This window comes from Dyella amyloliquefaciens (assembly GCF_004296575.1).
GTDB lineage: Bacteria > Pseudomonadota > Gammaproteobacteria > Xanthomonadales > Rhodanobacteraceae > Dyella > Dyella amyloliquefaciens.
Window position 1 is genome coordinate 113,149 of record NZ_SAYT01000005.1, and the last position, 57,671, is coordinate 170,819.

Sequence of the window (57,671 nt, forward strand, 5' to 3'; positions counted from 1 at the left end):
GGCCAAGTACCGCGAGGCCATGCGCATTCCCAGTTCCAGCGAGCGGCAGCGCGCTGGCTGAACACGGTCACCCGATGCGCGGCAAAGCGCCTCAGGAACTTGGAGGCAAAAAAGTCGTCTCCATATTTCATGGTGATTCGATGCGAATCGAAAGCTGTCATGTCTGCGTCGTGAAGGTCTTCCTAACGCGAAGCTGGCGGCAAAGGCGCATAGTGACCATCCCGACTTGGTGAGGAGGCCGGAAGACGCATCGAAAACACCCCCCGGGCTTTTTGAAGGTGTGTCGGCCACGACATAAGCGACCGGCGCATCGATTCCAGCCGCTCCGGCGGCATGTACCAGAGGAGGCGCAACATGCAAGTTCAGCTCAGCGGTCAGCAGATTGAAGTCACCCCGGCACTTCGGGACCACGTGAACAGCCGGCTCGACCGCCTCTCCCGCCTCGACGAACGAATTCTCAGTCTTAACGTCGTGCTTTCGGTGAACAAGCTGCAGCAACGTGCCGAAGGCACGCTGTACGTTTCCGGTTCCACCCTGCACGCCGAGGCCCTCGAGAATGACATGTACGTCTCCATCGACGTCCTGTTCGACAAGCTGGTGACCCAGCTGCGCAAGTACCGCGAGAAGATGTGCGACAAGCACCAACGCGCCTCGCGCGAAGAGCGCCTCTACGGCTAAACCCATCCCGGCCCGCCCGCGACCGGGCGGGCCTCTCCTTCCCCGTTTTCCGTCATCCAAGGCACCTGCCGGTGCGAACTGGCACAATGTCCGTGTAGCTGCCTTGAGCCATGAGGGCTCACCATGGCGGCGCAAAGGACAGAGGATGCTCCGGCCTATTTCATCGGGGTGGCATGACGCCCAGAAAGCCCGCATATCGCGGTGCATGGCGAAGGTTGGGCAGGCCGCCCTGCCAAGCCGCGCGCCGCGATATGCGGGCTTTCTGGGCGTCACCCCATCTAAACTACACAAATTATGTTGGGGCCGGTGCTGTATGGCCCCAGCTGCGCGCCGCATCGGCTCGACAGGCACTCAGCCTGCCTTCTCCGACGCAACACGCAGCTGGGGCCATGCAGCACCGGCGACACCCCGATGAAATAGACCGGAGCATCCTTTGGATCGGCTGACCGCCCGACAACTCTACGATGGTGTCCACGAGCGCATGGCGCTGCGCTGGGTTTCCGGCATGCGCGGCGAGTCGCGGGTGCTCGAACAGGCTGCCACCACGACACGACGCCCATCCCTGATCGGGTATCTGAACGTCATCTACCCGAACAAGATCCAGATCATCGGCACCGAGGAACTCAACTACCTCGATGGCCTGGAATCGCGCCAGCGCTGGGAGGCGATCAACAAGATCGCCGCCTACCAGCCGGTCGCGATCATCGTGACCAAGGACCAGCCCATTCCCACCGACCTGCGCGAGGTGGCCGAGGAAACCAACACGCCGTTGTGGATCAGCTCCAAGCGCGGCCACGAGCTGTTGACCTGGATGCAGTACCACCTGGCGCGCATGCTGGCGCCCAAGATCACGCTGCACGGCGTCTTCCTGGAGGTGTTCTCGATCGGCGTGCTGATCACCGGCGAGTCCGGCTCGGGCAAGAGCGAACTGGCGCTGGAACTGATCAGCCGAGGCCATCGACTGGTCGCCGACGACGCCACCGAATTCACCCTCATCGCGCCCGATGTGATCGACGGCACCTGCCCGGAACTGCTGCAGGACCTGCTGGAAGTGCGCGGCCTGGGCGTGCTCAACGTACGCGAGATGTTCGGCCACACCGCGGTGAAGCCGTCCAAATACCTGCGTCTGGTGATCCACCTGAAACCCTTGCGCGAGGGCGAGGACACCGACGGCCTTACCCGTCTCACCGGCGACATCGGCCATCGCGAGATCTTCGAGGTACAGGTGCCGATGATCACCATCCCGGTGGCGCCCGGCCGCAACCTCGCGGTGCTGGTCGAGGCGGCGGTGCGCAACCACGTACTCAAGAGCAAGGGCATCGACCCGGCCCAGACCTTCATCGATCGTCAGGCGCACCAGATGCGCCGACTGCCTCCCTGGTGAACCATGAGCGAGAAGACTTCCCTCCTTCCCTCTTCACCCGACGCGACGCATCTGATCGTGCTCACCGGCATGTCCGGTGGCGGCAAGACCGTGGCACTGCGCGCGCTGGAAGACCTCGAGTTCTACTGCGTCGACAACCTTCCGACGGCCCTGCTGCCGCAGCTGATGGCGACCGTGCGCCGCGATGCTGATGAGAAGCGCCGGCATGTCGCCGTGGGCGTGGACGTACGCAATCCCGGTGAAGACCTGCGGCGCATGCCGGCCATGCTGTCCGAACTGGCGGCAGCGGGCGTGCACGCACACCTGATCTTCCTGGACAGCCGCGACGAAGTGCTGATCAAGCGCTATTCGGAAACGCGCCGGCGTCATCCGCTGTCATGGCAGGGCCTGTCCCTTGCCGACGCCATCGCCGAAGAGCGTCGCCTGCTGCGTCCGCTCGCAGCCATCGCCGACAAGGTGATCGATTCCAGCGAGCTCAACGTGCACCAGCTGCGCCGCCTGATCGCCACCGGCTACGCCGATGCCACCGAAGGCCTGACGCTGATGTTCCAGTCGTTCGCGTTCCGCCGCGGACTGCCGCTGGATGCCGATTTCGTGTTCGACGCGCGCTGCCTGCCCAACCCCCACTGGGACCCGACGCTGCGCCCGCTCTCGGGCAAGGACGTGGCCGTGCGCGACTACCTTGATGGACAGCCCCTGGTGGGCGAGTACCTGGCCGATACCATGCGCTGGCTCGACACCTGGCTTCCACGTTTCGAAGTGGATGATCGCAGTTACGTGACCATATCCATCGGCTGCACGGGCGGGCGGCATCGCTCGGTCTACCTGGTGGAGAAGCTGGCGGCCCACTATCGCGCGCTGCGCAACGGCGTGCTCACCTTCCATCGTGAACTCGAGTGATAGCCATGCTGTCTCTATCCATTCAACGGATCGGCACGCCGTCATGAGCGTTGGCGTATTGCTGATGACGCACGAGGCGGTTGGCCAGGCGCTGATTTCGGCCGCCCACCACGTGCTGCCCAAGCTGCCGCTGCAGGTGGAGGCCGTCGAGGTGCCGCCGCAGGCAGACCCGGACGTGATGCGCACGCTCACGGCCAGGCATGCGCGGGCACTCGACCAAGGCGATGGCGTGCTGGTGCTGGCGGATCTTTATGGCGCCACGCCCTGCAACATCGGCCTGTCACTGAGTTCGCTGGGCGTACGACTGCGCTGCGTATCGGGCCTCAACCTGCCGATGCTGTTGCGTGTACTCAACTATGCGGAAAAACCGCTGGATGAACTGACTGAAATTGCGGCCACCGGTGGCCGCGGGGGAATCTTCATCGACCATGCTTGAACGAGACATTGTGGTTTCCAACAAGCTCGGCCTGCACGCACGCGCGTCGGCCAAGCTGGTGCAACTGGTACAGGGCTTCAAATCGACGGTGTGGCTGGTCAGCAAGGGGCGCGAGGTCAACGCACAAAGCATCATGGGCGTCATGATGCTGGCGGCAGGCATCGGCACCCCGCTCACCGTCCGCGCGGATGGGCCGGACGAGGAGTCCGCCATCGACGCCGTGGTGAAGCTGTTCGATCGCAAGTTTGACGAAGGAGCCTGAGTGGGGAAATTGATCGCTCGAACGTCGCACCTTGCGGCCGTATTCACGGCCCGGTTTGCTGCGTCATGCGATCTTCCCCGGACGGGATTCGAGATGCTGGCCGGATGCCGGCGTCATTCCTGGCCTGAGAGGCCATCCCGCCACGGAGGGTATGCATGAGACAGATACTGGCAGGCACCACGGCAGCAAAAGGCATGGCGCTTGGCCGTGCCCGCCTGGTGCAGCCCAGCCGCTATCTGGTCGACACACGTCCGCTCGCCGAGGACGAGGTCGACACCGAACTCGCGCGATTGCATCGCGCGCTGGAAACCGCCCGGCAGGAACTGCGCGAATTGCGCGGCAAACTGCATGGCGCGCTGGCGCGCGAGGTCAACGAATTCATCGATGCGCACAGCCTGCTGCTGGATGACCCGGAGCTGCTGCGCGGCCTGGACGATCTGGTCCGCATTGGCCACTACCGTCCAGGCGCCGCGCTGAAGAAGCAGCGCGATCGCCTCGCCGCCGTGTTCGAGGCCATGGACGACCCCTACCTGCGTTCGCGCAAGGAGGACGTCGACCAGGTGATCAGTCGCGTGATCTCCGCGCTGCAGCGGCAGACCAGCCGCGAGGAACGCAAGCTGGCCGCGCGCGTCGGCGAGATCCTGATCGCCGACACCATCGCACCGGCCGACATGGCTCACCTCGCCGGCGCCGGCCTGCTCGGTGTTGTCGCCAGCTCCGGCAGCGCGTATTCGCACAGCGCGATTCTCGCGCGCAGCCTGGACCTGCCCATGCTGGTGGGCGTGCGCGACGCGCTGTCGACCATCCACGACGACGACCTGATACTGCTCGACTCGGAACGCGGTGAAGCGGTGGTGCACCCCACCGCACAGGACCTCGCCCGTTACCGCGCCTGGCAGCGCGAGGCGGCGCAGGAAGGCCGCCGGCTTGCCACGCTCGCCAATGCCCCGACGCGCACGAGCGACGGCGTCGACGTCCGGCTGCTCGCCAACGCGGAAATGCCCGCCGACATCGCCATGGCGCGCGCACGCGGCGCCGACGGCGTGGGTCTCTACCGTACCGAATTCCTGTTCCTGCGCCAGAAAACCCTGCCCACCGAAGACGAGCAGTTCATCGCCTATCGCGACCTGGTGCTCGGCATGGGCGGCCTTCCGGTCACCATCCGCACGCTGGATCTCGGTGCCGACAAGGCCGACGCCGCGGGCCTCGTCCTGCGCGGCGAGGACAATCCCGCATTGGGCGTGCGTGGCGTGCGTCTTTCGCTGCGCTATCCCGCCGTGTTCACCACGCAGATCCGCGCGATCCTCCGTGCAGCCTGTTACGGACCGGTGCGCGTGCTCGTGCCGATGGTGACGCAGCCCGACGAAATGATCGCCGTGCGTACGCTGTTCAAGCTGGCACGCCAGGAACTGAAGCGCGAGAACATCGACCTGCCGGAGAAGCTGGCGCTGGGCGCGATGATCGAGGTACCTGCCGCGGCGATCAATGTCCGCGCACTGCTCGATCACTCCGACTTCCTCGCCATCGGCACCAATGACCTTGCGCAATATGTGCTCGCCGCCGATCGTGGCAACGATGCGCTGGACAACATCTACAACCCGCTGCAACCCGCCCTGCTGCGGCTGCTGGCCTACGTGATCACCGAAGGCCGCCGCGCGAAGAAACCGGTGAGCCTGTGCGGCGAGATTGGCGGCGACACCAACTTCACCGCGCTGCTGCTGGCGCTGGGACTCTGCGAGTTCAGCATGCATCCCAGCCAGTTGCTGCACGTCCGCGATCGGCTCACTGCGCTTGACCACAAGCTGCTGCGCGCCCACGCGCCACGCATCCTGCGTGCACGCACGCACGAGGAAGCCGAGGCGTTGCTGGCTTCCATCACGGACTGACCTGCCGGGACTGTTCTTTCCTGTAGGAGCGCACCCAGTGCGCGATCAAAGTGACTCACGGCGACAACCCGGCGCCGCGGTCGCGCACTGGGTGCGCTCCTACAAGGGCGGAAGATGCCGTCTCAATGAGCGTTGTCCAGGAACGCTTCGATCAACGCGCCGCGGTAGCGTTGCCGGTGAAGCAACAGCGACAGCTTGCGGCGCAGGTCGAGAAACGGCGTGTGCAGCACTTTCAGGCGCCCGGCCGCGACCGCATCGATCACCGCCACCTCGGGCACACAGGCGATGCCGAGGCCGGCAATCACCGCCTGCTTGATCGCTTCGGCCTGGTCCAGCTCCAGCACCGTCTCACCCGGCGGCAGGCTCGATAACGCCCGCTCGCTGAGGCTGCGCGTCGCCGAACCCGGTTCGCGCAATACCCAGCGTGCACCCGCAAAGTCGGCGGGTTGCAGGCGGCGCTTGCGCGTAAGCGGGTGGTCGGGGGGCGCACAGACCACCAAGGCGTCATCGCGCCAGGGACGTACTTCGAGCGAAGGGTGAGCCACCGGACCCTCCACGCAACCCAGTTCCAACGCGTGATCGAGCATGGCCGCGACGATGCCCGCCGTGTTGGAAACCCGCAGGCGCACCGACACATGCGGATGCGTGCGCACGAAATCGCCCAGCAACTCCCCCACGCGGTAATTGCCCACGGTGTTGCTGGCGCCGACACGCAGTTCGCCACCGAGCTCGTCCGCGCCGCCGCTGCCGACGCGACCGAATTCGGCATAACGCTCCAGCAGCTCCTGCGCCAGGGGCAGCAGTTCGCGGCCGCGCGTATTGATCCGCAGGCGCCCGCGCTCGCGGGCGAACAAGGGAGCATCCAGCTGTCGCTCCATCTCCGCCAGCGCCATGCTCGCCGCAGGCTGGGTGAGATGCAGCGCCTCGGCGGCGGCACGCACGCTGCCCAGGCGTGCGATCTGCACGAACACCTCGAGCTGGCGCGGGCTGATGTTTACCATCATCAAATCTTATTACATGAATCAATAATTCCAAATTTTCCTGATTGACATGCAGGCGGACAATGGCGCCATTGCAGGAGACCACCATGAGCACCACCACCACTGCCGCTGCCTCAACACCCTCGCTGTCCCAGCGGCTCCCAGGCCTGGTGCTGGCGATTGCCATCGCGGTGGTGGCACTGGGGCTGGGTCGAACCCTGCCGCTGATCGGCGGTCCGGTGTTCGGCATCGTGCTCGGCATCCTGGTGCGCAACCTGGTGTCCCCGGGTGCTACCTACACGCCTGGCATCCAGTTCGCGGGCAAGCAGGTGCTGCAGTGGTCGATCATCGCCCTCGGCTTCGGCCTGAGCCTGGATCAGGTGGCGAAGACGGGACTGGAATCGCTCTCGGTGACACTGGTGACGATGACCGTGGCCTTTCTCGCTGCCTGGCTGCTCGGTCGCGCGCTTGGCGTGCACGACAAGCTGAAGATCCTGATCGGCGTGGGCACGGCGATCTGTGGCGGCTCGGCTATCGCGGCGGTCACGCCCATCATCAAGCCGGACGAACACGACACCGCGTTCGCGATCTCGACCATCTTCCTGTTCAACCTGGTGGCAGTGCTGCTCTTCCCGCTGCTGGGCCACCTGCTGCACCTCTCCGACCTCGGCTTCGGCCTGTGGGCGGGCACGGCGATCAACGACACCTCGTCGGTGGTGGCGGCGGGCTACAGCTTCAGCAAGCAGGCCGGCGATTACGCCACCATCGTCAAGCTCACCCGTGCCACGCTGATCATCCCGATCTGCCTGGTACTCGCCTTCGCTACCGCGTGGAAGCAGAAGAAGCAGGGCGCGACCGATTTCAGCCTGCGCCGCATCTTCCCTTGGTTCATCCTGTGGTTCCTGGTGGCGTCGGCGGTGCGTACGGCCGGCCTGGTGCCTGTGGCGATCCAGCCGGTGCTCCACATGGCCGCCGAGTTCCTGATCATCGTGGCGCTGACCGCCATCGGCCTCTCGGCCAACCTGCGCAAGATGGCCTCGACCGGCGCTCGCCCGATCCTGCTCGGCCTGGGTGTATGGGCTGCGGTGTCGGTCAGCAGCCTGGTGGTGCAGCTGGTGATCGGACAGCTCTGAGCATTGCCCCTCACCGCGTCGACGCGGCAAACTCGGGCCTCCGCCTTTCGCAGGCACGTCCAAGGGAATGTGGCATGGACGCCATGTGGCGAAGATTGTGCATTGCCTGGCTCGCGCTGCTACTGGCCTCGACGGCCATGGCCTCCGCCAGCGACGAGGCGGAACAGCGCGTACTGTTTGTCGGCAACAGCCTGACCTATGTAAACAGCCTTCCGCTGATCTTCGAGCTCACCGTCCAGGCGCAGGGCGGCTCACCGCGTTTCCGCGCCGACATGTATGTCCGCGGCGGCGCAAGGCTCGGCGAGCTGGAACAGGAACCCGAGCTACGCAAGCTGCTTGATTCGGGTGTCTATCGGGTCGTGGTGCTGCAGGAACGCGGCGGTGACGCGCTATGCCTGCGCCAGGGCAGTGAAACCGATGACGGTGCGCGCAAGCGCTGCGAACAGATGACGGCCGCACATGTCGGCCTCGCGCGACGCGCGCGCGAACACGGCGCGCGCGTGATGTACATGGGCACCTACCAATCCAGCCCACAGTTTTCCGCAATGCTGGTGCGCGCCGAGTCCGCACTCGGGAAACAGATGGGCGCACCCGTGCTGGAAGTGAGCGAGACACTGCGCAAGCTGCAATCGCGGCATCCGGACTATCCCTGGCTGTTCAGCGACAACGCGCACCCCGGCATTGCCACAACGACACTGATGGCGTTGCGCGTCTACCAGGCGCTTGAACCCAACGCGCCGATCCGACCGTATGCGCTGTGCACGGCGAGCAACCTTTACACCACTCGGCTGGGCGAGCACGCTTTCGTACAGCACGACAAGCTCAGCGCAGCGACTGGCCCGGCGCGATGCCTGCTGAGCGAGGCGCAGACACGCTCGATCATCGACGCCTTGTCGGTGCCCAAGGGCTGAGCCGGCCAAGGAGCCACGCATGCTGATCGAAGGACGCTGCCATTGCGGCAATATCATTTTCTCGCTGCGATGGGAGCCCGATCCCGAGGAGATTCCCGCCCGCGCCTGCGATTGCTCCTTCTGCACGAAGCACCAGGGTGTGTGGACGTCCTGTCCGGATGGCCATTTGCGTGTTTCGGTGCAGGACGCCGCCCGGGTATCGCGCTATGCCTTCGGTACGCGTACGGCGGAGTTCCACGTGTGCGCACGCTGCGGCGTGATCCCGCTGGTCACCAGCGCCATCGATGGCAATCTCTATGCAGTGGTCAACGTCAACGCGCTGGAAGGCATCGAACCCTCTCGCTTGAAACGCAGTGCGGCGAGCTTCGGTGAAGAGGAGGCAGGCGTACGCCTCGCGCGTCGCCAGCGTTACTGGATCAAGAACGTGGAATTCGCCTGAGCATGGCACGGACCACGCGCCGTTCCGCTCATCACTTCCGCGCGAACTGCTGCAGGATACCCATCGCCGGTGCGAGCTGGCTGGCCGTCTCTGGCCCGAGTTCGTGCCGGCCGACGATGTACTCCGGCGAGTTGCAGGCGATCCAGGCATCGCCATGCTCGTCCTCCCACACCAGCGCCTTCAGCGGCAGATCCAGGCCAATGGCCGGCTCCATCTTCATCAGCGGCGTGCCCGACTTCGGGTTGCCGAAGATCAGCATCTGCTCGGGTCGCATGGCCAGCCCCGCCCGCTGCGCATCACCGCTGAAGTCGATCCGGGCGAACACCGTAAGCCCATGCGATGCAAAAGCCTGCTCCAGGCCTTCGATGGTCTTCGCCACGTCGAGGTTGGAACGGAAGCGAATGACCCCGTAGTGCGGGACCCCGAGGCTGGAGATGTCGTTGGGCATGGCGCACCTGGACTGATGACGGATCGCGCGATGCTCCAACGACCACCGTCAAGGCGATGCATGCGTCAGGACGCCCGCATTCATGGAAGCATCCTGACGTAGCAGGCGAGGATCAGCGCACGCCGCCGCCAGCAAACAAGCGTTCGCCGGTCAGCCAGTACGAGTCGTCCGACGCCAGGAAGGTGACGATCGAAGCGATGTCGTTCGGCTGGCCGATGCGGCCTAGCGGGGTCTGCGCGACGGCATGGGCGTGGAAGTCCGAACCGATGAAGCCGGCCGAGTGGGTACCCTCGGTTTCCACCATGCCCGGGTTGACCGCGTTGACGCGGATCTTGCGCGGACCCAGTTCTCGCGACAGCACGCCGGTGATGGCATCCACGGCGCCCTTGGTGCCGGTATAGACGGCACTGGTCTCCGGCACGATGCGCGTGACCAGCGAACCGATGTTGATGACGCTGCCGCCCTCGCCGAGATGCTTCGCGGCCGCCTGGGTGGTCAGCAGCAGGCCGAGCACGTTGACGTTGAACTGCTTGTGGAAGTGTTCCTCGGTGATCTGCTCGAGCGGACTGAATTCGTAGACGCCGGAGTTGTTCACAAGGACATCCAGCCGGCCGAACTGCTTGACCGCGGCGTCCACGATGGCCTGCGCGTCGGCGGCCCTGGAAACGTCGCCACCGACGGCCACAGCCTTGCCGCCGGCCTTCTCGATCTCGCTGACCACGGCGTCGGCGCCGGCCTTGCTGGAGGCATAGTTCACGACGACAGAAGCACCTTCGGCGGCCAGCGACTTCGCGATGGCAGCACCGATACCCTTGGAGGCGCCGGTGACGACGGCCACTTTACCTTTGAGCTTGCTCATGACGGGATCCTGATGGGGGTGAGGGGGGGACCACTGGGAGTTCTTAACTCCCATAGTTCGTAACATACGAACTCATGAACTAGTTTTCAAGAGCTGGTAAAATGCCGCCATGCGTCCGTTGACCCACCCCTCGATCGACGACATCACCGTGGAGGGCATCCTCCATGCGCTGTCCGACCCCGTACGCGTCCGTATCTACGCGCAGCTGGCCTGCGCCGAGGGCGCCAACAGCAGCTGCTCGGCCTTCCTGCAGATGGAGGACCGCTGCATCCCCAAGTCCACGCTGTCCCAGCATTTCCGGGCCCTGCGCGAGGCAGGCCTGATCCGCAGCGAGCGCCGCGGCGTGGAAATGCTCAACACCACCCGCTGCGACGAGATCCAGCAACGCTTCCCCGGCCTGCTGCCGGCGATCATGCACGCGCACGCGATCCAGTCCGGCAAGCCGCTGCCACCAGACCCTGAGGACCAATCGTCCGATTGACCGCGTGCCTGGCATGCGTCAGCGCGCTCAGGTGCTTCGCGAAGCGCGACGGGTGTCGGCGCTTGAGATCCTTTTGATTGTGCAGGAGTCATCGCCCCACTTCTGCGTTGCATGAGGGATGCGCCTGCACTGGGCATGCTGGGACAAGAGCTGAGAGAAGATTGTTGCCGCTGGAAGCGTCGACAAGCTGTCGCTGTTTACGACAGCGGACGCCGAGATTCAGGCGTCATGCGGCGCATGAAGTGCGCGGTTATCGCTATATCGGCAATCGCTGCCGGATGACATCCATCTCAGCTCACGATGCGAAGTGAATCGTGGCCATCCATGGCCGGCGGTCCCGTCCGTGCATCCCCTGGGACAACGCAACCATAGCGGGACAGACGCCGAAGCGGCATCTCATACAAGTCGTAGGAATATTCCTACAAATGTGACGTCAGGCCTTGCCCTGCTCCACCAGCGTCAGCGCGACTTTGTCACGCAGATACACAGGCAACGCGTGCTCGGGAGCCGTTGCGCGGCCCGCGGCGAATTCGCGTGCAGCCAGTTCCGCGACGTGACGCGCCTGCGGATAACGCACGCCTTCTGCGGAACGCAGCTCGCCCGTGAGATGTCGGCGAACTTCCTGCTCATACGTGGACCAGCCCGTACCGACGACGTGCCAGTGCGATTCATTCGGCAGCACGAGTGATTGCGGCAGGCACACGCGTTCTTCGTCGAGTGCGATCAGCCCACCGTTGTCGTCACGGCGGTAACTCGCGGCATAGATCTCGCCCATGCGCGCATCGATCACGGCGAGGATCGCGGCGTCATCTTCCGGCGCCTCGAGCGCCAGCGCGGCAAGCGACGACACGGTAACCACGGGCACGTCCAGCGCCAGCGCCATGCCCTGCGCCAGGGAAATACCGAGCCGCACACCGGTGAACGCCCCGGGGCCACGGCCAACGGCAATGGCATCGAGTGCGTGACGTCCGAGGCCGGCTTCGGCCAGCAGATTGTCGGCCATCGGCAACACCAGCTCGGTGTGACGGCGTGGCGCGACTTCGCTGCGCGCGATCACTTCGTCGCCATGGACCAGGGCGACGGAGCAGGCTTCGGTGGAGGTTTCGATGGCGAGCAGATTCATGAGGACTCCATGGTAACGGCAAGCGCCGCCAGGGGCACGCTTGCCATGGTGCGGCCGGGTCCGGGCCACGAGCGGGCACCGGCGCGGCAACGTCGGGTGCATGGATGGCAAACACGGGGCAGCGATCCATTACCTGCCAGGTAATCGCTTGTGCGCATGTCGGGTCGCAAGCTGGACCCACCAAAACGCACACGAAGAGGAGAACCACCATGACCACCCACGCCCATGCCCTCGCCGAACGCTATATCGCCAGCTGGAACGAAACCGACACCCTGCGCCGTCGCAGCCTCATCGAAGACGTCTACAACGAGCACGCCCGCTACACCGATCCCATGGTGGACGCCAAGGGCTGGGAGGCCATCGACGCCACGGTGAGCGCGGTGCAGAACATGTTCCCCGGCCACCGCTTCACGCTGGCCGGTGATGTCGACGCCCATCACGACACGCTGCGCTTCCAGTGGCACCTGGCCGCACCCGGCGCAGACGAGCCGCTGGTGATCGGCTTCGACGTCGCGGCGATGGAGGGCGGCCGCATCGGCCAGGTCTTCGGTTTCCTCGACAAGGTGCCGCACGTCATCTGACCCATTCGCGCGGGCGGGCATCACCGTCCGCGCCCACCGGAGACCTCACCATGCCAACTTTTACCACCAACGACGGGATCACCCTGGCCTATGAAGATTGGGGCCGCGGCAAACCTATCCTGTTCGTCCACTCGTGGGCACTGGACTCACAGATGTGGGCACCGCACATGCTCCACTTCAACGCCATGGGCATGCGCACCATCGCCATGGATCGCCGCGACCATGGCCGCTCGGATCGACCTTACGACGGCTATGACTATGACCGTCTCGCCGATGATCTGGCGGCGCTGATAGAGCACCTGGATCTTCACGAGCTGACCTTGATCGGCCACTCCATGGGCACCGCTGAATGCGTGCGCCTGCTCTCGCGCCACGGCAGCGAACGCATTGCCCGCGTGATCCTCCTCTCGCCGGTGGCCCCGTGTTATCTGGGTGACGACGGCATGCTGCTACCTGCGTCCATGTTCGCCCCTGCACTTGCCGCCATGCATGCGGATTTTCCGCAGTGGCTCGCCGAGGGGGCGGACGGCTTCTATCTGCCGAATGAAACAGGCACCAGTGAAGGCGTGATCCGTCGCACCATCGACATCATGCTCAGCACATCGCTGCATGCCGCGACCGAGTGTTTCCGTACCCGCGTGAGCGCCGATCTGCGCAGCGAGCTGCCACACGTGGACGTACCGATGCTGGTCATCCATGGACAGCGCGATGTCAGCGAACTCGTCGACTTTGGCCGTGCCATCGCCCGGTTGGTCCCGGGATGCCGGTACCTGGAATACGCCGATGCACCGCACGGCATGTTCCACACCCACCAGCGCACGTTGCTGAAAGACATGCAGGCTTTCGTAGGTACTCTTGCCGATGCATGACTCCCGGCGCACGGCACGGCCGGCGCGCCATGGGATCATCGGTACAACGGGTCGAACGGAACCCGGTATGCAGCACGAGGAGCCAGTGCATGAATGCTGTGGCTGTCCAGCAACGCCCGGTGGGTGACCTGCTGCGTGAATGGCGGCGCCACCGTCGATTGAGCCAGCTCGATCTTGCCAGCGGCGCGGAGATTTCCACCCGCCACCTGAGCTTCATGGAATCGGGCCGATCGCAACCGAGCCGCGACATGATCCTTCGCCTCGCCGAATACCTGGATATTCCCTTGCGCGAGCGCAACCAGCTGCTGATATCGGCGGGATTCGCTCCGGCGTACCGCGAACGCGCGCTGGCCGACCCCGCGCTCGCTTCCGTGCAAGACACCATGCGCCTGCTGCTGCGGGGCCTGGAACCGTATCCGGCCCTGGTGGTCGATCGCCACTGGCATCTGGTCGACTGCAACCTGGCCACTCAACGATTGCTCGCCGGACTGGCGGCGCATTGGCTGCAGCCACCGGTCAACGTGTTGAAGCTGAGCCTGCATCCGTCGGGGCTGGCGCCGCGCATACGCAACCTGCCGGTATGGCGCGCGCATCTGCTGGAACGTTTGCGACGACAGGTCGATGCGACGCAGGACTCCGAACTGATGGCCCTGCTCGCCGAGCTGCATCGCTACCCGGGCACCGAGTCACCGCAGACGCATACCAACGACGCCATCGCCGTACCCATGGAACTCGAACTCGACGGCATCGTGTTGTCGATGCTGAGCACGACCACGGTATTCGGCACGCCCATGGACATCACGCTTGCCGAACTTGCCCTTGAAGCGTTCGTTCCCGCCGATGCCGCGACGGCACAACACCTGCAGCAACTCGCTGCTGGCTAGGTTCATTACGCCTGTGCGGGTGGCTGCCACAGCTCGATGCGCGTGCCTTCCGGATCCATGACCCAGCCGAACCGGCCGAACTCGCTGTCCTCGACGCGGTCATCCACGGTCACGCCGGCCTCGCGAAGCTGGGCGAGCATGCCGTCGAGATCGTCCACGCGGAAATTGATCATGTAAGGATGCGCGCTGGGCGCGAAGTAATCCGTGTCGGCAGAGAACGGGCACCACACGGTGTAACCGGGACGCCCGGCATCATCGTCAAAGCGCACGCCGCCCCATTCCTCGACCGCCATGCCCAGGTGCTTCGCGTACCACTCGCCCAACGCCTTGGGATCGCGTGACTTGAAGAAAATGCCGCCGATGCCGGTGACCTTGGCCATACCGTCGCCCTCCTCCACGGTGGAATACCGGCGACATCCTCGCCCTGTCGAACGGTGGAATCCAGTGCCCTCCTGGATGAACGGAGGCAAATGGTCGGACCAACGGCGCTCAGTCGACCGGGGACGGGGTCTCTGCAAAGAAGGCCTGCACGTCCGCCAGCGCGCGCGTACGCGGCATCGGCGGCAGGCTGTTCAGGAACAGACGTCCATATCCCTTGGTGGTGAGGCGCGGATCGCACAGCACGAGCACGCCGCGATCGTGTACATCGCGGATCAGGCGTCCTGCGCCCTGCTTGAGCGCGATCACTGCGCTAGGCACTTGCCAGCCCATGAAGGGGTTGATGCCCGCGTGTTCCAGTGCCTCCAGCCGTGCCTGCAACACCGGATCGTCCGGTGCGGCGAACGGCAGCTTGTCGATCACAACCACGCTCAACGCTTCTCCGGCCACGTCCACGCCTTCCCAGAAGCTCGCGGCGCCGAGCAGCACGCCATGACCGCTGGCGCGAAACTCTTCCAGCAGGCGATGGCGCGGCGCGGTGCCCTGGACGAACAGCGGCCACGGCACGCGCTCACGCAGCAGATCGGCCGCACGACGCAGGGCGCGATGCGAAGTGAACAGCAGGAAGGCACGACCGTTGGAGGCATGCAGGACAGGCAGCACGGACTCGATCACGCGATCGGTGTAGTCGCGCACAGCGGGATCGGGCAGGCCTTCGGGCAAATAACACACGGCCTGCTTCGCATAATCGAACGGGCTATCCACATGCAGCGTCTGCGGATCTTCCAACCCGAGCTGCCGCGCGAAGTGGTCGAAGCTGCCCGCCACTGACAACGTGGCGGAGGTATGGATCCAGGCCGCCTGCGTCTGCTCGCGCATCGCGCGAAGTGGCGCGGCGAGATCGAGCGGTGTGGCATGTAGCGCGAACCCACGCGGAAACAGTTCGAACCAGCGCACGTCCCGCTCGCTGTTGCGTTCGGCGATACGGTCAAGGCGTTCGCTTAGATGCGCGGCGCGCTCGTGCGCGTTGGCGAAGCCGCGCGACCGCTCTGCCTGCGAGACCAGCACATCGGTCAGTGCCGCCAGCACTTCGCGCGTGTCATGCAACGCGGCGTTGATGGTGTCGCTGGCTTCCAGCAGATGGAACGGGCCACGCTCGGGCAGCCCCTCCATCGTCAGCCGCAGTTTACGCACGGAATCCTGCAACGCTTCGATCGGCTCGAGCAGCAGGCCGATGGCGCCGGTGACGCCATTGCATTCGTTGAGGCTGTCCTGCGCGAGTTCGGTGAGCTGTCGCGCACTGATGCTCTGCGAGAAGAACTGGCCAGCCAGCTCGGGAATCTGATGTGCTTCGTCGAGGATGAAGGCTTGCGCACCCGGCAGGATTTCACCGAAGCCTTCCTGCTTCAGCGCGAGGTCCGCAAACAGCAGGTGATGATTCACGACGACGAGGTCGGCTTCCTGTGCCTCGCGCCGTGCCTTCACCACATGGCAGTCGTCGTAGAACGGACACTCCACGCCCAGGCAGTTCTCTGGCGTGGAGGTGACGCGCGGCCACAGCGGCGACTCCTCCGGCACCTCGGCCAGCTCCATGCGGTCGCCTCGACGGGTGCGCGCCGACCACGCCCGAACGGCGGCGAGTTGCGATGCCTGCGTGCGGTCGAAGGTGGCGCCTTCACGTACGGTCTGGTCCAGGCGATACAAGCACAGGTAGTTCGAGCGGCCTTTCAGAAGCGCCATCTTCAGTCGCGCGTCCAGCACGGAACGCACGCGCGGCAGGTCGCGAAAATACAACTGGTCCTGCAGCGCCTTGGTGCCGGTCGAGACGATCACCCGCTCGCCGGACAACAACGCCGGGACCAGGTAGGCAAAGGTCTTGCCCGTGCCGGTACCGGCTTCGGCGACCAGGGTTTCGCGCTCGATGATGGCGTGCTGCACCGCGCGCGCCATCGCCTGTTGGGCGGCACGCGGGGCGAAGTTGGGTAGCTCGCGGGCGAAGGGGCCTTCCGTGCCCAGCAGCGCGGCAACGTCCTCTTGATCGATCATCTGTTAAGTATGGCGGAGCTTCCGCCGGCCTGCGAATGCCCTAGACTTCCACCGGTCTCTCGCGGAGCATCGCCATGTCCACGCCCACCAGCGGCATCGGTCAGATTGCTGTCACGGTCAGCGACGTCGATGCGGCGCTGGCGTTCTATCGCGACATCCTCGGGCTGCCGTTCCTGTTTCGCCCGGCACCCAATCTCGCCTTCCTCGACAGCGACGGCGTGCGCCTGATGTTGTCCACGCCACAAGGCGGGGGCTCGGTGGGCGGCAATTCCATCCTGTATTTCAGGGTGGACGACATCGACAAGGCCTTCGCCGCGTTGCTCGATCGCGGCGCGGTGGGCGAGCGCGAACCGCAGGCCACGGCAGAGCTATCCGACCACACGTTGTGGTTGGCGTTCCTGCGCGATCCGGATGGCAATCTGGTGGGGTTGATGGAAGAGCGCAGGCGCTAGCGCGAAGCGCTCACTTGTAGGAGCGCACCCAGTGCGCGACCGCAGCGCAACGGCGGCACCGCACCAGGCGGTTTTCGCCCGTGCGGAACCCTGGATGCTTCAACGCTCCGTCGGCTATCGCGCACTGGGTGCGCTCCTACAGGAGCGTGTGCTACTTCAACGGCTCAGTAACGCGGCAACCCTTCCACATGGCACTGCGCCACCGACTTGCTGGCGCTCGCGGCGCCCGCGTCATCATCGGCGTGTTTGCGCAGTTCGACGATGGTCTGCCAGTTGCGGGCGCACAGCGGCCCGAGCTTCGGGCCCAGTTCCCACGAGCGGTGCGCGAGCTTCTCGGCGCTGCCGTAATCCTTCAGGCGAATCGACAGCTCGGCGCGGTCCTGCAGCAGGTCCGGCGAATCCGGGCTGATCTTCAAGGCCTGGTCCAGCTTGGTAGCCGCATCCTGGTACTTGCCCGTGCGCAGGTCGCCTTCGGCGGCATCCTGCAGCGCGGCCACGCCGGGGTCACGCAATGGGTTCACGTCGATGACGGACTTCTCCTTGTCACCTGCCGCACGGATCGACGCCAGCATCTGCTCATCCGAGATCGTCGGGCGCGTGGCCTGGGCCGGCACGCTGGGCTGGGTGCACGCGGCAAGCAGCAGGACCGCCAGCGTGGCGGGAATGGCGGAATGACGAAGAAGTCGGCGCGACATGATCAATCTCGGACGGGTGCGGGGGTGGCAGGCGCGGAAGACGAGTCGGCGCTGCCGAAAAGATTGCCGACGCGCTGCCAGAAACAGCCTTCGGCGTCCTGGCCAAGTGTACCGGCGACCACCGGCAATTGGCGCGCACCTTCACATCCTTCTTCCGAGCGATGGCCGTTGGCATTGATCCAGGCCATTTCCAGGCCGTCGCCCGGCGCTGCCGACAGCGGGCGCGTAGGCAGCTTGCGGAACAGCTCCTGCCACGCGCGCAGGCTGCCGGTGGCGCCATACAGGCCGCTCGGCTTGTTGTCATCGCGGCCCATCCAGAACAGCGCGAGGTGATCGCCCGTGAAGCCAGCGAACCAGCTGTCGCGCATGTCATTGCTAGTGCCCGTTTTGCCGGCGGCATTGAGATAGGCGAGGCCCGAGCTGCCGATGGAAGCGGCCGTGCCCGAACGCGCCACCTGCTGCATCGCCCACGTCACCAGGCGTACGGCCGGCTGGTATTCGCCGGGACCAGTCTTCACTTCATAGCGCTTGATCGTCTGGCCCTTGCCATCGACCACGCCACGCACGGCCAACAGCGGCAACGCATGGCCGTCGGCTGAGATGTACTGGTACAGCTGCGCGGCCTGCAACGGCGACATGTCCTCGGCGCCGATCAGCAGCGAAGGACTCGGATTGACGTCGGTGAGTCCGAACGATTCGAGGAACGCCTTGATGCGCGGGATACCGACGGTCATGCCGAGATTGATCGTCGCCAGGTTCCACGAATGCACCAGGCCATCGATCATTGGCACCGAGCCGTGCACATCACCTTCGTCGTTCTTCGGCGTCCAGTAGCTGCCATCGGGTTGGCGCATGCTGATCGGCGAGTCTTCCACCGGGCTGCCGAGGTTCCAGCGCTGCGGACTGGCGAGTGCCACCAGATAGACCAGCGGTTTCATCAGCGAGCCGATCGGGCGACGCGCGTCCATCGCGCGATTGAAGCCCTGCTCGCCCGGCGTCTTGCTGCCCACCATGGCGAGCACCGCACCAGTCTTCGCTTCGGTCACCACCGCCGCAGCCTGCGCCGCTTCACCACGCTTGCCGAGGTTGGCCGCGGTCGTGGTGATCGCCTGTTCCGCATACAGCTGCGCGGCCGGATCGAGCGTGGTGAAGATGCTCAGGTTGCCGTTCGAAAGCGTCTCGTCGTCGAAGTCGTTGGTGGTCTGCGCACGCACCAGCTGCATGAAGGCCGGGAAGCGGTTGTGCGGCAGCTGTCCGTTGGTGACGATGCCCAGCGGCGTGGCCTTGTAGGCGGCGATCTGGTCGCTGCCGATCAGGCCCGTCTCGACGAACTGGTCGAGCACGAGGTTGCGGCGCACCAGTGCACGATCCGGATAGCGACGCGGATCGTAGTAACTGGGGCCCTTCACCAGGCCGATCAGCAGCGCCATCTCCTGCGGCTTGAGGTCTTCCATGCGACGGCCGAAATAGAACTCCGACGCGGCGGCAAAACCATGCACCGCCTGATTGCCCTGCTGGCCGAGGAACACTTCGTTGACGTAGGCCTCGAGGATGCGGCTCTTGTCGTAATGCGTTTCGATGAGGATCGACATCAGCGCTTCGTTGAACTTGCGCGTGAGGTTCTGCGAACGATCCAGGAACAGGTTGCGCACCAGCTGCTGCGTGAGCGTGGAGCCGCCCTGCACGGTGTGGCCCGCACGCAGGTTGGCGAACGAGGCGCGCAGGATCGCGGTGAAGTCGATGCCGATGTGATGCTTGAAGTCGCGATCTTCCACTGCCTGCAGGCCACCGATCAGCAGCGGCGGCACGTCGGCGAGGCGTACGATGCGGCGCTCTTCCTGCTGCGATCCGTACACCGTGGCGATGCGCGCGGGATCGAGATGGACCAGGTCCAGCGATCGGCCGGTACCGATGTCCTTCACGCTGGCCACCTGCCCCTTGCCCAGCACGACGCGGATACGCTTGGGCAACTCACCACCATCAGGGCCGGCGTAACCACGCGAGGCGATGTTGTAGGTGCTGCCGTCCTTCGCCCAGGTGCCCGCCACCTGGCCGCGTCCGTCATTGCCGTAGCCGGCGAAGGTCAGTTCGAGCTCCAGCGCCGCGGGCGTCATCGGCGTGCCGGTAGACAGTGGCAGCGGCCGCGCGTAAACGCGCGTGGGCACCGCGAAGACCAGGTCGTTGAAGCGGTCCTGCACCCGCTTGTTGAGCACCAGGGTGTAGGGCAGCACGAAGCCGAAGAGCAGACCCATGCAGATCCAGAACGGAATGCGCACCCAGGGCCAGACAGCGCTGGCGAACGAACGGAGGCGGGTCAAGAAGGCCAAAGAGGGAGAATCCTGAACAGGAGGGGCCACGCGATCATAGGACCCGCTTCCCGGCGGGTATCTGAACGCCAGCGGCAATTTGTGGCGTGGATGTGGCCGAAGGAAGGCGCCCGCGAGGTCTCAAGCCCCCCCTCTCCTACTTTTGTAGGAGCGCACCCAGTGCGCGACCGCAACACCCCGTTATCAAGTCACCACGCGGTTTCGCCACAGAATCAGGGGTTCCGGCGAGGCCAATCGCGCACTGGGTGCGCTCCTACAGGGGGGTGTTGGGCTCCCAGCAGGCGGCGTCGGGCTGGAACGGGCGCGGTGAGACGCCCAGCAGGCGCTGGAGCTCGCTGTTGTCGGCGATGAGGTTGGCTTCCAACCGCGTCAGCGGACCGCGCAGCCGGGGTACGGCGTGGCGACCCAGGTGCAACAGCGTGGCCGGGACGGGAATGGGCAAGGTGCCGATGGGCAGGCTGCGGCGCACCCGGGCAAACATCTCGCCGGCCGTGAGCCGCTCGCCCCCACCCAGCGGCACGATGCGGCCGGCCGCTTCGGGATGATCCAGCGCGGCCACCACGGCGGCGGCGATGTCATCGGCATGAACCGGCTGGCGCAGGCCCCGACCGGCGGGCAGCGGAAACACCCGCAGTCGCATCGCGCGGCGGGCGATCGGGGTGAGACTCTTGTCGAGCCCCGCGCCGTAAATCAGCGTGGGACGGAAGATCGTCCACAACGCCCCCTGCTTTTCGCAGGCAGCGGCCAACGCCAATTCACCATCGCGCAGCGACTGCGAAATCGCGCGCTCGGCCGGCACATCGGAATCCTGCTTGGATTCGGCACTCATCGAACTGGTCGCGATCACCCGCGTTCCCGGCGCCAGCACCAGCGAGGACAGCCACTGCGCAAACGGCAGCAGCGGGCCGAAGCTGATGATCACCAGGGGACGCCCCACGTCCGGCACGCGATCGGGCAACTTGCCCTGTACCCAGGTCAGCCCGGGTTCGCTGGCACGCTCGCGGCGGCTCAGCGCGATCACGGTTTCGCCGCGCGCGTGCAGGCGCGGCAGCAGGAAGTGGCCGATCTGACTGCTGGCCCCAAACACCATCACCGTCATGAGCGATTCCTCAGGAACCGGACTGCAGGCGTGCCATCAAGGTGGCCAGGCGTGGATTGCCCGGCATGAGTTTGCGTGCACTATCCAGCGACTGGGCAGCACCGGCGCGGTCGCCACTGTCCAACTGTCGTTCGGCCTGGTCCATCCAGGCACTCGCCAGCCGCTGGCGCAGCACGCCCTGGTTCGTGTTGCCCGGCGACAGGTCGGCCAGGTCCGCCAGCCGGCTGTTTGCGGTGGACAGGTTGCCGCTCGCCACGGCCTGGTTGAACTGGCTGATGGCGAGATTGGGCAGGTTTTCCAGTCCATTGCGGGCCGTTACGTTGTTGCCGTCGATGGCGAGCGCCTGCCGGTAAAGGTCATAGGCGCTCTCGCCCGGCGGCAGCATGAGATTGCCCTGCCGCGCCGCCGTGTCGGCACGCAATATCGTGCGCGACAGCTCGGCGCTCTGCTGCGGAGTGAGCGGCGGGTGCTGCAGCCCTGCTGCGCTGTCGTCCTCGGCGTCGCTCGCCACCTGGGCGGCTGCGGCGGCTTTGTGGCGCTCGCCCTTGCTGGTCGGCTGCGCTTCCTCGGCGGTTGCTTGCTTGTCACCACCGCTGCCGGCCTGCGCGGCCGCAACGGATTTCCGCTCGTCGGTCAGCCGTCCGCGCGCCGCCGCCAGTTCTGCAGAATGCGGGGCCAGCGCCTCGGCCTGATCCAGCAAGGGACTGGCATGCGCGGTGTCACCGCTGTCGAGCGCGGCATTGGCCTGCACGATCAGGGCCTGGGCCACCTGGCCGAGACCGGTCTTGGCATCGTCGTTATTCGGATCGATGGCCAGTGCGGCCTTGAAGTGCGCCAGCGCGGTGTCGTCACCGTCACCGGTGATACGGCCGGCACGCAGCGCATCCTGACCCTGCTTGATCGCGTCCGTGACCTGGCTGTTGTTCTGCTGGTCGGCCTGCACCAGCGCGGCGCGCAAGGCAGGCAGCTCACCGTAGTTCGGCAACAGCACGGCGATGCGGTCGACCAGCGCGGAGGCCGCCGCATGATCGCCGGCATCCAGTGCCTTGTGGGCCTGGCCGGCGAGCGCGTCGGCCACCTTGTCGAGCCCATGCAGGGCCACGGCATTATTTGGATCGGCGGCGAGCATGCGCCGGTACAGCGCGCCTGCACCGTCGTCGCCATCGAGCTTGCCTGCATCGAGCGCCTGCTGGGCCTGGTCGACCAGCCGATCCGTCTGCACCGAACCGTTACGTGCGCTGGCAATGGCCTGGCTCAGGCGGTCGACGTCGCTACCGCCGCCCAGCAACTCACGCGCCGTCGTCAGCGCCTGGTCGGCCTCATCGAGCTTGTGGGCCTGCAGCGCCGCGTCGGCGCGGGAGATCTCGGCCTGACCCACGTTACGCAGGCCATCGCGGGCGCGATCGTTGTCTGGCTGAAGTGCGCGTGCCGCTTCGTACAACTCGCGTGCGCTGGTACCGTCGGTGCCTTCGAGGCGGCCGTCCTGCAGCGCCGTATCGGCGCGACTCAACAGGTCACCCAGCTCGGTGCTGGGCACCAGTCCACGCAGCCTGTCCTGTCCCATCCACACGCTGGTGCCGATACCGATCACCACCAGCAACGCCAGCGGCACCAGCCAGCCGCGCTTGCGTGGGCGCAGCCGCGGGCGTGACGTGGGTTCACGCGGGGGCACCGGGCGACGCATGTCCGGCGCGAGGTTGAACTTGGGCAGGCCATCCTCGTCCCGGGGCATCTCGTTCGACGAGGTCGGCGAGGCTGGCGTATCCAGGTTGTCGAGGCTGCCCAGGGTCGGCTCGGTACGGCCTGGCGACCCGTGGTCGTTGTGGTCTTTGCGTCCGTTCATGGGCCTAGGGAGGTGAGGTTTCTCGCTTGCAGCTTAGCATCGCGGGGGGCCGGGACCGGCCCGCCCGCGCCCGGCGTTCAGCCAACGCTGACGCGGCGCGCGTCGACCACGTTGGGCAAGGCCACCAGTCGGGCCAGCAAGCCGGACAGCTGTTCGAAATCGCGCACGCGCAGGGTGAAGCGCATTTCCACCTCGCCCGTGCGGGTGAACACGCGGCTCGACGAGGCGATGATATGCGCGCTCGCGTTGCTGATCAGGCTGGTGACGTCCTTCTGCAGGCCCTTGCGATCGTAGCCATGCAGTTCGATGTCCACTTCGTAGGCGCGCGCCGCGGCCTTGCCCCACTCCACGTCGATCACGCGGTCGGGATCGCGACGCACCAGGCGCGCGAGACTCGGACAGTCGGCGCGATGCACGGAGACGCCACGCCCCTTGGTGACGAAGCCCCGCACCGGATCGCCGGGCAAGGGCTGGCAGCAGCGCGCCAGCGTGGTGAGCAGGTTGCCCACGCCTTCGATGCTTAGCGCGCTCTGGCCCGGCACGGCCGGCCTCGGCGGCGCAACGGTGGCGGACTGCGTCATGGCCGGTGGCGGTGCAGAGGCCTCCTGCAGCACGCGTGCGATCTGTCCCGGAGCGATTTCGCCCAGTGCCAGCGCCACCAGCAGTTCATCGTGCGTCTTCACATGGAAGTGCGCCGGCAACTTGCCGATGTCCGCGGACGGCAAGGCCAGTCGCTTGAGTTCTTTTTCGAACATCGCACGACCGGCGGCGACGTTGGCGTCGTGCGCAATCCGGCGGAACCACGCGCGCAGCTTGTCCTTCGCGCGCGAGGTATGCAGATAGCCGTGGTGCGGCGACAGCCAGTCGCGGCTGGGCTCGGCCACCTTGGCGGTAAGCACTTCCACGCGATCGCCGCTGGATGGCTGGAAGGTCAGCGGCACGATGCGACCGTTGACCTTGGCACCACGGCAACGGTGACCCACCTCGGTATGCACGTGATACGCGAAGTCGAGCACGGTGGCGCCACGTGGCATGTCCACCACCTCGCCCTTGGGCGTAAGCACGTAGACGCGGTCTTCCAGCAGTTCGGTGTGCAGATCCGCCGCGAGGTCACTTTCACTGTCCGGACGGGGCTCGAGCAAACGGCGCATCCAGGCGATCTTCGCCTCGAACTCGCTGTCCCCCGCACCACCTTCCTTGTAGCGCCAGTGCGCAGCCACGCCCAGCTCGTTGATGCGATGCATCTCGTGCGTGCGGATCTGCACTTCCAGCGTCTTGCCGCGCGGCCCGATCACGGCCGTATGCAACGAGCGATAGTCGTTGCCCTTCGGCCGCGCGATGTAATCGTCGAACTCGCCCGGCAGATGCGGCCACAGCGTATGCACGACGCCGAGCGCGCCATAGCAGTCGGCCACGCTGTCCACCAGGACGCGCACCGCGCGGATGTCATAGAGGTCGGAGAATTCCAGCGACTTGCGCTGCATCTTCTTCCAGATGGAATAGATGTGCTTGGGACGCCCGGCCAATTCCGCCCGGATGCCCGCGGCATCGAGCGCGCGATGCAGCAGGTCGAGCGATTCGCGGATGAACTCCTCGCGGTCGACGCGGCGCTCGTCCAGCAGCTTTGCGATGCGCTTGTAGGTTTCCGGTTGCAGGTAGCGGAAGCTGAGGTCTTCCAGCTCCCACTTGAGCTGCCAGATACCGAGGCGATTGGCGAGCGGCGCGTGGATGTCCCGGGTGAGCCGCGCCAGCGACTGACGCTCGGCCTCGGGCCACGCACTGGCCACGCGCATGCGCGCCACTTGCCGCGCCAGCAGGATGAACACCACGCGCACGTCACGGATGATGGCCAGCAACAGACGCCGCAAACCTTCAGCGCCGTGATCGGCGCCGTGCTGGGCGTGCAGTGCCCATACCCGTTCGGCAGCCACCTGCCCGGCGACCAGGCGCTGCAACACGGGCGGCAACGTCGACTCGCGGTGCGCCCATGTTGTTGGATCAACGCGGGCGACCTCAAACCAGAGTGCCGCCGCCTGGGTCTGCGCATCGCATCCCAGCATGGCGAGCAGATCCAGCACATCCGCGTACTCAGCCTGGTTGACCGCCAGCGACGCGCACGCATCCAGCGCCTCGCCCAGCACAGGCGGGACGCGGCCGGCACGTTCGCGCCACTGGGTGAGACCCGGGCTAGCAGTGAGGGCGGCTTGGACCATGGCGCCATTCTAGTGCAGGCGCGATCCAAGGCCCGCCCGCCGCATGAACCGGCGGTTCATGCCGTGTATGCTGCCGCGGCGACGTTGTTCCCTATGACTATGAGGAAATTCCCATGCGTCTGGCCCGCCTGCTGCCCGTGTTCATGAGTGTCGCCCTGATCGTTCCCGCCTTTGCCCAGGCCGCCGACCAGTACGTGCCACTGCAGCAGCGCATGAGCCCGGCGGAGTTCAAGGCCTCGGGACTGGACAAGCTTTCGCCGGACGAACTGAAGAACCTCGACGACTGGCTGAGCGGTCACGGCAAGGTGATCACCAAGGTGGTCGACTCCTCAGGCAAGCCGGTGTTCTACCCTGAGAGTGGCAAGCGTACGGTGATCACTGCGCGCCTGAAGGGTTCCTTCGACGGCTTCGGGGAAAACATGCAGTACCCGCTCGACAACGGCCAGTTGTGGAAGCAGGCCGGCTCGGGCAGCTACAGCTGCCCCCACGCCGAGAACCCGACCGTCACCATCAAGCCCATGATGATGGGCAACTGGCTGATGTACGTCGAGGGCTGCCCCAACAGCATCAGCGTGAAGCGCGTCCACTGACGCGCGTGACTCACGCGAGCGCTTCGAGCGCCCGCGTGAGTCGCTTGGCCGACACCGGTTCGGCCGTCTTCAGTTCCTGCGCGAACAGCGACACGCGCCACTCCTCGATCAGCCAGCGCAGTTCGTCCAATCCTCCGGTGCCTGCGGCCCGATGCTTGAGGTAATCGCGCCAGAACGGCAGCACCTGCAGCATGCGCTGCTGGTCCTTGGCCGGATCCTGGCGAAGGCGCTCGGCACGCAGGCGCATCGCCTTCAGATAGCGTGGATAGTGCGCGAGTCGCGAGGTGGGCAATTCACGCAGGAATCCTGCCATCAGCAAGGAATCGAGCTGCTCGCGCAGATCGTCGTAGCTGGCGCGCGCAAAACCCATCAATGGCGGCTGCAGCCAGGGCTTCATGTCGGCCTGCGCCTCGATGATCGGCTCGGCCAGCTTCAGGCGCTCCACCGCGGCACCAAACAACTCGCGCGCCATCTGCGTGTGCAGCGCCTGGAAGGTGCCAGCGGTACGCACGTTGAGGTCGTGGCGTTCGAGCAGATCGCTGAAGCCGCCTTCCACCAGGTCTTCACGCAAGCCATCGACGCCACCGAGCGGTGCGTATTTCAACGCGAGCGGATTGGCGATCGGCAGGCGGCGGCGCGCCTGCTTCATATCGCTGGCGAGCGCGTTGCGCAGCAGGCGCACCACGCCCTGGACATGCGCCTCGCGAGCCTCATCGCTGCGCTCGAACACGCGCAGAGCCACGGCGTCACCGAGGTCCACGAGTGCCGGGAACGCCAGCAGGCCACCGGCCGAGCGCACCTGCGCGGGGATCTCTTCGAAATCCCAGCTGGCGATGTCCTCGCGCGTAAGCTCGATGTCGGTCTTGCGTGAGAACGCCTCGCGCGCCTGGCCTTCCCATTGCCCACGCATTGCGGCGAGGTCACGACCCGTGGCGAGGGTCTTGCCGTTCTCGTCGTGCAGGCGATAGCGCATGCGGAAATGCGCGGGCAGCTCCACCGCATCGAAATCCGCTGCCGCGACGTCTACGCCGGTGGCTCGCTTGAGGAATGCGGCGAGCGCCTTGTGCAAGGACTCGTCGCGCGGCGCCTCGGCTTCGGCGAAGGCGCGTGCAAAGTCCGGCGCCGGCACGAAATTGCGGCGCAGCGCCTTGGGCAGACCGCGGATGAGCTCGGCCACCTTCTCGGCCAGCAAGCCGGGCACCAGCCATTCGCAACGCGCCGCGGGCAACGCATTCAACATCGCCAGCGGCAGGTGCAAGGTGACGCCGTCGGCGTCGTCACCAGGAACAAAACGGTACTCGAGGCGGTACTTCTGCGGCCGCTCCCGCGCATCCTGCGCTCGCGGCACTTGGCCATCCATGGCCGGCGGTGGCACATCCAGCGAGGCCGGAAACGCCTTGGGATCGAGACCCGCGCCGCCACTCATCACGTCGTCCAGCGACCAGCGCAGCGCCGCCTGCTCGGCGGGACGCGCCTTGCGATACCACGCATCGAGCGCGCGGCTGTCCGCGATGTCCTGTGGCAGCTTGCCTTCGAAGAAGCCCACGAGTTCGTCCTCGGAGCGCAACAGGCCTTCGCGGCGCTGCTTGGCCTCGATGCCGCGGGCATCCTCCAGCACGCGCTGGTTCGCGCGCACGAAGTCGGCGCGTGCGTCGATATCACCGCGGGTCAGCGCCTCACGCAGGAAGATCTCGTGCGCCAGCACCGGATCCTGCTTCTGGAAGGTGCCGGGACGACGCTCTACCAGCGTCAACCCGAACAGGCTCACCTGCTCGTAGGCCACCACATGGCCACGCTTGCGGGACCAGTGCGGATCACGCCAGGCGGAACGCAACAGGTGCGCCGCCTGCTGCTCGATCCACAACGGCTCGATGCGGGCGCACGCCATGCCCCATACGCGGCCGCCGACGTCGAGGATCTGCGCTGCGAAGATCCAGTTCGGCGGCACCTTGGACAGCGACGAACCCGGGAATACCTGGAAGCGACGCTCGCGCGTGCTGCGGTAGACGCCCTTTTCGTCCTTGTGACCGACCTGCGTGGGCAGGCCGGCGAGGAGGCTGCGGTGGATGGATTCGTACTGGCGAGTTGCTTCGTCGTCGCTGCTCCCTCTCCCCTGTGGGGAGAGGGTTGGGGTGAGGGGTGGGTGCTCGCGGGTCTCCTTCCTATCTCGCTTGTTGGAAACAGCACGAGCTCGCTCTTTTGAAGCGCGGGGCGAGGTTGCCCCCTCACCCCACCCCTCTCCCCGCAGGGGAGAGGGAGCAACGGCGGCGTCCAGCTTCCACCCGAGCTCCTGTATCACCAGCAACAGCTGCCGGTGCAGCTCGCGCCATTCGCGCATGCGCATGAAGCTGAGGAAGTGGCGGGAGCACCAGTCGCGCAGCTTCGACTGCGTCAGATCCTCGTGCGCCTTGCCGTATTCGCGCCACAAGTTCACCACGCCGACGAAATCCGATTTCGGATCGGCGAACGCCGCATGCGCGGCATCGGCCTGCTGGCGCGCATCGGCAGGACGCTCGCGCGGATCCTGGATGCTCAGGAAGGATACGATCACCAGCAGCTCGCGCAGGCTGTGCAGCTTCTCCGCTTCCACCAGCATGCGGGCCAGTTGCACGTCGATCGGCAGCCTGGCCACCACGCGGCCGATCGGCGTGAGGTGACGCGCATCATCGATGGCCGAGATCTCGGCCAGGCGGCGGTAGCCGTCGGCGATCACGCGCGGATCGGGCGCTTCGAGGAACGGGAATTCGTCGACCTCGCCCAGCTGCAGCGACAGCATCCGCAGGATCACGTTGGCCAGCGACGAGCGCAGCAGCTCCGGATCGGTATAGGCCGCGCGGCTTTCGTAGTCGGCCTCATCGTAGAGGCGATAGCAGGTACCCGGACCCACGCGGCCACAACGGCCCTTGCGCTGGTCGGCGGCGGCCCTGGAGATCGGCTCGACGTGCAGGCGCTCGAGCTGGCTGCGCTGGCTGTAGCGCTTGACGCGCGCCTGGCCCGAATCGATCACATAGCGGATACGCGGCACGGTGAGCGAAGTTTCGGCCACGTTGGTGGCGAGCACTACGCGACGCTTCGGACCCGGCTTGAACACGCGGTCCTGGTCGCCGGCGGAAAGGCGCGCATACAGCGGCAGCACTTCCGTCTCGCGATACTGGCGGCGCGACAGCAACAGATGGGCGTCGCGGATCTCGCGTTCGCCGGGCAGGAAGATCAGTACATCGCCACGCGGATCGTCATGGGTGATTTCGTCCAGCACGGCGGCCACATGATCGGCACCACCCTGCTGCAGGTCACCGGCACGCTGCCCGCGGCGTGCCGCAACCTCGTCCACCGAGCGCCAGCGGACTTCCACCGGATAGGTACGCCCTTCCACCGACACGACGGGTGCATTGCCGAAGTGCTCGGCAAAGCGCTCCGTGTCAATGGTGGCCGAGGTGACGATGATCTTCAGCGTCGGCCGCTTCACCGCAAGCCGCTTGAGGTAGCCCAGCAGGAAGTCGATGTTGAGGCTGCGCTCGTGGGCCTCGTCGATGATGATGGTGTCGTACGCGCTCAGCCAGGGATCGCCCTGCGTTTCCGCGAGCAGGATGCCGTCGGTCATGAACTTGACCAGGGTGCGGTCGGACACCTGGTCGTTGAAGCGCACCTGGAAACCCACCTGGTCGCCCAGGCCGGTGCCCAGTTCCTCGGCCACGCGGCGCGCCACCGAGCGTGCCGCCAGGCGGCGCGGCTGGGTGCAGCCGATCATGCCCGCTTCGCCGCGCCCGGCGGCCAGGCAGAGCTTGGGCAGCTGGGTGGTCTTGCCCGAGCCGGTTTCGCCGGCAATCACCACGATCTGGTGCTTGCGGATCAGCTCGACGATCTCCTCGGCACGCGCGGTAATGGGTAGCGATTCGTCCAGCGTGATCGCGGGCTTGGCTGCGGTGCGTGCGCGGCGCTTTGCCGCGGAGGCCTCGATATCGGCGGTGAGCGCCGTTAGCTTCTTTTCGTCGAAGCGACGCGACAGCTCGCGCCAGCGGCCCTGCAGACGGCCGTAGTCGCGGCTGGATACCGACTCGAGCGCCTTGCGCAGTTCGCGCAGACGCGGGTCGGTGGCGGAGGAAGGTGTGGTTGCCTGGGTCATCGGACCGCACATGATAGCCGGTGGCTATCAAAAGCATCGGCAGGATTCATTTCACTGCCTTCGGACGCCTCGCTAAGCTGGATCCAGGTTTCATCCCCACCCTCGAAAAGGAGCACTCCATGGCCATTTCCATCGGTATCGCCAAACAGGACCGGGAACAGATCGGCGAACAGCTGTCCAAGCTGCTCGCGGATACCTATTCGCTCTACCTGAAGACCCACAGCTTCCACTGGAACATCACCGGGCCGCATTTCAACAGCCTGCACACGATGTTCGAGACCCAGTACAACGCACTGTGGCTGGCCGCCGACGAGGTTGCCGAGCGCATCCGTACCCTGGATGTGTTCGCCCCCGGCTCCTACAGCCAGTTCGGCAAGCTCACCTCGATCAAGGAAGAGGCTGGTGTACCGGACTGGAAGGACATGGTCGGCCAGCTGGTGGAAGGTCACGAGATCGCCGCCCACACCGCCCGCGAGGCGATCAAGGTGGCCGATGGCGCGGGTGACGAGGGCACGGTCGACATGGTGACCGGTCGCCTGAAGGAGCATGAGAAGACCGCGTGGATGTTGCGCTCGCTGCTCAAGTAAGCATCCCCCCTCCCTCTCCCCGATCGCCGGGGAGAGGCTTGCTCCGCCTCCCCTGGAACAGGACCAGCCCCGCCACGGCATCCGTCGCCCGCAGGCCTATAGGCCTGGGTCCCGAGATGGCGGGCCATCGCTTCATCACGACATTTGAACAATTGCCGCTTGCCTCGCACCCGCGATGAGTCACGCGAGGCTCGGAAGGACTGAGCAGAACGCGGCGCGCAGCCGCCTGTCGGGCGCGCAAATCGTCCGCGATGAGCGGGCCGCGTGGCACGGGATGGGCTTGCTTGCTTCCGCGGTGGAGCCCAGCCGCCTCCGGCCTGACCTTGCGCTGACCACTCCCTCTCACGATTGATTGAGCCCAATGCGCTCCGTGGTTAAGCTTTCAGGGCTTTTCGGCCTCGTGTGAGGCAGCCACGGGGATCGTTTTGAGCGCGACAGCAACCACCCACGACAGCCGGCATCCGTTTCTAGCAGCCATCCTGCTCGCCCTGATCGTGGCGGCCATGAACATCGGTCTGTGGTGGTGGAGCAACCTGCCCCACGGCCCCGAGGACTGGAAAGGCCCCATCGGCGGCTTTGCGTTGTCCGCTTTCCAGCGTTACCAGAACCCGCTGAAGAACGATTTCCCCTCCGACCAGGAAATCGACGGCGACCTCAAGCTGCTCAAGCAGTACACGCCGCGCATCCGCACCTACTCCACGCTGCAGAATCCACAGGTCTATCGCCTGGCGGACAAGGAAGGCCTGCAGGTCATGGCCGGCGCGTGGATCGATCGACGCCTGGACAACAACGAAAAGGAGATCGAGACGCTGATCGCGCAGGCGCGTCGCTATCCCGACTCGATCAACCGGGTGATCGTCGGCAACGAAGTGCTGTTCCGCAACGATATCCCGCTGGAACAGCTGGAGGGTTACGTGGATCGCGTACGCGCAGCAATCCACCAGCCGGTATCGGTGGCCGAGCCGGATTACATCTGGCTCAAGTATCCGGAACTGGCCGAACACGTCGACTTCATCACCGTGCACCTTTTCCCGTACTGGAACGGTATAGATCGAAAAGACGCCATCGGTGCTGCGATGGGCAGCTATGACCAGCTGCGCACGACGTATCCCAACAAGCCCATCGTGATCGGCGAAATCGGCTGGCCGTCGAACGGCGATCGCTTCGAGCACGCTGATCCCTCCGTTTCCAATGAAGCGATCTTCCTGCGCCAGTGGTTCGTCGCAGCGAAAAAGAAGAACGTCGACTACTACATCATGGAGGCGTTCGACCAGCCCTGGAAGGAAAAGCTCTCCGGTCGCACGGAAGCCTACTGGGGCATGTTCAATGCCGACCGCCAGCTGAAGTTCCCCTTCACCGGCCCGGTGACCGAAGACACCGCGTGGCCGTGGAAGGCGCTGGCCGCCAGCTTGCTCGCGCTGCTGCCAATGATCTGGTTCGCGCGCCACTACAGCCGCTTCAAGCTGATGGGCCGCTTCTTCTTCTGCGCGCTGATCCAGCTGGCCTGCGGCCTGATCGTGTGGTCGGCGACGCTGCCGTTCAATTTCTACCTGAGCTGGATCGACTGGACGATGCTGGTGCTGCTGTTCCCGGCCCAGATTGCGATCCTCGCCATCCTGCTCATCAACGGCTTCGAGTTCACCGAAGTGCTGTGGCGCCGCAACTGGATTCGCCACGCCGGCATGCTGGCGCCCGATCCGGTGGAGAAGCAGCCGTTCGTGTCGATCCACCTGGCCTGCTACAACGAGCCGCCGGAGATGGTGATCATCACGCTCGACTCGCTGGCCGCGCTCCAGTACGAAAACTATGAAGTGCTGGTGATCGACAACAACACCAAGGACCCGGCGATCTGGAAGCCGGTGCAGGAATACTGCGAGAAGCTGGGCACGAAGTTCCGCTTCTTCCACCTGGAACCGTGGCCGGGCTTCAAGGCGGGCGCGCTCAACTTCGGCCTGAAGGAAACCGACCCGCGTGCGGACGTGGTGGCGGTGATCGACGCCGACTACGTGGTGCGCGAAGACTGGCTGGCCACGCTCACCGGCTACTTCCACGATCCGAAGGTGGCCGTGGTGCAGTGCCCGCAGGCGCATCGCGACTTCGAGCACAACCGCTTCCGCCGCATGACCGCGTGGGAGTACGACGGCTTCTTCCGCATCGGCATGCACCATCGCAACGAGCGCAACGCCATCATCCAGCACGGCACCATGACCATGGTCCGCCGCTCGGCGCTCGAAGGCACCGGCGGTTGGTCCGAATGGACCATCTGCGAAGACGCCGAGCTCGGCCTGCGCCTGATGCATGCGGGCTACGAGCTGGTCTACGTCGATGAACTGATGGGCGTGGGCCTGACCCCGGCCGACTTCAAGGCGTACAAGAGCCAGCGCTATCGCTGGGCGTTCGGCGCCATGCAGATCCTCAAGGGTCGCTGGGACTGGATGACCAAGAAGGGTCCGCTGTCGGGTGGCCAGCGCTTCCACTTCCTCACCGGCTGGTTCAGCTGGTTCGCCGATGCGCTGCACCTGATCTTCACCATGATGGCGATCTTCTGGACCGCAGGCATGGTCGCGTTCCCGACCATCTTCAGCCTGCCGATGCAGCTGTTCCTGATCCCGGTGATCGGCTTCTTCTTCGCCAAGGCGATCTTCGGCATCGTGCTGTACCGCGCTCGCGTCCCCTGCAGCTGGTACGACACGCTGATGGCGTCGCTGGCCAGCATGGGCCTGTCGCACGCCATCGCGCGCGGCATCCTGCACGGCCTCACGCGCGAGAAGACCTCGTTCGTGGTGACCGCCAAGAGCCGTCGCCTCGGCGGCAGCAACTTCGCCGCGTTCGCACCGGTGCGCGAAGAGCTGTTGATGGCGATCGCGTTGGCCGCCTGCGTGACCGGCATGAGCCTGCGCTTCGGCACGCAGTACCTCGAGGGCACGCTGTGGATCTTCATCCTCGCGGCGCAGTCGATTCCGTACGTTTCCGCCGTGGTGGGCGCATGGATTGCGCACAAGGCCGGCGACAAGGCCGGTTGAGTCGTTCGCTGACGCCTCATTCACCAGTGCACGCGAGGTGATGGGCTAAGCTTGGGCTGCACGTGTTCGCAAACACGTGCATGCCACCACTTCCAGGATGGAAAAGAGCCTGTTTATGTTCTCCCCGCAGTCCGCGTTGCCGTTGAGTGGCCGTCAGGTGATAGTGCGTGGCGCAGGCCTGACTGGCTGTCAGGCCAAGCCGCGCGCTGTCGCATGGCGGCCACTCAACGGCAACCCTCCGGGCCGGGCCTATTTGCCCGCATGTCGGCGTCATCGCTCGGTCGTGTATCGACATACACTCCCTCACTCTTCCTGGTCCTGCGAGCAAATAGATCCCGGCGCGGGCTGCGGGGAGAGCATAAACAGACTCTAGACTGCATGCGCCGAATCAGCCGCCTGACGCTGCTGCCGCTCCTGCTGGCCCCGTGGCTGGCGCATGCGGGTGTGCAGTTGTCGGTGGATGGCGTGGACGATCCGCTGAAGCTGGCGGTCACCTCGGGCGTGGATATCTCGCAGTACGCGAATCGCGACGTGACCGAGGCGCAAGTGAAGCGCCTGTACAACCAGGCGCTCGACCAGGCGAAGAGTTCGCTGGAGCCCTACGGCTACTACGAGGCAAAGGTGGAGGGGCAGCTCGATCCGGTCGGTACCGACTGGCGCGTCACCCTGCATGTGACGCCCGGGCCGCCGGTCACGGTGACGGCGGTGAACCTCAAGCTCGACGAGACAGCCGCGGCCATTCCCGCCATCCGCCGCGCCAAGCGCAGCATCGAGAACCTGAAGGGACAGACCCTCAACCACGGTGAGTACGATTCCACGCGCGATGCGCTGAGCGGCGCGCTGACCGCCAACGGCTTCCTCGACGCGCGCCTGGTCACCCACCGCGTCGAAGTGAACCGTGCCGAGCGCTCGGCGGTGATCCAGCTCGCCTGGGAGGCCGGTCCGCGCTATCGCTTCGGCGACGTCCACTTCGAAGGCTCGCAGTTCAAGCCGGGATTCCTGCAGCGCTACGTACCGTTCAAGTCGGGCGACTATTTCGCGCAGGACAAGCTGCTCCAGCTGCAGCAGGCGTTGAATGGCGCGGACTACTTCTCCGTCGTGAACGTGCTGCCCGACGTTGACGACAAGAACAACGGCGTGGTTGCGGTGAAAGTGGAGCTGGTGCCCGCCAAACGCACGATCTACACCGGCGGCCCCTTCATAGGCACGGATACCGGCGTGGGCGTGCGCGTGGGCAGCGAGCGCCGGTGGGTGAACAGCAGCGGCCACAAGTGGAAGAACGAGCTCGTCTTCGCGCAGAACCTGAAGACGCTGTCCACGCTCTACTCCGTGCCAATGCCCGGCCCCAACCAGCGCAGCTTCAACTACGGCGCCACCTATCGCGATTCCGATACCGATACCTCGCACTCCAAGACGCTGGAACTCGTCGCCAATGAAACGCGCGAGTGGTACGGCTGGGTGCGCACGATTGGCATACATGCGCTGGACGGCACCTTCACCGTGGGCCAGAAAGGTGGCGAACCCGACGACGCACCGGGTATCGAGCACGGGCGCAGCGACCTGTTCTATCCGGAGATCTCGCTGTCGCGCAAATCAGGCGACAACCCGATCTTCGTGCGCAACGGCTGGTCGCTGACGCTGGCCGCACGCAGTACCGTGGGCGGATTGCTGTCGGATGCGAGCTTCAGCCAGGTCACCGCCGACGCAAAGTGGATCACCTCGTTCTGGGGTCGCAATCGACTGATCCTGCGCGGGTCCGCCGGCATGACCTGGACCGACGATTTCAGCGACCTGCCGCCGCAGCTGCGCTTTTTCGCCGGCGGCGACCGCTCCGTGCGCGGCTACAGCTACCAGAGCATCGGTCCCAAGAATGCCTATGATCGCGTGATCGGCGGCAAGAACCTGCTGGTGGGCAGCACCGAGGTCGAGCATTACTTCACCAAGAACTGGGGCATGGCCGCCTTCGTCGATGCGGGCAATGCGTTCGACAACACCGACTACCGCCCGAAGATAGGCGCGGGTCTCGGCGTACGCTGGCTGTCACCGGTGGGTATGATCCGGGTAGACCTGGGCACGCCGGTGCATAACCCGGATGAGCACGGCGTGGAATTGCATGTCGTGATCGGCCCGGATCTATGAGAACGCCGCGATGAATGCCGCCACGCCCACCACCGCGCCCAAGCCTCGCCGTCGCTGGCTGCGCTGGCTCGTGCTGTCGTTCGTGGCGCTGCTGCTGTTGCTGTTACTTGCAGTGGGCTGGCTGACGGGTACCGGGTCAGGACTGCGCTTCGCCCTCGCGCGCGCCGAAGCATTCACCCATGGCGCACTTTCCGTGCAATCCGCGCAGGGCCGGCTGGTCGGTCCGCTGGATCTTGCCGGCGTGCGCTACGCGGACGGCAAGGGGCTCGACGTGAAGGTGGCGAAGGCGCATCTGGATTTCAGCGTCGCGCCGCTGCTGCGCAAGCGCGCGCACGTCATCGACCTCAACGTCGATGGCGTGGACGTTGCCCTGCCCAAGAGCGAGGAAACACCTGAGAGCGAAAGCAGTTTCTCGCTGCAGCCACCACTGGACATCCTGCTCGATCGCGTGCACGTGGGCACGGTGAAGATCACGCAGGAAGGCAAGCCGCTGTTCGCTTCGAACTCACTCGACCTGGCCGGCAGCTGGACCAGCCGCGGCATCGAGCTACGCCAGCTCGCATTGCGCGCACCGGATGGTCACGCCGATCTCACCGGCACGATGGGCATCGGCAGCAAGTACCAGGGTGACAGCAAGGCGGCATTCGCATGGACCGTCAACGGTACCGAGTATGCGGGTCAGCTCGACCTGCACGGCGACGGACAGCAGGCCCATCTCGAACTGCAGCTCAGCCAACCGATGGTCGCCCAGCTCCGTCTGCAATGGGCACAGCGCGGCGATTACCCATGGACCGCACGACTCGATGCGCCACGTTTCGATCCCAAGCCGCTGGTGGGCGAGAGCTCGCTCACCGCACTCACCGTGGCGCTGGACGGCAAGGGCGATCGCCGCAGCGGCAGCGTGCAGGGCCAGCTCGGCCTCAACGATGACCAGCTGCAGCTGCGCCCACTCGCCGTGCGCTTCAGCGAGGACTTCAAGACGCTGACGGTGGACCAGCTCACGCTCGCCTCGCCGCAGTTCAAGGGTGAGGTCGCTGCGCGCGGCGTGGTGGCGCTGGGCGCGCAACCCCTGTCCGCCGACCTCACCGTCGACTGGAAGGATGTCGAACTGCCGGAGGACATGCTCGGCCAGGTGGTGCAGAGCCACGGCAGTCTCAAGGCCAAGGGCAGCCTCGACCAGTTCCACGCCACGGGCGATCTCGCCATCGGCGCCCCCGGCAAGCTCGCTGACGTCACGCTGGATCTGGACGGCACGCAGAAGCAGATCGACCTGCACGCACTTACGGTCAAGCAGCCGCAAGGGCAGATGCAGGCCAAGGGCGTGCTCACGCTGCAGCCGGTGCTGGGCTGGCAACTGGAAGCCACCGCGAACCGGTTCGACCCCGGACATGTGCTGGCGAAATGGAATGGCTCGCTGGACTTCGACATCGCCTCGCAAGGCACGCTGCCGCAGGGCCACCCCGACGTCACCTTGGAGATCCGCAAGTTCGACGGCCGCCTGCGCGAGCGCACCGTGCATGGTGACGGCAAGCTGCATCTTCCGCCGGAAGGTGTGGTCGACGGCAAGCTGCACCTCATCTCGGGCGGCAGCGACGTGCAGATCGATGCGAGGCCGGGCAACAGCAACGACGCGACGATCAAGCTCGCGGTCGCCACGCTGGGCGACTGGCTGCCCGATTCGGCCGGCCGCCTGCAGGGCACGATCCGCGTACAGGGCAAGTATCCGAAGCTGGCTGTCGACGCGAACCTGCAAGGCAGTGCACTGAGCTACGTCGGGCAGCACATCGACAGCCTGCGCTTGCTGGCCAACGTGCCCGACATCAGCCGCCCCGGCGGCAAGCTCGACCTGGAGACCACGGGCGTCAACGCGGGCGGCCTCAGCTTCAATCAGGTGAACGTGCGCGGCGATGGCACGGCCGAACGGCACAGCCTCACGCTCGATGCGCGCGGGTCGCCGCTTTCCACCGACCTTGCGCTGAGCGGCAGCCTCAAAGGCTCCGCGTGGAACGGCACGCTGTCCTCGCTCAACATCGATCTCGCCGGCCTGCCCCGCTGGCGTCTGCAGCAATCCACCGCGCTGTCCTACCACGATGGCGCCATGAGCCTTTCCGAGGTGTGCCTGACGGCAGGCGAGCCGTTGCTGTGCGCGGCGGCAAAGCAGGACAAGGCGGGCAACCTCGACGCCAGCTATCGCCTGCACAGCCTGCCGATCGCCCTGCTGATGAGCGCAGCGAGCACGGCCAAGGTGCCGATGCGCGTGGAAGGTTCGCTGGAGGGCAACGGCAGCATCCGGCGCAACACGGCAGGCGCGCTCAACGGCAATGCATCGATCACTTCCACGCACGGCTCCATCGCCTATGCCGACCGGCCCGACGAGCCCCTGATCACCTACAACAACCTCGCGCTGAACGCGCAGCTCAGTCCCTCGAACCAGCGTGTCGATCTGCATGCCGGACTCACCAACAACGGACGCCTGGATGGCCAGGTGAGCTTGAGTGGCGCGCAACAGGCGCTGGGTGGGCAGGTCTCCCTGCATGTGAACAACCTCGCGCTGCTGGAGATCTTCACCACCGAAGTGGTGAATCCCAAGGGCGCGATCCATGCGGACTTCACGCTGGGCGGCACGCTGTCGCAACCCGCAGTCAACGGACAGGCTGCCATCAGCGACTTCGCCGCGGAAATTCCGGCCATGGGCCTCAAGCTCAGCCAGGGGCGCGTCGCCATCAGCACCACCGACGCACAGCACTTCCGCCTCGACGGCACGTTGCATTCCGGTGATGGCAACCTGGTGTTGCAAGGCAACGCGGCCATCGGCACCGGTGCGCAGAGCGTGGTTTCGGTGAAGGGCAGCAACTTCAAGGCGGTCGATATTCCCGCGGCCAAGGTGGCCGTTTCGCCGGACCTCGCCGTGCGCCACAACGCCGATGGACTGGACATCACGGGCAGCGTGACGCTGGACAGCGCCGACGTGAACATCGACAAGTTGCCTGGCGCGGGCGCCACCAAGGCCTCGCCGGATGTGGTGGTGGTGGACGACAAGCAGCAGGAAGAGGAAGCCAGCCGCATGCCGATCACCGCCAGTGTCACCGTGAAACTGGGCGACAAGGCACACCTGGTCGGCATGGGCCTGGACGGCCGCCTGCATGGCCAACTCGTCGTCAGCGAGCGGCCGGGGCGAGCCACCACCGGCCAGGGTCAGATCGAAGTCGACGGCACCTACAAGGCCTACGGCCAGAACCTGCAGATCGAGCGCGGCCAGCTGCTGTTCGCCACCACGCCCATCGACAACCCGGGCCTCAACATCCGCGCCGTCCGCAAGCTCAACCCCAACGCCACCATCGACGACGGGCAGAAGGTCGGCCTGTACATCGCTGGTACCGCGCAGCGCCCCACCCTCACCGTATTCTCGCAGCCGGTGATGGAACAGTCCGATGCCCTGTCCTATCTGGTCACCGGCAAGCCGCTGTCGCAGGTGAAAGGAGGCGAAGGCAACATGGTGGGCGCCGCCGCCCAGGCGCTGGGCTCGGCCACCGGCAACCTGCTCGCCAAGAGCATCGGCACGCGGCTGGGCTTCGACGACGTGGGCGTGAGCAGCAGCGATGCGCTCAACGGGAGCTCCGCCTTCACCGTGGGCAAGTACCTCTCGCCGCGGCTCTACCTCAGCTATGGCGTGGGCCTGTTCGACCCCGGCCAGGTGATCGTGCTGCGCTACCACTTCAGCCAGCACTGGAACTTCGAAGCGCAAAACGCCACCGACTTCAGCCGGGCGAGCCTCAACTACCGGTACGAGCGCTGACGGCCGCTTCCAGCTTTTTGTAGGAGCGCACCCAGTGCGCGATAGGCAACGGAGAGGATTGACCGTGACTCCCCGGTCGCGCACTGGGTGCGCTCCTACAGGCGGGGCACCCTCTAGCCCAAAAGTCATGCCCCACCCGGCAGGCCGAAGGACTATCGTTCACACTTTTCCACCCCAGGAGACCGCTCATGCGGCAATTTCGTTGGATTCTCACGGCTGCTGCGCTGACCAGCACCTGCGCGCTGGCCGCCTCGCCGGCCGAACCGGTCGCCGCCCAGGCGCCCGCACGCAGCGCCAGCGGCATCGATCTGGCCGGCATCGACCACAGCGTCAAGCCGGGCGACGACTTCGACAACTACGCCAACGGCGCGTGGAAGAAGACCGCCGAGATTCCCGCCGACCGCTCCAGCACGGGCGTGTTCCTGCAGGTGTTCCTGAAGGCCGAGCAGCGCAATGCCGACCTGATCAAGGAAGCCGCCGCCAGCAACGCCGCGGCGGGCAGCAACGAGCGCAAGATCGCCGACTACTACGCCGCCTTCATGGACGAGGCCACCATCGAGAAGCGCGGCCTTGCCCCGCTCGAGCCGCAGCTGAAGGAAATCAACGCCATCGCCAGCAAGGCCGACCTCGCCCGCGTGCTGGGTGAAGGCCTGCGCGCCGATGTCGATCCGGTGAATGCCACCAACTTCGAGACCGAGCACCTGTTCGGCCTGTTCGTCTCGCATGGCCTGGACGACGCCAGCCACAACATCCCGTACCTGCTGCAGGGCGGCCTCGGCATGCCCACGCGCGACTACTACCTCTCCGACGACAAGGCGATGGTGGACACGCGCTGGAAGTACCAGGCCTATGTTGCCGCCCTGCTGAAGCAGGCTGGCGTGGCCGATGCGGAGACCAGGGCCAAGAACATCCTGGACCTGGAAACCAAGATCGCCAAGGCGCAGGTCGACATCGTCGACAGCCAGGACATCCACAAGGCCAACAATCCGTGGGCGCTCGGCGACTTCGCCAAGAACGCGCCGGGCCTGGACTGGAATGCCTATTTCAAGGCCGCCGGCCTGGACCAGCAGAAGATCGTCGACGTGTGGCAGGTGCCGGGCATCAAGGGCCTGTCCGCGCTGACCGCCAGCGAGCGTCTGCAGACCTGGAAGGACTACCTCACCTTCCACGCCCTCAACGAGAGCGCCAGCCTGCTGCCCAAGGCCTATGCCGACCTCAGCTTCGGCTTCTACGGCCAGACCCTGTCCGGTACGCCCAAGCAGCGTGACCGCTGGAAGCGCGCCATCGCCAGCACCAACGTGTCGCTGGGCGATGCCGTCGGCCAGATCTACGTGAAGAAGTACTTCCCCGCCTCGTCCAAGGCGCAGGTCGAGCAGATGGTGAAGAACATCCTCGCCGCCTTCGACGATCGCGTGGATCACCTGGACTGGATGACGCCCGCCACGCGCCAGAAGGCCAAGGCCAAGATCGCCAGCATCCGCGTGAGCGTGGGCTACCCGGAAACCTGGCGTAACTACGGCACGCTCGAGATCAAGGCCGACGACGCGCTGGGCAACCTGCAGCGTGCGCAGAAGCACGAGTACGAGCACCAGCTCGCCAAGCTCACCCAGCCGGTGGATCGCGGCGAGTGGTGGATGACGCCGCAGACGGTGAACGCGGTGAACCTGCCGCTGCAGAACGCACTGAACTTCCCTGCCGCCATCCTCGAAGCGCCGTTCTTCGATCCGAAGGCCGATCCGGCCGCCAACTACGGTTCGATCGGCGCGGTGATCGGTCACGAGATCAGCCACAGCTTCGACAACCTCGGCGCCGAGTTCGACGCCCAGGGCAACCTTGCCAACTGGTGGACGCCGGCAGACCAGGCCCACTTCAAGGCCGCAGGCCAGAAGTTGGCGGAACAGTTCAGCGCCTATGAAGCCCTGCCCGGCCTGCATGTGAACGGTCAGCAGACGCTGGGCGAGAACATCGCCGACGTCTCGGGCCTCACCATCGCCTACCTCGCCTACCACAAGTCGCTGGGCGGCAAGCCGGCGCCGGTGATCGACGGACTGACCGGCGACCAGCGCTTCTTCCTCGCCTTCGGTCAGAGCTGGCGCGAGAAGATCCGCGATGCCGCGCTGCGCGCCCGCGTGATCGGTAACGAGCACGCACCGGGCCGCTTCCGCGCACAGACGGTGCGCAACATCGACGCCTGGTATGACGCGTTCCAGCCCAAGCCGGGCGAGACGCTGTACCTGGCGCCGGCGGATCGCGTGAAGATCTGGTAAGCGTTCAAGTACATGCGAAGACAGGAGCCACGCCTCGCGAGGGGCGTGGCTCTTTCGTTTCGTGGATCGCGCACTGGGTGCGCTCCTACAAAAGAGCGTCGCTTCTGTAGGAGCGCACCCGGTGCGCGATCCAACCTGGCGAACAACTACATCCTCGCCGGCCTCGGCATCAACACCGCCAGCACGATCGCGGCAAGGAACAACGCCGGCACATCGCCCCACAGGTGTCCCATGTGCTCGGCATGACTCAAGGCCTGCACCGCCATGATCCCGCCATGCACCACGCTGGACCACACGAAAAACCAGATAAGGCTTCGATGGGCGAGCGGATCGCGGGCCGCAAGAATAAGGAACACACCGAGCGTGGCGTAGATGCCCACGATCATCATCGGATAATCCGAATAGCCCTCGTGCCATACCCATCCGGACGGCCAGACCTGCATCAGCGGATAGATGGCCAGACAGACGATGCCCAGCAAGACCAGGACGACGCGCAGCAGCTTCAGACGCGATGGATCGCTCATGACAGTCACCTCGGCAACGGCAGCGATGCGGACAGTGTATGCCTGCAGCCGTCGCCGTGCGTCAAAGCTCCCGTGTCATGAACACGCTGTACGGGTCTTCCACGTAGTCGCCGAACGGCCCGCAAGGCAGAAAGCCGTAGCGCTCGTACAACGCCCGTGCCGGCGCAAATGCCGCCGGCGAGCCGGTTTCGAGGCTCAGCCTGCGGTAACCGCGTCGCTGCGCTTCGTCCAGGATGTGCTGCAGCATTGCCGCGGCGACGCCTTTGCGTCGATGGCGGTTCGAGGTGCGCATCGACTTGATCTCGCCATGTGTTTCGTCGAGCTGCTTGATGGCGCCGCACCCCAGCAACTCGCCATCCTCCCATAGGGTCCAGAAGGTGATCCCGGGGCGGCGAAGCTTGTCGAGGTCGAGCGCATGGATGCTTTCCGCTGGGGAATGCAGGGCCATGTCATCGAGATGTTCCTGCAGCAAGGCGGCGACCTCGGCGCTGCGCAGATCGTCGACGCGTAGTTCCATGGCCATGCGGGTCTCGCCTCAGGATGCCAGCGGCAACGATAACTGCCAGGACACGCCGAAGCGATCGTCCAGCCAGCCGAAGCGCGAACTGAACCCGTAGTCATCCAGCGCCATCAGCACTTGCCCGCCGTCGGCCAGCGCCGCGAACGCGCGGTCCAGGGCTTCAACGGTGTCGAACTCCACCAGGATCGAACTGGCCGGCGTGAACGAGAACCCATGCTTGATCGGACTGTCCGAGCACATGAACTCGCTGCCGCACAGCGCGAAACGCGCCATCTTGATGGTGCCCTCGGGCCCCGGGCCGCCCTTGGCGTAACGCTCCACGCTCATGAAACGCGAGTCGGGAAACGTGGCGAAGTACAGGTCCAGGGCAGCCTGTGCGTTTCCCTGGAACATCAGGAAGGGCGTGGCTCGGCTCATGAGTGGGCTCCCTCAGGCAGGAACTTGAGTCTACGCGCCTGCGACTCGATGGGCACCGAGATACCGGCTGACCGGCCCGCAGAGAGATCCAGTGCCAGATGATGGCACGCCAACTGGAAGCCCTTGCGCAGATACAAGCGATGCGCAGCGTGCCGTGCGTAGCCGGTGTCCAGATGCACGGCATCGCATGAGTGCTGCCGCGCATGGTCCACCAGCCAGTCGAGCAAGGCACCTGCAAATCCGTGGGCGGTCTGTCCCGGCAGCGTCGCGAGATCGTCGATATAGAGCACCTTGCCCCAGGCAAGGAACTCCGCGATGCGGAAGCCAGCCACGCTCTTCACCACGTCCTCATGCCTGAGTGCCAGGACGTCATATCCCTGCGACTGCTGGCGCAGCACCTGCGCGACAAAGTCCTGTTTTGAGAGATGCGGACGAAGCGCATGGAATACGGGAAAGCAGGCCTCCACATCCGACGCGCTTCGCATCAGCAAGATATCCATCACCCCTCCGTATCGACATGGTTCGATGTAACGGAACAACGGCCGAGATATTCGCCGCGCCGGCTGGTGGATTCAGCTGACGCCCAGGCCCTCGATACCCACGATCTCGTGGCCATCAAAGCCCGCCAGCTCGGCGAAGCGGCGGCCACGCTCGGCGTAGTCGTGGAACTGGTCGAAACTCGGCGCGCCTGGCGACAGCAGGATGGTGCCGCCCGCCGGCGTCAGTTCGCGTGCACGCGCCATGGCGCGGGTCAGGTCTTCCGTCTCCACGACGGACACGCCGGCAGCCTGCAAGGCCCGGGCAATGCGCGGGCCATTCGCACCCTGTGCCACGATGGCATGAGGTGCATGGCGCTTCGCTTCGGTGACGAAATCGCTCCAGTCGAGGCCGCGATCATGGCCACCGACGATCACGGTGACCTGACGGCCTTCAAGGCTGCCCAGCGCTGCAAGCGTCGCCTGCGGCGTCGTGCTGATCGAATCGTTGATCCACGCAAAGCCATCGTGCTCGCCCAGCGGCTGCAGGCGATGCGGCAGCGGCCGGAAGCTCGCCAAGGCCTCGGCGGCCACCACGGCGTCGTAGCCCATGGCCTCGAGCGCCGTCAACGCAGCGCAAGCATTGAGTGCGTTGTGCTCGCCTGGCGCACGCAGCCTGGAAATCTCGAAGACCTGCTGGGCACCGCGACGAATGAAGCCGCCGGCGACATGCCAGCCCTCGACCTTCCCGAACAGGCGTCGATGCGGATGGAGCGCGGTGCGTTCGAGCAGATAAGGCTGTCCTGCATTCACCAGCAATTGCCTGGACACATCGGCCAGCTTCAGCTTGTCCGCGATGTAACGCTCGCGCGAGCCATGCCAGTCGAGATGTTCCTCGTAGAGGCTGGTGATGACGCCCAGCTCCACCGGACCGGCTTCGCCGGTCTGGAAACTGGACAGTTCGATGGCCCACACATCGGCCTCGGCATCCACCAGCTCAAGCAAGGGCATGCCGATGTTGCCGGCCAGCGCAGTACGCACGCCCAGGCTGCGCGCCAGGTGCGCCAGCAAGGCCGTGGTCGTGCTCTTGCCCTTGGTGCCGGTGACGGCGACGACGCGTGCATCGGGTCGCTCGGCGAACCAGAGCGAGGTGCCGGATGTCAAGCGCACACCCGCCTCCTGCGCCGAGACGAGCGCCGGCTTGTAGGCGGAAATGCCGGGCGATTTCACCACCACGTCGAATGAGGACAGCGCGATGGCATCGGGCTCCTGTCCGCGCACCACCAACGACGGATCAAACGATTGAGCATCGGCCGTCTCCGCCTCGCTGCAGAACAGCGTCAATGGCAGTTGCGGCAAGCGCGAACGGATCGCCGCCATGGCAGCCCGCCCTTCGCGGCCGAAACCCCAGATGGCAATGCGCTTGCCCTCGAGATCGGCGATGCGCAGCGGTTGGCTCACCCGAAGAACGCCAACGCAGGCTGCAGGCGGCTCGGGATGCGATGGTCCGGTGAAGGCTGCAGCCAAGGCTCGATCGCGAGTTCCTTTTCATCGAGCTGCGGGAGGATCTCGCTACGGAAGCGCGCCACCAGGGCGTCCTCCTGCCACTCCGAACGCTGGCTAAGCGCATACATCGCTGCGCGTGCCTCGGCGCCCTCGCCCACGCACTCGAACGGCTTGTGATCCTGGTATTCGAGCAACGCGTCGAAACCGGCGGCCAGGTTTTCATCGTCGAGCAGGTTGCGACCGAAGATCGAAAGCAGTCGCGGCTTGGCCAGGAACGGCGCGAGCGCGAGGAACACGAAGTGGCACTTCGGGCACTGCCCGCACCAGCGATCTGCCGGCTTGGGACCGAGGATCTTGAAGTTGCGGTTGCAGCTGGAGAACGCGTCGAAATACAGCGTGAGCCTGGCGAACGTGCGCGTGACTGCCAGCTCCGAATACGGGCGCAGCAGCGAGCAGTAGTCGAGATCGGCCGCAACGTGCTGGTGCAGCCAGTCGCCCAGCAACGCTTCGAAGGTGTAGCCCTTGCTCCACTGGTGGTTCACCAGCTGGCCTTCGTATTCCAGCGTGGCGGCGGACGCCGAGCGCTCGTTGGCAAAGGCAATGCTGTCGAAGCCATACAGGATGGCAGCCACAGCGAGGATCGCCGAGTTCACGGCCGTCACCGGGATATGGCCGTTCCACGCGCCCAACCGGTTCAACTCGAACAGGCCCGGAGCCAGCTCGCGTTGGATGTTGAGCGTCGGCAGGCCGGTGCGCTCAGCGCAGGCCGCGATCAGCGGGGAATTGCCGACCCACACCGCGGTCGCCTCACCGCCGATGGACTTGATCGCCTCCACCGCCACCAGCGAATCCTTGCCGCCACCGATCGGCACCAGGGTGCGATGCGGCAGCTTCAGTGCCTTGGCCTCGGGCTTCGCGGCGCCGCCGCGCGGGAAGGCGATGCGGCCGCGCAGGTCCAACCCATTGCGGTAGGCAAACTCGGCCAGGCCGTGCAGGTACAGCGCATCGAGCAGGTTGGCCGTGGCGTCGTCCAACCGACCGCCGGCCACCTCGATACGCGGCGGCACACCGGCCTTGTAGTAGCTGACGCCCGCGATCAGGTGCAGCAGCTTCAGCGCTTCGTCGAAAGCGGCCTGGTGGCTGGCTGGAAGCGCCGGCGCATGCGGAAACGTCACGCGCTCGGTCAGTTCCTCGCCATGGTCGAAGGCGTACACCAGCTCGGCCACGCCATTGGCGTAGCTGCAGCGCACGAAGCGGAATACCTGGGTCAGGCGGGGGTTGATGTTGGTCGTCACGCTCAAGTCTCCGTCAACGCTACTCCCTCTCCCCTTCGGGGAGAGGGCTGGGGTGAGGGGCCGGGCTAGCCAGTGCCTCCAGAATCACCTCAAGTACGCCTTCCATATTCTTCAGGACATCATTGTTCCAGAAACGCAGGACCCTGTAGCCCATGAACTAGAGCTCCAGTGTCCTGCGCTCGTCATAAATCATCTGCTCGCCATGCTGCCCGCCGTCCAATTCCACAATCAGGTCAGCATCAGGGCAGGCGAAATCGGCTATGTACGGACCGATTTCGTGTTGGCGGCGGAATTTCCAGCCTTGGAGGTGGCGATGCCTCAGGTGATGCCAAAGCAACTGCTCGGCATCTGTTTGCCGGACGCGCAGCTTGCGCGCCCGGTCTACGTTCAAACGCTTCATCCGTGAGCGTCCCTGGTTGTGGCGTTACCGCGAGCACCCGCCCCCTCACCCCAACCCTCTCCCCGGAGGGGAGAGGGAGAAGTGGTGGACTGGGGCTATTCGAGGATGATCTCCTCAGCCTCGTCCCGCAGGTTGTAGGGCGAGGACATCACCTTGCCGTACGCGCCGGCCTGGGCCACCAGCATCACGTCGCCTTCCTGCGGCTCCGGCAGGCGGCGGTCGGTGCCGAGTACGTCGCCGCTTTCGCAGATCGGGCCCACCACCTGGAACAGCGCCGTGGCCTCTTCATCCAGACGGGTCAGGTTGACGATTTCGTGCCAGGCCTCGTACAGCGCAGGACGGATCAGGCTGTTCATGCCCGTGTCCACGCCGAGATAGCGGATGGTGCCGTTGCCCTTGCCCTTGGTCTGGGTGACCTTGGTAAGCAGCACGCCGGCATCCGCCACCAGATAACGGCCCGGCTCCATCCACAGTTTGTAGTGCGGATAGGCGGCCTTCACCTCGCGCAGCACCTTGTCCAGCGCGGCAATGTCCAGTCGCGCCTCGCCCGGATGCGAAGGCACACCGAGGCCGCCGCCGATGTCCAGGAAGGTCACGCTGCCGATGCGCTCGGCGATGCTGGCCAGCTGGCCATAGACCTCACCCCAGTGCCCGTCATCGAGGATGCCCGAGCCCAGGTGCGCATGCAGGCCACGCACGGTGACGCCATGCGTGTCGGCCAGGCGCAGGAACGCATCCAGCTGTTCCACCGGCAGGCCGAACTTGCTGCCGCTGCCGCCCGTACGCACCTTCTCGTGGTGACCGAGGCCACGGCCCAGGTCGAGGCGCAACACGATCTCGCGGCCGCGGAACACTTCACCCCAATGTTCCAGCTGGTAGATGGAGTCGAGCGACAGCGTGGCGCGGGTGGTAAGCGCCCACTCGTAGTCCTCGCGTGGCGCGAAGTTCGGCGTAAACAGCAGGGGCGCCGATTCGGGCACCACGGCCATCACCGCCTTCAGCTCGCCCGGCGATACGCATTCGAAGCCGAAACCCTCTTCCGCCAGCGCCTTGAGGATCGCCGGATGCGTATTGGCCTTCACCGCGTAATGCAGGCGATCGACCGCCGCCAGCGTCTTCAGCTCACGCGCCTGCTGACGCACGGTCGGCAGGTGGTACACGTAACGCGGCGTGTGCTCGGCGCCCAGCTTGAGCAGATCCGCGCGCCGCCCATCGCGCCACCACGATGCCGTCGGCGGCAGCACTTCGCCGCTGCCGTACAGCGCCTGCCAGCTCGGACCGAACAGCGCGCTGTCGTCGGTGCGCAGTGCACCGGCGGTGATCAGCAACTCATGCAGGTGCGGCAGCAGTTCGTCGACGACATTCTCATCGACGACGAAGGTCAGGTTCAGGTTGTTCGACGACTGCGAAATCATGTGCACGCGCAGCTGGCCGAACTCGGCGAGCACGGACGACAGCGTGTGCAGCATGGAACGCATGCCGCGGCCCACCAGGGTGATGGCGGCGCACGGGGCGATCACCTTCACGCGGCACACCTTGGCCAGGTCGCTGGCCAGCGCGGCAAGCGCGTCGGAATCAAGCAGGTTCTCGGTGGGGTCGAGCGAGACCGTCACGTTGGTCTCGGCCGAGCCGATCATGTCCACCGACAGGCCATGCTGCTTGAAGTTGGCGAACACGTCGGCGAGGAAGCCGACCTGCTGCCACATGCCCACCGACTCCATCGACACCAGGGTGATGCCCTTGCGCGCGCTGATCGCCTTGACGCTCGGCGCGTGCTCGCGCACTTCCGGACCGATGAAGGTGCCTTCCAGCTCGGGCCGGTTGGTGTCCTTGATCAGCAGCGGCACGCGCGGCTCGCGCAGCGGCGACAGGCAGCGCGGATGCAGCACCTTGGCGCCGGTGGAGGCGATTTCCTGGGCCTCTTCGTAGTCCAGACGCTGCAGCAGGCGTGCGCTGGGCACCTGGCGCGGGTTGGCGGTGAACATGCCCGCCACGTCGGTCCAGATCTCCACGCGCTGCGCCTTCAGCAGGGCGCCGAAGTACGAAGCGGAGGTATCGGAGCCGCCGCGGCCCAGCAGCACCGTGCGGCCCTGCGATTCACGCGCGATGAAGCCCTGGGTGATGAATACCTCGCCCCATTCCGCGAGTCGCGCATTGAGGGCCGGGTCGGGCTTGCACTCGACCATGGCCGACAGCAGCTTGGTGCGTTCGTTCTGGTTCGGCAGCGCGATGGCCGAGAGGCAGTCGCGCGCGTCCACCCATTGCGTGGGCAGGCCGCTATGCGTCAGGAACGCGGAGCCCAGCGCGCTGGACATCAGCTCGCCATGCGCCTGCACCAGCGCCGACCAGGCGAGTTCGCCCAGCAGCGACGGGCCATCCTCGGCGAGCTGTGCAAGCTCGGCGAGGCGGTCAGCCAAGGTACCCGGAACCGCCAGCTGCATGTGATCGAGCAGGTCGTAGTGACGCTGTGCGATCGCCTTGGCAGCCTCGATGCGTTTGCCCTTGTCTTCCTGTGCGCACATTTGTTTGAGTGCGTCGGTGATGCCGGAGAGTGCCGAAACGACAACGAGCACGCGTGCGCCTTCGGCACGACGGCTGGCTACCAGCTCCAGAATGTTCTGCCAGCGCGGCAGGGTGGCGACACTGGTGCCGCCAAACTTCATCACGATCCAGGATGCGTCAGCAGGAAGCGACGCGGGGCTTTGCGGGTTCACGAGTACCTTCGATGGTGGTTGGAGAAAACAATCTCGTCAGTGTTGCGCCGCAGCAGGCGGAATGCAACTGCCGCGCAGCGATGGACGTTTGGATGGCTAAATGCGGCGGGGTATGGAGAGACCTGCTGCTTAAGCGAAGCTGAGCCCCTCTCCCCTTGGGAGAGGGGTTGGGGAGAGGGTGCGGGGCTTGCCTCAAGGTCCAGCCCTCGCTCCGGTCGCACCCTCTTCCGCCTGCCGGCACCTTCTCCCGGAGGGAGAAGGATCCGTCCGTTGCGTGCTGTCTTCAGCTTGTGGCCTTACGCCACCACCACGGGGATTTTGCCGATGCGCGCCTGCCATTCCTTCGGACCCGTCTGGTGCACCGAGGTGCCGGCCGAGTCGACCGCGACGGTCACCGGCATGTCCTTCACTTCGAACTCGTAGATCGCTTCCATGCCCAGGTCGGCGAAGCCCACCACGCGGCTGGCCTTGATCGCCTTGGACACCAGGTAGGCGGCACCGCCCACGGCCATCAGGTACACCGACTGGTGCTTCTTGATCGCCTCGATGGCGGCCGGGCCGCGCTCGGCCTTGCCGACCATGCCCAGCAGGCCGGTCTGCGCCAGCACCTGCTCGGTGAACTTGTCCATGCGGGTCGCCGTGGTCGGACCGGCCGGGCCCACCACCTCGTCACGCACCGGATCGACCGGGCCGACGTAATAGATGAAGCGACCCTTGAAATCGACCGGCAGCGGCTCGCCCTTGTTGAGCATGTCGACCATGCGCTTGTGAGCGGCGTCGCGGCCGGTGAGCAGCTTGCCGTTGAGCAGCAGCACTTCACCCGGCTTCCAACTGGTCACTTCCTCGGGGGTGACGGTATCGAGGTTCACGCGACGGCCCTTGCTCGAGTCGTAGGTGAGCTTGGGCCAGTGTTCCAGCGACGGCGGATCCAGCGCGACCGGGCCCGAACCGTCCAGGGTGAAGTGCGCATGGCGGGTGGCGGCGCAGTTCGGGATCATCGCCACCGGCAGGTTGGCCGCGTGGGTCGGGTAATCCTTGATCTTCACGTCGAGCACGGTGGTCAGGCCACCCAGGCCCTGCGCGCCGATGCCCAGCGCATTGACCTTCTCGTACAGCTCGATGCGCAGCTCCTCGGCGCGATTCTGCGGGCCGCGGGCGATCAGCTCCTGGATGTCGATGTGCTCCATCAGGGCTTCCTTGGCCAGCAGCATCGCCTTCTCGGCGGTGCCGCCGATGCCGATGCCCAGCATGCCCGGCGGGCACCAGCCGGCGCCCATGGTCGGCACGGTCTTGAGCACCCAGTCGACGATGGAGTCGGACGGGTTGAGCATGGCGAACTTGGACTTGGCCTCCGAGCCGCCGCCCTTGGCGGCGACGATCACTTCCACCTTGTCGCCCGGCACGATCGACATGTTGACCACCGCCGGGGTGTTGTCCTTGGTATTGGTGCGCTTGCCGGCCGGATCGGCCAGCACGCTGGCGCGCAGCTTGTTGTCCGGGTCGTTGTAGGCGCGGCGCACGCCCTCGTTGATCATGTCTTCCAGCGACAGCGTCGCGTCCCACTGCACGTTCATGCCGACCTTGACGAACACCGTCACGATGCCGGTGTCCTGGCACAGCGGGCGGTGGCCTTCGGCGGCCATGCGCGAGTTGATCAGGATCTGCGCCATCGCGTCTTTCGCGGCCGGCGACTCCTCGCGCTCGTAGGCGGCGGCGAGGTTGGTGATGTAGTCGACGGGGTGGTAGTAGCTGATGTACTGCAGGGCGTCGGCGACGGACTGGATCAGATCGTCTTGCTTGATGATGGTCATGGCGGCTGCTTCGACTCCGGGGGTTACGGCGTCGAAACAGGGGATGTCCACGACGCACAACCTGTCTATTGTGCCGCAAAACCGGCTCCGGCCCCGGAAGCTGCTTCCCGACCTGATTTGCAGGCATGCGGGTCGCCCAGACGGCTCATTTTCTTCGGCCAAAAGGCATAGACGCAATTATTTGCGGCAAGCTTTGAGGCTGCGCCCGGCTGTCGCATTTTCTTGCGTCAAATCAGTCACTTCCAAGACGGTCGACGGGACGCTAGTTTCGCCGGGCCAGCGCGTTGTTCTTCAGGGGGCGCCTGGGCAGTTGGGGAAAGTGTTCATGACCGTTTGGATCACGGCCTGGCCGTGAGGCGTGGCGTGCATGCCTACGCGACGCCGATCGGTGCGACCGTTTCTACCCTTGGAGAAACTGAACATGCATCTGAACTTGCACCGCAAGTCGCTCGCCGTCTCTCTCGCCGTCCTGCTCAGCTCGGTCTCAGCCGCCTCGATCGCGGCCGACGTGAAACCAGCTGTCGATACCGGGACGACCAACAATTCGCAGGTCGTCAACGTGACGCTGTTCCTGCGGCTGCACAACCAGGCGCAACTGGAAGACTACATCCAGCAGACGGTCACCCCGGGTAACCCCCACTACCGCCAGTTCCTTTCCGTCAGCGACTTTGCGAGCAAGTACGGCGCAACGGATGCGGAGATCGCACAGGTACAGAGTTTCCTCAAGCAGAACGGATTGAGTGGCACGGTGCTCGGAAACCGTATGGCCATCCGTACCAGCGGCACGCTCGCGCAGTTCAGCGCGGCATTCAAGGCACCGATCCACACCTTTGTCTCGAAGGAAAGCGGCCGCGCCTACCATCGCCCGACCCAGTCGCTGATCCTGCCTTCGCAGCTGAGCAACAGCCTGTTGTTCGTGTCGGGCCTCAGCAACGAGCACAAGTATTCGCCGCACATCGTCAAATCCGTGGACACGAAGCCTGCAGGCGCCAGCGCCAACCGGGCACTGGCCGGCAACACGCTCGCCGCAACCACGAGCAACGCAGGCAATCCCACTGCAACGGGCGTCCCGGGCCAGTACACCGTGGGTGACGTCGCCAACTTCTACAACATCAATCCGCTGTATGCGAAGGGCATCAATGGCAAGGGATCGACCGTCGCCATCGTGACCCTGTCCGATTTCTATGCCGACGATGCAACCACCTACTGGACCGGTATCGGCCTGCCCACCAAGGCGAACCGCATCACCAAGATCGCCGTGGATGGCGGCGCCGTGATCGACGGCGGCAGTGGCGAAACCTCGATCGATGTCGAGCAGGCCGGTGGCCTCGCCCCCTTCGCCGATATCCTCGTCTATCACGCGCCCAATGCCGGCAACGGCTTTACCGATGCCTTCATGCAGGCAGTGGTGGACAACAAGGCCGACACCATTTCGACCAGCTGGGGCCTGCCGGAAATCTTCAACTTCGCCGCGCTCAACGTGGACGGCGCCAGCATCACCGATACGTCCGATGCAGGCGATCTGCAGACCTTCCACCAGATCCTGCTGGAAGCCGCGGTTCAAGGTCAGTCGACGTTTGCCGCCAGCGGCGACTCCGGCGCCTATGACACCGTGCGACCGCTTGGAACCGGCACCGCACCGGGCGATTTCAATGCACCGCTGACGGTCGATTCACCGGCATCCGATCCATACATCACCGCTGCGGGTGGCACCACGCTGCCCTTCAGCTATTCGTTCCGCTCGGGTCCGACGAAGTCGATCGACAAGGAGAGCGTCTGGGGTTGGGACTACATCCAGAACTATTTCGACAAGTACGTCGGCAAGGGTGCGATCAACCTGTTCTCGACCGGCGGTGGCGGCGGCGTCAGCGTGTACTGGCGGCAGCCGGTGTATCAGTGGTTCACCAACGGCATCCAGCGCAGCGAGAAGAAGCAGACGCTCAGCTACAACGATCCGACGGCGGGCTGGCAGACACTGCTGGTGTTGCCGGGCGCCTTCCAGGGACGCAACGTGCCGGACATCGCGCTCAACGCAGATCCGGAGACGGGTTATATCCTGGTCTCGACGGTGGACGGTGGCGTCCAGGCCGGATGGGGTGGCACCAGCTTCGTGGCGCCGCAGCTCAACGGCATCAGCGCCCTGCTGAAGCAGAGCACGGGACATCGCGTCGGCTTCTGGAACCCGCAGGTGTACTTCCTGCAGAACGTGTTCGGATACGGCAAGTATTCGAGCTTCAATGACATCCGCAATGGCGACAACTGGTTCTACGCCGGCAAGAACGGCTACGAGCCGGGCGCGGGCATCGGCACGCTCAACGTCACCAACCTGTCGTTGTTCCTGAGCAGCTTCTAAGCACACCATCCGTCGGTGAAAGAGGGCCGGCGTCGCGAGACGCCGGCCCTCTTTCACGCGAGTACGCGCGACAGGCTCAGGTGCCCATCGCATGCTGCGGAGTCCTCCGCAGCGCACTCACGCGGCGTCCCTTTATTGCGCCAGGCTTTCAATTTCCGGCGCGCAGGCGCGCGACTTCTTTCGGGACTGTCGCTTCTCGCACACGCGAGCCACGCAACACGAAAGAAGTTGGCGTTTTTTCTTGTCAATCAGTCACTTCCAGCAAAGCGAAAGTCGCGCTAGCTTCTTCCAGCCTGGATGAAGCACGCAGGGGCGCCAGGGCTGTTGGGGAGTGGTTCTGATACGACATCCGCGGCCTGCCGGGAGGCTTCAGCCGTGCACGGAAAGCGCGACAGCGTCCCACGCGACCGTTCCCAATCCTTGGAGAACGCACATGCGTAACCTGATGCATCGTCGAGTGCTCGCCTCGTCACTGGCACTTCTGCTTGCCTGCCCGGCCACCCTGGCCCTGGCCGCAACCGACTCGGCTGCCACCGACCTGGGAAAGAGCAATCCCAACCAGGTGGTGAACGTCACCCTGGTCCTGAAACTGCACAACCAGGCGGATCTGGAAAACTACATCCAACGGTCGGTCACGCCGGGTGATGCGCTGTACCACCAGTTTCTGACCACCGAGCAGTTCAGCGCGCGCTACGGCGCCACCGCAGACGAGATAAGCCGCGTGCAGGCTTTCCTGCAACAGCATGGCATTGCAGCGGGAACGGTATTCGCCAACCACCTGGCCATCCAGGCCAGCGGCACCATCGGCCAGTTCAACGCGGCGTTCCAGACCTCCGTCCACGACTACCAGTCGGCCGACGGACGGCAGTTCCACCGGCCCAGCACGCAGCAGGTCATCCCATCAGCCATCGCCGATACGCTGATGTCCACCGCGGGACTCAACACGAACGTGAAACTGCACCCGCATATCGTGCGGGGAAATCGCCTGGGTGCCTCGAAGTCGCCGGATATGGCCGCAGCTGCGGCCGCCGTGTTAGCCAAAGGCAACGGCACCGCCACCGGTGTTCCCGGGGAATATACCGTCGGCGACGTTGCCAACTTCTACAACGTCAACCCGCTGTACCAGGCCGGCGTCAACGGCAAGGGCTCGACCATCGGCATCGTCACGCTGGCAGGCTTCAAGCCCAGCGATGCGTATGCCTACTGGGCCATGATCGGCCTGCAGGTAAAAGCCAACCGCATTACCGTGATTCCGGTCGATGGCGGCGATGCCCTCGCGGCGGGTGTCGGCGACGATGAAACCTCGCTGGACGTGGAGCAGTCGGGCGGCTTGGCGCCGCAGGCGAACATCCGCGTTTACGAGGCACCCAACAACACCAATGGCAACTTCATCGACGCGTTCTACGCGGCTGTCTCCGACAATGTCGCCGACAGCATCTCCACCAGCTGGGGAGAGGCCGAGGAAGACTATTTCCCGCAGATGAATAACGGTGTCGATGAGACTGGCGTCCTGAAAGCCTTCCATCAGATCTTCCTCGAAGCCGCCGCGCAGGGCATCTCGCTGTTCGCCGCCTCGGGGGATTCCGGTGCCTATGATCTGGTGGATGAAGGTTTTGGCTCGCCCAACTTCAGCACGCCGCTGACCATCGACGCTCCCTCGAACGATCCCTACATGACGGCTGCCGGCGGTACCACCGTGCCCTACAGCTTCAATCTCACGTACATCTTCGGCTCGGGCGGCGGACCGATCGAATCGATCACCCATGAACAAATCTGGGGCTGGGATTACCTCGTCAAATACCTCGATAAGTATGACCCGGGGACCAACTGGCAGCAGGCCCTCTTCAGCACGGGTGGTGGCGGTGGCGTGAGCGTGTATTGGAACGAGCCGTCCTATCAGTCCCTGACCCTGGGCATCCGTCGCAGCGAGCCGAACCAGTCACTGATCGACTACACCGGAGCGAAACCCCAGACGATCTTCAAGCTGCCGGCGAATTTTGCCGGACGCAATACGCCGGACATTTCCATGAATGCCGATCCCGAAAGCGGTTATACCCTGGTCGACTCAGTGGATTTCGGTGGCAACGGTGCGGCCAGTTTCTTTGGAGGCACCAGCTTCGTCGCGCCACAGCTCAACGGCATCACGGCACTGCTGCGCCAGAGCAACGGCCATCGCATCGGCCTGTGGAACCCGCAGCTCTATTTCCTGCAGAACTTCTTCGGCTACGGGGCGTTCTCGTCGTTCAACGATATCCGGTACGGCGACAACTGGTACTACCACGGCGTACCGGGCTACGAGCCGGGTGCAGGTATTGGCTCACCCAATGTCGCCAATTTCAATCTGTTCCTGCGCTCGGGCCTCTGAGGCTTAGCCCTGCCGCTTCCGCTGGCCGGCGTCTCGAGGACGCCGGCCAGTTTTTTGTCCGGGGAACGGGGCTTGCCTGAGGCTGCTGCACCCGCCATTCTCGCCCGGGTCTTCCACTGCGGGTATTCCATGAGCGACTCCTCGACGTCCGGCGGCTACGTACGCCGCCTCCGCCCATGGGACGCAGCCATGATCGTGGTCGGCGGACTGATCGGCGGCGGCATCTTCCTTAACCCCGGCATCGCCGCGGACCGCACGGAATCCGGACTCGCCCTGCTGCTGATGTGGGTCGGTGCCGGCGTGCTCACCCTGATCGGCGCGCTGTGCTACGCGGAGCTGGGCGCACGTCGCCCGCATGCGGGCGGCAGCTACATCTATCTGCGCGATGCCTTCGGTCCGCTGGCCGGCTTCCTGTTCGGCTGGACCATGCTGCTGGTGATCTATTCCGGATCGAGCGCGGCGGTCGCCACCATCTTTGCCAGCTATGCCTCGGCCGTGTTTGGCCTGCCGGTCACCATGACCACGCCGCTGGCGGCGGGCGCACTGGTGTTCGTGGCGCTGATCAACCTGTTCGGCCTGCGGCTCGGCGCACAGGTGCAGAACCTGTTCACCGTGCTGAAACTGCTGGCGGTGGCGATCCTCGTGGTGTGCGGTCTCTTCCTCGCCGGTGCCGGTGGCAAGGATCTGCTCGCCGCCGACCCCGCGCGCAGCGATGTTGGCTTCATGGGCGCCGCGCTGCCGGTGCTGTTCGCCTACTCGGGCTTCACCTACCTCAACAATCTGGCCGGCGAAGTGGCCAATCCGCAGCGCACCCTGCCGCGCGCGCTGTTCATCGGCATGCTGGTCGTCATCACCGCCTACGCGCTGGTGAACCTGGCCTATCTTGCCGTGCTCGGCCATGCGGGCCTGGCCGCCAGCCACACGCCCGCGGCCGACGTGATGCAGCGCGTATTCGGCACCGCGGGCGCCAAGCTGATCGCGGTCGGCATCGCGGTGTCCACGCTGGGTTTCTGCAACATCACCCTGGTGGCCGGCGCGCGCGTGCTGCAGGTGATGGGCGACGACGGCCTGTTCTTCCGCAGCGTGGCTCGCCTGCATCCCCGCCACCGCACCCCCAACATCGCGCTGCTGCTGCTTTCCGGCTGGGCCATCGTGCTGGTGCTCTCTGGCAGCTACGGCCAGTTGCTCGATTACGCCACCTTCGGCGACTGGCTGGCCTGCGCGGTGGGCGTGGGCACGCTGTTCTGGTACCGCCGCCGCGAGGGCGAGCAGGCCAGTTTCCGTGTGCCGGGCTACCCCCTGCTGCCCCTGCTCTTCATCGGCACCGTGGGCGTGGTGGTGGTGCAAAGCCTGCGTGCAAGCCCCGTCAATACGGGCATTGGCGTGCTGATCATGGCTGCGGGCGTCCCTGTCTACATCGTGTGGCGACGGCTGTTCAGCCGCGTGGCGTCGTAAGGC

The 57,671-nt window shown here is 65.4% G+C and carries 44 protein-coding genes and 1 pseudogene (1 of these 45 running past the window's edge); 24 read left to right on the forward strand and 21 right to left on the reverse strand.

Annotation, left to right across the window (positions count from 1 at the left end):
* The 7 genes from EPB08_RS12425 to ptsP form a co-directional block, all read left to right on the forward strand.
* Positions 1-61 carry the end of an RNA polymerase factor sigma-54 gene (locus EPB08_RS12425; protein WP_130619435.1) on the forward strand. Its footprint begins 1,403 nt before the window's first position, so only the last 61 of its 1,464 coding nucleotides appear in the window; the start codon falls outside the window, past its left edge; the stop codon is at positions 59-61.
* 293 nt (positions 62-354) lie between these two features.
* Positions 355-678 carry a ribosome hibernation-promoting factor, HPF/YfiA family gene (hpf, locus tag EPB08_RS12430; RefSeq protein ID WP_130619436.1) on the forward strand — a complete coding sequence of 108 codons (324 nt, stop codon included), beginning with the start codon at positions 355-357 and terminating at the stop codon, positions 676-678.
* Positions 679-1,111: 433 nt separating this feature from the next.
* Positions 1,112-2,062 (forward strand): HPr(Ser) kinase/phosphatase, encoded by a 951-nt coding sequence (gene hprK, locus EPB08_RS12435; protein ID WP_130619437.1) that lies wholly within the window; start codon positions 1,112-1,114, stop codon positions 2,060-2,062.
* A 3-nt stretch (positions 2,063-2,065) separates the two neighbouring features.
* Positions 2,066-2,962, forward strand: coding sequence for an RNase adapter RapZ (gene rapZ / locus EPB08_RS12440; RefSeq protein WP_130619438.1), 897 nt, complete (start codon positions 2,066-2,068; stop codon positions 2,960-2,962).
* Positions 2,963-3,005: 43 nt separating this feature from the next.
* Positions 3,006-3,398: a PTS sugar transporter subunit IIA gene (locus EPB08_RS12445; RefSeq protein WP_130619439.1), complete on the forward strand. Its 393-nt coding sequence runs from the start codon at positions 3,006-3,008 to the stop codon at positions 3,396-3,398.
* Positions 3,391-3,660 carry an HPr family phosphocarrier protein gene (locus EPB08_RS12450; protein WP_130619440.1) on the forward strand — a complete coding sequence of 90 codons (270 nt, stop codon included), beginning with the start codon at positions 3,391-3,393 and terminating at the stop codon, positions 3,658-3,660. The genes EPB08_RS12445 and EPB08_RS12450 overlap by 8 nt, the downstream gene beginning before the upstream one ends.
* A 155-nt stretch (positions 3,661-3,815) precedes the next feature.
* Positions 3,816-5,546: a phosphoenolpyruvate--protein phosphotransferase gene (ptsP, locus tag EPB08_RS12455; protein WP_130619441.1), complete on the forward strand. Its 1,731-nt coding sequence runs from the start codon at positions 3,816-3,818 to the stop codon at positions 5,544-5,546.
* A gap of 122 nt (positions 5,547-5,668) precedes the next feature.
* Here the strand turns inward: ptsP and EPB08_RS12460 are convergent, their stop codons facing one another.
* Entirely contained in the window at positions 5,669-6,547 is an 879-nt protein-coding gene (locus tag EPB08_RS12460) for a LysR family transcriptional regulator (RefSeq protein WP_130619876.1), read from the reverse strand.
* An 86-nt stretch (positions 6,548-6,633) separates the two neighbouring features.
* Here EPB08_RS12460 and EPB08_RS12465 point away from each other — a divergent pair, with 86 nt between their 5' ends.
* The 3 genes from EPB08_RS12465 (at position 6,634) to EPB08_RS12475 (ending at position 9,009) form a co-directional block, all read left to right on the forward strand.
* Positions 6,634-7,659, forward strand: coding sequence for a YeiH family protein (locus EPB08_RS12465; protein ID WP_130619442.1), 1,026 nt, complete (start codon positions 6,634-6,636; stop codon positions 7,657-7,659).
* Between the two features lie 74 nt (positions 7,660-7,733).
* Positions 7,734-8,570: an SGNH/GDSL hydrolase family protein gene (locus EPB08_RS12470; RefSeq protein WP_205746348.1), complete on the forward strand. Its 837-nt coding sequence runs from the start codon at positions 7,734-7,736 to the stop codon at positions 8,568-8,570.
* A gap of 19 nt (positions 8,571-8,589) precedes the next feature.
* Complete coding sequence (locus EPB08_RS12475) at positions 8,590-9,009, forward strand: GFA family protein (RefSeq protein WP_130619444.1); 420 nt, start codon at positions 8,590-8,592, stop codon at positions 9,007-9,009.
* Positions 9,010-9,040: 31 nt separating this feature from the next.
* Here the strand turns inward: EPB08_RS12475 and EPB08_RS12480 are convergent, their stop codons facing one another.
* The gene (locus EPB08_RS12480; protein WP_130619445.1) at positions 9,041-9,457 is read right to left on the reverse strand and encodes a DUF302 domain-containing protein; all 417 of its coding nucleotides are present in this window, start codon (positions 9,455-9,457) and stop codon (positions 9,041-9,043) included.
* A 112-nt stretch (positions 9,458-9,569) separates the two neighbouring features.
* A complete protein-coding gene (locus EPB08_RS12485; RefSeq protein ID WP_130619446.1) occupies positions 9,570-10,316 on the reverse strand; it encodes a glucose 1-dehydrogenase in 747 nt (248 codons plus the stop codon).
* Between the two features lie 109 nt (positions 10,317-10,425).
* Between EPB08_RS12485 and EPB08_RS12490 the strand changes: the two genes are divergently transcribed.
* Complete coding sequence (locus tag EPB08_RS12490) at positions 10,426-10,797, forward strand: ArsR/SmtB family transcription factor (RefSeq protein ID WP_130619447.1); 372 nt, start codon at positions 10,426-10,428, stop codon at positions 10,795-10,797.
* 433 nt (positions 10,798-11,230) lie between these two features.
* Here EPB08_RS12490 and tsaB read toward each other — a convergent pair whose 3' ends face one another.
* Positions 11,231-11,920 (reverse strand): tRNA (adenosine(37)-N6)-threonylcarbamoyltransferase complex dimerization subunit type 1 TsaB, encoded by a 690-nt coding sequence (gene tsaB, locus EPB08_RS12495; RefSeq protein WP_130619448.1) that lies wholly within the window; start codon positions 11,918-11,920, stop codon positions 11,231-11,233.
* 209 nt (positions 11,921-12,129) lie between these two features.
* On the opposite strand from tsaB, the gene EPB08_RS12500 reads away from it, so the two are divergent.
* From EPB08_RS12500 to EPB08_RS12510, 3 genes are all read left to right on the forward strand, one after another.
* The gene (locus EPB08_RS12500; RefSeq protein ID WP_130619449.1) at positions 12,130-12,501 is read left to right on the forward strand and encodes a nuclear transport factor 2 family protein; all 372 of its coding nucleotides are present in this window, start codon (positions 12,130-12,132) and stop codon (positions 12,499-12,501) included.
* 50 nt (positions 12,502-12,551) lie between these two features.
* Positions 12,552-13,370: an alpha/beta fold hydrolase gene (locus EPB08_RS12505; RefSeq protein ID WP_130619450.1), complete on the forward strand. Its 819-nt coding sequence runs from the start codon at positions 12,552-12,554 to the stop codon at positions 13,368-13,370.
* A gap of 89 nt (positions 13,371-13,459) precedes the next feature.
* Positions 13,460-14,254, forward strand: coding sequence for a helix-turn-helix domain-containing protein (locus EPB08_RS12510; RefSeq protein WP_130619451.1), 795 nt, complete (start codon positions 13,460-13,462; stop codon positions 14,252-14,254).
* A gap of 5 nt (positions 14,255-14,259) precedes the next feature.
* Here EPB08_RS12510 and EPB08_RS12515 read toward each other — a convergent pair whose 3' ends face one another.
* Complete coding sequence (locus EPB08_RS12515) at positions 14,260-14,634, reverse strand: VOC family protein (protein ID WP_130619452.1); 375 nt, start codon at positions 14,632-14,634, stop codon at positions 14,260-14,262.
* 109 nt (positions 14,635-14,743) lie between these two features.
* Positions 14,744-16,678, reverse strand: a complete 1,935-nt coding sequence (gene yoaA, locus EPB08_RS12520) for a DNA repair helicase YoaA (RefSeq protein WP_130619453.1) — start codon at positions 16,676-16,678, stop codon at positions 14,744-14,746.
* Between the two features lie 74 nt (positions 16,679-16,752).
* Here yoaA and EPB08_RS12525 point away from each other — a divergent pair, with 74 nt between their 5' ends.
* Positions 16,753-17,130 carry a VOC family protein gene (locus tag EPB08_RS12525; RefSeq protein WP_130619454.1) on the forward strand — a complete coding sequence of 126 codons (378 nt, stop codon included), beginning with the start codon at positions 16,753-16,755 and terminating at the stop codon, positions 17,128-17,130.
* Between the two features lie 164 nt (positions 17,131-17,294).
* Here the strand turns inward: EPB08_RS12525 and EPB08_RS12530 are convergent, their stop codons facing one another.
* From EPB08_RS12530 to EPB08_RS12550, 5 genes are all read right to left on the reverse strand, one after another.
* A complete protein-coding gene (locus tag EPB08_RS12530) occupies positions 17,295-17,825 on the reverse strand; it encodes a tetratricopeptide repeat protein (RefSeq protein WP_130619455.1) in 531 nt (176 codons plus the stop codon).
* 2 nt (positions 17,826-17,827) lie between these two features.
* Positions 17,828-20,152 carry a penicillin-binding protein 1B gene (gene mrcB, locus EPB08_RS12535; RefSeq protein WP_130619456.1) on the reverse strand — a complete coding sequence of 775 codons (2,325 nt, stop codon included), beginning with the start codon at positions 20,150-20,152 and terminating at the stop codon, positions 17,828-17,830.
* 253 nt (positions 20,153-20,405) lie between these two features.
* Positions 20,406-21,251: an SDR family oxidoreductase gene (locus EPB08_RS12540; protein WP_130619457.1), complete on the reverse strand. Its 846-nt coding sequence runs from the start codon at positions 21,249-21,251 to the stop codon at positions 20,406-20,408.
* A gap of 10 nt (positions 21,252-21,261) precedes the next feature.
* Positions 21,262-23,094 carry a hypothetical protein gene (locus tag EPB08_RS12545; protein ID WP_130619458.1) on the reverse strand — a complete coding sequence of 611 codons (1,833 nt, stop codon included), beginning with the start codon at positions 23,092-23,094 and terminating at the stop codon, positions 21,262-21,264.
* A gap of 77 nt (positions 23,095-23,171) precedes the next feature.
* The gene (locus tag EPB08_RS12550) at positions 23,172-25,307 is read right to left on the reverse strand and encodes a bifunctional (p)ppGpp synthetase/guanosine-3',5'-bis(diphosphate) 3'-pyrophosphohydrolase (protein WP_130619459.1); all 2,136 of its coding nucleotides are present in this window, start codon (positions 25,305-25,307) and stop codon (positions 23,172-23,174) included.
* A 113-nt stretch (positions 25,308-25,420) separates the two neighbouring features.
* Between EPB08_RS12550 and EPB08_RS12555 the strand changes: the two genes are divergently transcribed.
* A complete protein-coding gene (locus EPB08_RS12555; RefSeq protein ID WP_130619460.1) occupies positions 25,421-25,897 on the forward strand; it encodes a hypothetical protein in 477 nt (158 codons plus the stop codon).
* Positions 25,898-25,907: 10 nt separating this feature from the next.
* On the opposite strand, the gene hrpA is transcribed toward EPB08_RS12555, so the two are convergent.
* On the reverse strand, positions 25,908-30,020 hold the full coding sequence (hrpA, locus tag EPB08_RS12560; protein ID WP_130619461.1) for an ATP-dependent RNA helicase HrpA: 4,113 nt from the start codon (positions 30,018-30,020) through the stop codon (positions 25,908-25,910).
* 119 nt (positions 30,021-30,139) lie between these two features.
* On the opposite strand from hrpA, the gene EPB08_RS12565 reads away from it, so the two are divergent.
* From EPB08_RS12565 to EPB08_RS12585, 5 genes are all read left to right on the forward strand, one after another.
* Positions 30,140-30,607 carry a Dps family protein gene (locus tag EPB08_RS12565; RefSeq protein ID WP_130619462.1) on the forward strand — a complete coding sequence of 156 codons (468 nt, stop codon included), beginning with the start codon at positions 30,140-30,142 and terminating at the stop codon, positions 30,605-30,607.
* Positions 30,608-31,032: 425 nt separating this feature from the next.
* A complete protein-coding gene (locus EPB08_RS12570) occupies positions 31,033-33,630 on the forward strand; it encodes a glycosyltransferase family 2 protein (RefSeq protein ID WP_130619463.1) in 2,598 nt (865 codons plus the stop codon).
* Between the two features lie 378 nt (positions 33,631-34,008).
* A complete protein-coding gene (locus tag EPB08_RS12575) occupies positions 34,009-35,769 on the forward strand; it encodes an autotransporter assembly complex protein TamA (protein WP_130619464.1) in 1,761 nt (586 codons plus the stop codon).
* A 10-nt stretch (positions 35,770-35,779) separates the two neighbouring features.
* Positions 35,780-39,565 (forward strand): translocation/assembly module TamB domain-containing protein, encoded by a 3,786-nt coding sequence (locus tag EPB08_RS12580; protein ID WP_130619465.1) that lies wholly within the window; start codon positions 35,780-35,782, stop codon positions 39,563-39,565.
* A gap of 188 nt (positions 39,566-39,753) precedes the next feature.
* On the forward strand, positions 39,754-41,832 hold the full coding sequence (locus tag EPB08_RS12585) for a M13 family metallopeptidase (RefSeq protein WP_130619466.1): 2,079 nt from the start codon (positions 39,754-39,756) through the stop codon (positions 41,830-41,832).
* Between the two features lie 146 nt (positions 41,833-41,978).
* Here the strand turns inward: EPB08_RS12585 and EPB08_RS12590 are convergent, their stop codons facing one another.
* From EPB08_RS12590 to EPB08_RS12630, 9 genes and pseudogenes are all read right to left on the reverse strand, one after another.
* Entirely contained in the window at positions 41,979-42,356 is a 378-nt protein-coding gene (locus tag EPB08_RS12590) for a DUF6632 domain-containing protein (protein ID WP_130619467.1), read from the reverse strand.
* Positions 42,357-42,417: 61 nt separating this feature from the next.
* Positions 42,418-42,879, reverse strand: coding sequence for a GNAT family N-acetyltransferase (locus tag EPB08_RS12595; RefSeq protein ID WP_324615269.1), 462 nt, complete (start codon positions 42,877-42,879; stop codon positions 42,418-42,420).
* A 12-nt stretch (positions 42,880-42,891) separates the two neighbouring features.
* The gene (locus EPB08_RS12600) at positions 42,892-43,293 is read right to left on the reverse strand and encodes a VOC family protein (RefSeq protein WP_130619468.1); all 402 of its coding nucleotides are present in this window, start codon (positions 43,291-43,293) and stop codon (positions 42,892-42,894) included.
* The gene (locus EPB08_RS12605) at positions 43,290-43,793 is read right to left on the reverse strand and encodes a GNAT family N-acetyltransferase (RefSeq protein ID WP_130619469.1); all 504 of its coding nucleotides are present in this window, start codon (positions 43,791-43,793) and stop codon (positions 43,290-43,292) included. Before EPB08_RS12605 ends, EPB08_RS12600 begins: the two co-directional genes overlap by 4 nt.
* 72 nt (positions 43,794-43,865) lie before the next feature.
* Positions 43,866-45,218, reverse strand: coding sequence for a UDP-N-acetylmuramoyl-L-alanine--D-glutamate ligase (gene murD / locus EPB08_RS12610; RefSeq protein WP_130619878.1), 1,353 nt, complete (start codon positions 45,216-45,218; stop codon positions 43,866-43,868).
* A gap of 8 nt (positions 45,219-45,226) precedes the next feature.
* Positions 45,227-46,570, reverse strand: a complete 1,344-nt coding sequence (gene murL, locus EPB08_RS12615) for a UDP-N-acetyl-alpha-D-muramoyl-L-alanyl-L-glutamate epimerase (protein ID WP_130619470.1) — start codon at positions 46,568-46,570, stop codon at positions 45,227-45,229.
* A gap of 19 nt (positions 46,571-46,589) precedes the next feature.
* Positions 46,590-46,970 (reverse strand): annotated as a pseudogene (locus EPB08_RS12620) (endonuclease domain-containing protein).
* 95 nt (positions 46,971-47,065) lie between these two features.
* Positions 47,066-49,636 carry a bifunctional aspartate kinase/diaminopimelate decarboxylase gene (locus tag EPB08_RS12625; RefSeq protein ID WP_267873350.1) on the reverse strand — a complete coding sequence of 857 codons (2,571 nt, stop codon included), beginning with the start codon at positions 49,634-49,636 and terminating at the stop codon, positions 47,066-47,068.
* 344 nt (positions 49,637-49,980) lie between these two features.
* The gene (locus EPB08_RS12630; protein ID WP_130619471.1) at positions 49,981-51,495 is read right to left on the reverse strand and encodes a fumarate hydratase; all 1,515 of its coding nucleotides are present in this window, start codon (positions 51,493-51,495) and stop codon (positions 49,981-49,983) included.
* 421 nt (positions 51,496-51,916) lie between these two features.
* Between EPB08_RS12630 and EPB08_RS12635 the strand changes: the two genes are divergently transcribed.
* The 3 genes from EPB08_RS12635 to EPB08_RS12645 all read left to right on the forward strand — a co-directional run bounded on the left by EPB08_RS12635 (position 51,917) and on the right by EPB08_RS12645 (position 57,668).
* A complete protein-coding gene (locus tag EPB08_RS12635; RefSeq protein WP_130619472.1) occupies positions 51,917-53,848 on the forward strand; it encodes a S53 family peptidase in 1,932 nt (643 codons plus the stop codon).
* A 433-nt stretch (positions 53,849-54,281) separates the two neighbouring features.
* Positions 54,282-56,213 carry a S53 family peptidase gene (locus EPB08_RS12640; RefSeq protein WP_130619473.1) on the forward strand — a complete coding sequence of 644 codons (1,932 nt, stop codon included), beginning with the start codon at positions 54,282-54,284 and terminating at the stop codon, positions 56,211-56,213.
* A 129-nt stretch (positions 56,214-56,342) separates the two neighbouring features.
* A complete protein-coding gene (locus EPB08_RS12645) occupies positions 56,343-57,668 on the forward strand; it encodes an APC family permease (RefSeq protein ID WP_130619474.1) in 1,326 nt (441 codons plus the stop codon).
* Positions 57,669-57,671 lie beyond the last annotated feature (3 nt).

What these genes read in the sequence shown, in the direction of transcription:
- hpf (WP_130619436.1), top strand. Translation starts at nt 355, where the DNA reads ATGCAAGTTCAGCTCAGCGGTCAGCAGATTGAAGTCACCCCGGCACTT.
- rapZ (WP_130619438.1), top strand. Translation starts at nt 2,066, where the DNA reads ATGAGCGAGAAGACTTCCCTCCTTCCCTCTTCACCCGACGCGACGCAT.
- EPB08_RS12445 (WP_130619439.1), top strand. Translation starts at nt 3,006, where the DNA reads ATGAGCGTTGGCGTATTGCTGATGACGCACGAGGCGGTTGGCCAGGCG.
- EPB08_RS12450 (WP_130619440.1), top strand. Translation starts at nt 3,391, where the DNA reads ATGCTTGAACGAGACATTGTGGTTTCCAACAAGCTCGGCCTGCACGCA.
- ptsP (WP_130619441.1), top strand. Translation starts at nt 3,816, where the DNA reads ATGAGACAGATACTGGCAGGCACCACGGCAGCAAAAGGCATGGCGCTT.
- EPB08_RS12460 (WP_130619876.1), bottom strand. Translation starts at nt 6,547, where the DNA reads ATGGTAAACATCAGCCCGCGCCAGCTCGAGGTGTTCGTGCAGATCGCA.
- EPB08_RS12465 (WP_130619442.1), top strand. Translation starts at nt 6,634, where the DNA reads ATGAGCACCACCACCACTGCCGCTGCCTCAACACCCTCGCTGTCCCAG.
- EPB08_RS12470 (WP_205746348.1), top strand. Translation starts at nt 7,734, where the DNA reads ATGGACGCCATGTGGCGAAGATTGTGCATTGCCTGGCTCGCGCTGCTA.
- EPB08_RS12475 (WP_130619444.1), top strand. Translation starts at nt 8,590, where the DNA reads ATGCTGATCGAAGGACGCTGCCATTGCGGCAATATCATTTTCTCGCTG.
- EPB08_RS12480 (WP_130619445.1), bottom strand. Translation starts at nt 9,457, where the DNA reads ATGCCCAACGACATCTCCAGCCTCGGGGTCCCGCACTACGGGGTCATT.
- EPB08_RS12485 (WP_130619446.1), bottom strand. Translation starts at nt 10,316, where the DNA reads ATGAGCAAGCTCAAAGGTAAAGTGGCCGTCGTCACCGGCGCCTCCAAG.
- EPB08_RS12490 (WP_130619447.1), top strand. Translation starts at nt 10,426, where the DNA reads ATGCGTCCGTTGACCCACCCCTCGATCGACGACATCACCGTGGAGGGC.
- tsaB (WP_130619448.1), bottom strand. Translation starts at nt 11,920, where the DNA reads ATGAATCTGCTCGCCATCGAAACCTCCACCGAAGCCTGCTCCGTCGCC.
- EPB08_RS12500 (WP_130619449.1), top strand. Translation starts at nt 12,130, where the DNA reads ATGACCACCCACGCCCATGCCCTCGCCGAACGCTATATCGCCAGCTGG.
- EPB08_RS12505 (WP_130619450.1), top strand. Translation starts at nt 12,552, where the DNA reads ATGCCAACTTTTACCACCAACGACGGGATCACCCTGGCCTATGAAGAT.
- EPB08_RS12510 (WP_130619451.1), top strand. Translation starts at nt 13,460, where the DNA reads ATGAATGCTGTGGCTGTCCAGCAACGCCCGGTGGGTGACCTGCTGCGT.
- EPB08_RS12515 (WP_130619452.1), bottom strand. Translation starts at nt 14,634, where the DNA reads ATGGCCAAGGTCACCGGCATCGGCGGCATTTTCTTCAAGTCACGCGAT.
- yoaA (WP_130619453.1), bottom strand. Translation starts at nt 16,678, where the DNA reads ATGATCGATCAAGAGGACGTTGCCGCGCTGCTGGGCACGGAAGGCCCC.
- EPB08_RS12525 (WP_130619454.1), top strand. Translation starts at nt 16,753, where the DNA reads ATGTCCACGCCCACCAGCGGCATCGGTCAGATTGCTGTCACGGTCAGC.
- EPB08_RS12530 (WP_130619455.1), bottom strand. Translation starts at nt 17,825, where the DNA reads ATGTCGCGCCGACTTCTTCGTCATTCCGCCATTCCCGCCACGCTGGCG.
- EPB08_RS12540 (WP_130619457.1), bottom strand. Translation starts at nt 21,251, where the DNA reads ATGACGGTGATGGTGTTTGGGGCCAGCAGTCAGATCGGCCACTTCCTG.
- EPB08_RS12545 (WP_130619458.1), bottom strand. Translation starts at nt 23,094, where the DNA reads ATGAACGGACGCAAAGACCACAACGACCACGGGTCGCCAGGCCGTACC.
- EPB08_RS12550 (WP_130619459.1), bottom strand. Translation starts at nt 25,307, where the DNA reads ATGGTCCAAGCCGCCCTCACTGCTAGCCCGGGTCTCACCCAGTGGCGC.
- EPB08_RS12555 (WP_130619460.1), top strand. Translation starts at nt 25,421, where the DNA reads ATGCGTCTGGCCCGCCTGCTGCCCGTGTTCATGAGTGTCGCCCTGATC.
- hrpA (WP_130619461.1), bottom strand. Translation starts at nt 30,020, where the DNA reads ATGACCCAGGCAACCACACCTTCCTCCGCCACCGACCCGCGTCTGCGC.
- EPB08_RS12565 (WP_130619462.1), top strand. Translation starts at nt 30,140, where the DNA reads ATGGCCATTTCCATCGGTATCGCCAAACAGGACCGGGAACAGATCGGC.
- EPB08_RS12575 (WP_130619464.1), top strand. Translation starts at nt 34,009, where the DNA reads ATGCGCCGAATCAGCCGCCTGACGCTGCTGCCGCTCCTGCTGGCCCCG.
- EPB08_RS12580 (WP_130619465.1), top strand. Translation starts at nt 35,780, where the DNA reads ATGAATGCCGCCACGCCCACCACCGCGCCCAAGCCTCGCCGTCGCTGG.
- EPB08_RS12585 (WP_130619466.1), top strand. Translation starts at nt 39,754, where the DNA reads ATGCGGCAATTTCGTTGGATTCTCACGGCTGCTGCGCTGACCAGCACC.
- EPB08_RS12590 (WP_130619467.1), bottom strand. Translation starts at nt 42,356, where the DNA reads ATGAGCGATCCATCGCGTCTGAAGCTGCTGCGCGTCGTCCTGGTCTTG.
- EPB08_RS12595 (WP_324615269.1), bottom strand. Translation starts at nt 42,879, where the DNA reads ATGGCCATGGAACTACGCGTCGACGATCTGCGCAGCGCCGAGGTCGCC.
- EPB08_RS12600 (WP_130619468.1), bottom strand. Translation starts at nt 43,293, where the DNA reads ATGAGCCGAGCCACGCCCTTCCTGATGTTCCAGGGAAACGCACAGGCT.
- EPB08_RS12605 (WP_130619469.1), bottom strand. Translation starts at nt 43,793, where the DNA reads ATGGATATCTTGCTGATGCGAAGCGCGTCGGATGTGGAGGCCTGCTTT.
- EPB08_RS12630 (WP_130619471.1), bottom strand. Translation starts at nt 51,495, where the DNA reads ATGACCATCATCAAGCAAGACGATCTGATCCAGTCCGTCGCCGACGCC.
- EPB08_RS12635 (WP_130619472.1), top strand. Translation starts at nt 51,917, where the DNA reads ATGCATCTGAACTTGCACCGCAAGTCGCTCGCCGTCTCTCTCGCCGTC.
- EPB08_RS12640 (WP_130619473.1), top strand. Translation starts at nt 54,282, where the DNA reads ATGCGTAACCTGATGCATCGTCGAGTGCTCGCCTCGTCACTGGCACTT.
- EPB08_RS12645 (WP_130619474.1), top strand. Translation starts at nt 56,343, where the DNA reads ATGAGCGACTCCTCGACGTCCGGCGGCTACGTACGCCGCCTCCGCCCA.